The following is a 56,549-nucleotide window of genomic DNA, read 5'->3' as shown; positions in this document are numbered from 1 at the left end:
CGATCTCTGGGCTCGAGTTTTCACCGAGCTTCTCGCGGATCGCCTCGAGAATTTCGCGCGCGCGCTGCACGTCGATCTCGTCGGGAACCTTGACCTGCTCGCCGAAATCCGGGCCGCTGGTGGCGCGGGGGCGGCCGAGCGGATCGCGACCATCCTGGTTGCCCTGACCCTGACCCATCTGCGGACCCTGGCCACCCTCGCCCTGCTGCGCCTGCATCATCTGGTTCATCATGTCGCGAGCACCCTGGCGAAGCGCCTCCATGGCGCGTCCCTGGCCTTCGACGGCCGGGCCGCCCTGCCCCTGGCCAAGCGCCTCGCCGGCGCCCTGCATTTCCTGCTGGGCCTCGCCGAAACCGGGGCCGGGCTCCATGCCCATGCCTCTCAGGCCTTCCTGCAATTCGCCAAGCTGCTGACCAAGCTGTTCCTGCTGTTCGCGCAGCTGCCTGAGCGCCTCGCGCAGCTGTTCGGCGGTCATGCCGTCCAGGCCCTGCTGCCCCTGCTCGCCCTGTTGTCCTTGCTGGCCCTGTTGCTGCTGACCTTGCTGCTGCTGGCCCTCGGCGCCTTCTTCGCCCTGCTGCGGATCGCCGCGCTGCATGCGGTCGCGCAGCGCCTGATCCAGGCGGAAAGTCTCGTCCATCAGCCGCTGCTGCTCCTGCATGATCTCGCCAAGCTTGTCGATCTGACGGCGGGCTTCGCTGTTCTGCTGCTGCTGGCCCTGCTGCGGGCGTCCGGCCTGCAGGTTGTTCATCATCCGCTGCAGTTCCGAGAGCAGCTGCTGTGCCTGGTCGCGGTTGCCGGAGCGGGCGAGGTTCTCCAGCTGGTCGAGCATGTTGTCGAGATCCTGCTGACGCAGCATGTTCTGCGCATTCTGCTGCGGTTCGCCCTGCTGGTTGGGCATGCGCTGCGCCAGGGCCTGCAGGAATTCCTGCATGGCCGAGCGCAACTCTGCCATCAGCCGCTGGATTTCCTCGTCGGAAGCGCCGTTCTCCAAGGCATCGGAGAGAGCCTGCTGTGCGTCGCGCAGACGGCGTTCGGCCAGCGACAGGTCGCCGTCCTCGATGCCGAGCGCGATTTCCCAGAGATAGTCGGCCGTGTCCTTCAGCTGTTCTTCGCCGCGCGCCATGTTCATGCGCGCGCGAGCGCTTTCTATCGCAATGAAATTGCCGAGATCGGGGATCGTCTCGTCGGCGCGGAGCACCAGCGCCTCGTTCAGCGCGATCGCCTGCGGCATCTGGCGGGTGTCGAGGGCGAAGACCTTGCGCTGTTCGGCAACGGCTGCGGCGAGCGGCTCGTTGAAATTGCGGCCGGGCAGCAGCATCTCGATCGGCTCGCTACGACCAGTCTGGCCGGCGCCATCGGTCGCCACCAAAGTGATCTTCACCATCTGGCCGGCAAGCGGATGCTCGGTGATGTTGCGGCTGGCCACGCCCTTGGTGTCACGGGCATTGTGGCGTGGCAGGTCGAGCTTGTAGTCCGGATGCGGGTAAAGCGGCGTCGCATCGGCCTGCTCTTCCAGCGGCAGGATCTCGGCATGGGCCTCGCGCAGGCCGTAGTCGTCCTTGGCGGTAAAGGCGATTTCGAGCGCCCCGTTGATCGCGCGGCGCGGCGTGCCGTCAAAGGCAATCTCGGGTGCTCTGTCCGGTGTGACGCCGATCGTCCAGGTTCTGTCGGCAACCCGCAATTCGCCGGCCTCGTTCAGTTCCAGCTCATGGGTGCGCGCCACCATAGGGGCGTTCGGCGCCGGCGCTGGCGGCGGCGTCGGGACAGCCGTCTGACTGCTTGCGTCGATCTCGGAGCCGGCCGTGGGCCTGCGGGCTGCATCGTCCTTCTCGGCTACGTCGAGAACGGCGCCATCCGATTGCTGGACGAAGAGGACCTTCTCTTCCGACGGCCCACCGCTGATGCGCACGGTCACCTTTGACTTCTGCGGCACGGTCACGCCGGCTGCGTCCTGGGTGCCGAGACCCGAGAGGAAGACCGGCGGCTGACCTGTATAGCCGGGTGGGGTGATCCAGGCGTCGATACGGATCGCTGGTGCCTCGCTTTCCGGCACATGCTGGCGGAAGGCATCGGCAATCTGGCCTGCGCCATTGGAGCCGGAATAGGCGAGCGCCGTGACGAAGAGCAGGGCCGGCACGGCGCGCAGCGCGTAACGGTCATAGCGGGCGATGTCGGGCTGCGGCAGGCCGGCGTCGAGCGCTGCGATGCGCTCTGCCATGCGCCGTTGATGCTCCTGCCAGAGCGCCCGGGCAAAGGGCGTCTCGGCCGCAATCTGGTCGTCCTGGACGGCCACCGGCTGGTGGGCGAAGCCATTGCGCTCTTCAAGCAGCCTGTCCGCTTCCGGAATGCTCGGCAAGCGTAACTTTAGGAAGGGCAGGAAGGAGGCGACAAAGGCAAAGACGAGGATAAAGACGATCGCTAGGCGGACGAGATCCGGGACCTCACGATAAACGCCGAACCAGGCAAGCGCGACGAAGAGGGCGGCAATGCCCGCGACCGGCAGGAAGAGCGGCAACAGCCGCTCGGCAAACAGCACGGACCGTGCGAGCACACGTTTGACGCCGACGCGCCGCGCAAGCTTCGGGTCGTCCTTGAAGGCGCCTTTCCTGTGGCCGGCCGGGCGGGAAGAGCTCATCCGTCTGGTCTCCGAGAGCGCCGCGCATCGTCACGGCTGATTGTTCTCGAAGATAGCAGTCTTTGTGGCGAAGACGAGGGCGGCAAGGAAAAGCGGCAAGCTTTTCCCGCCTCATCGCCGAATTGTGAATGGATCAGGCCAACCAGTCGGGCACGCTGTCGAGCGCGATCAGGTCCTCATAGGTCGGACGCGGGCGAATCACGTGGAACTCGTTGCCGTTCACCAGCACCTCCGGCACCAGCCGGCGGGTGTTGTAGGTGCCGGCCTGCACGGCGCCATAGGCACCAGCCGAACCGACAGCGATCAGATCGCCGGGCTTCGGCATCGCCATCTCGCGGTCGAGCGCCAGGTAGTCGCCGGTCTCGCAGACGGGGCCCACGACATCGGCCTTGATACGCGGGGCGTTCGCTGCCGAAATCACCACGGGTTTGATCTCGTGATAGGCCTCGTAGAGCGTCGGGCGGATCAGGTCGTTCATCGCCCCGTCGACGATGACGAAGGTCTTGTCGCCGCCGTCCTTCACATAGATGACCTCGGTCACCAAGATACCGGCATTGCCGACGATCAGGCGGCCGGGCTCGGTGACGATGCGGCAGTTGAGGCTCGACAGCTGGTCCTTGACGATCCGGGCATAGGCATCCGGCTCCGGCGGCGGGTTGTTGTCGTCCTTGTAGGGAATGCCAAGGCCACCGCCGACATCGACGTGATCGATGGTGTGGCCGTCGCCGCGCAGCGTCTCGACGAGCTCGCGCAGCAGGCGGAAGGCGTCTTCGAAGGGCTGCAGATCGGTGATCTGGCTGCCGATATGCATGTCGATCCCGGAAACCTTTATGCCGTCCAGCGTCGCCGCCCGTGCATAGACGGCACGCGCGCGCTCATAGGAAATGCCGAACTTGTTTTCCTTCTTGCCGGTCGAAATCTTAGCATGGGTCTTGGCATCGACATCAGGATTGATGCGGAAGGAGACATGCGCCTTTTTGCCGGCCTTGATAGCGCGCTGGTTCAGGATTTCCAGTTCCGGCTCGCTCTCGACGTTGAAGCAGTAGATGCCGGCTTCGAGCGCCAAATCCATCTCGCTCGGCGTCTTGCCGACGCCGGAGAACATGATGCGCTCTGCCGGGATGCCGGCTGCCAGCGCGCGGCGGAGTTCGCCTTCCGAGACCACGTCCACGCCGGCGCCGAGGCGACCCAGCGTCTTCAGGACGGCCTGGTTGGAATTGGCCTTCATCGCGTAGCAGACGAGGGCATCGACGCCGTCGAAGGCTTTGGAGAAGACCTTGTAGTGGCGCTCCAGCGTCGCGGTCGAATAGCAGTAGAAGGGCGTGCCGACGGCACGTGCGATTTCGGGAATGGCCACGCCTTCGGCGTAAAGAACGCCGTCGCGATACTCGAAGTGGTTCACGGGTTAAGCCCTGTCAAAGAAGCGGATCGAGAAGGAAGGGGCTGTCCGGCGTTGCCGGCGCCTCGGCGCCACGCTGGTTCTGCTGGCTGGCAGGAGTGCTCGGCGGATCGAGATCGCCCTTGCGGCCGCAGGCGGACAGAGCCAGCGAGGCGGCCAGCGCAATAGAGAGCGTAAGCGTCGTGCGTTTCAGCGAATTCACCATGACCCGGTCCATAGAAATGTTGTTGCTCTAGGCTCTAGCGAAAAAAGGGGCGCTTGTGCACCCCTGATCTCGTGATGTGTCCCGCAAGTGCGAGTGATCAATTGCATTCTCAGTTGCGCGCCCGCCACCAGGCAATCTGCTTGCGCACTTCCGAGGGCGCGGTTCCGCCAAAGCTCTTGCGGCTCGCGACCGAGGCTTCCACCGTCAGGACGTTGAAGACGTCGGCCGTGATTGCCGCATTGATGCTCTTGAGTTCTTCCAGCGAAAGCTCGGCTAGATCGCAGCCCTTCTTCTCGGCCATGGCAACCGCATTGCCGGTCACATGGTGCGCATCACGGAAGGGCAGGCCGGCTTCGCGGACCAGCCAGTCGGCCAGATCGGTCGCGGTCGAGTAACCCGAACCGGCAGCCGCCTTCATGCGGTCGGTGCGGATGGTCATGTCGGTGACCATGCCGGTCATGGCGGCAATCGCCAGTTCCAGGCTCTCGGCGGCGTCGAAGACCTGTTCCTTGTCTTCCTGCATGTCCTTGGAATAGGCGAGCGGCAGGCCCTTCATGACGGTCAGCAGCGCGATCAGCGAGCCGTTGATGCGGCCGGTCTTGGCGCGCACCAGTTCGGCGGCGTCTGGGTTCTTCTTCTGCGGCATGATCGAGGAGCCGGTCGAAAACGCGTCCGACAGGCGGATGAAGCCGAATTGCGGCGTCGACCAGATGACGATCTCTTCGGCCAGCCGCGACAGGTGCACGGCTGAGATCGAGGCGATCGAGAGGAATTCCAGCGCGAAGTCGCGGTCGGAGACGGTGTCGATCGAGTTGCGGGTCGGCTCGCGGAAGCCGAGGGCCTGCGCCGTCATGTGTCGGTCGATGTTGTAGCCTGTGCCGGCAAGCGCTGCAGCACCGATCGGGCTTTCGTCGAGGTGTTCGATTGCATGGCGCACGCGCTGGCGGTCACGGCCAAACATCTCGACATAGGCCATGCAGTGATGACCGAAGGTCACCGGCTGGGCCGTCTGGAGATGGGTGAAGCCAGGCATCACGGTGTCTGCATGTTCTTCGGCGCGGTCGAGGAAGGCCGTTATCAGGCCGGACAATGCCTGTTCCGTCTTCTGCAGCTCTTCCTTCACCCAGAGGCGGAAATCGAGTGCCACCTGGTCGTTGCGCGAGCGGGCCGTGTGCAGGCGACCGGCGGCCGGGCCGATCAGCTCGGCGAGGCGGGCCTCGACGTTCATATGGATGTCTTCGAGCTTGCGCGAGAAGACGAACTGACCGCCCTCGATCTCTGACAGGATCGTGTCCAGGCCGTGAAGGATCTTGTCTTTATCTTCGTTCGAGATAATGCCTTGGTGCGCCAGCATGGTCGCATGCGCCTTTGAGCCGCGGATATCCTGGGCGTAAAGCTTCTTGTCGAAACCGATGGAGGCATTTATCTCCTCCATGATGGCCGAAGGGCCCGAGGCGAAGCGACCGCCCCACATCTGGTTGGAGGATTTGGTGTCTGTAGAGTCCTCGGCCATGAAGTGCCCGTCCTGGAGAATGACATGACAGAAAAAAGACCTGAGGGTCTCTTCCCCACCAAGCTGGTTGCGATTGCGGCGGTAGCCGGCATCGTCGCCGGCGCGGCTGCGGTATACGTGAAGCAGACCATGTCTGGCAATGCCGTGGAGACAGCGGATGCCGCGCAATGCGAGGGTTCTGTCGCCAGGGCAGAAGCCATCACGCCCTATCTGAAAGGCGATGTCGCAGCGATGATCCCCGTCAGCGAACCGAAGCTCATCCAGGGTCTTACCTTCCAGGACAAGGAAGGTACACCGATGACCATGGCAAACTTCGCCGACAAGACGGTGCTCATCAATCTCTGGGCCACCTGGTGTGTGCCCTGCCGCGAGGAAATGCCCGCCCTCAACAACCTGCAGGAGGCAACTGGTGGGGAAGCCTTCCAGGTACTCGCCATCAACATCGACACCGGCGATGTCGAAAAGCCGCAGACCTTCCTCGAGGAAACCGGCGTCGACGCACTCGGCCTCTATCGCGACGCCTCCATGGGTGTCTTCAATACGCTGAAGCGCGAGGGGCTTGCCTTCGGCCTGCCGGTAACATTGCTCGTAGACGGCAAGGGCTGTCTGCTTGGCAGCATGAACGGCCCTGCCGTTTGGGACGGCGCGGACGCCAAGGCGCTGGTGACGGCTGCCGCGACGCAGTGACCGAATTCTAGCGCATGAGGTGAGGGAAGCTGTCCGGCCTTGCTCGGCAGACGGCGCCGTGCTCGCTCACTAGGCTGCTTTCGGCAGAGGCGTCAGGCTATTCTCGACCCTGGCAATCAGGTCGCTCGCCGGCAAAGGCTTGGCGTAGAGATAACCCTGACCCTCCTTGATGCCGAGGTCCAGGAGCTTGCTCCGCTGTTCTTCGGTCTCTATCCTTTCGGCCACGACCTCCATGCCGAATTTCTCGGCAAGCGAGATCAATGCTTCGACCAGAACGCTGGACTTCCTGTCCAGGGCCACGCTGTCGACGAAGTACTTGTCGATCTTCAGATACTGGGCCTGAAGGGCATGAAGCGATGAAAGTCCGTTATGCCCGGTTCCTGCATCGTCGATCGCCAGCCTGATGCCAAGCGTTGCAAGTTCCCGCGCAACCTGCAATGCAGACTCGAAGTCGGAAATCGGCTGACGTTCCGTGATCTCGATGACTAGCTGGGTGGGGTTCAATCCGGCTTTTGCGATCATTGCGGCCAGATTTTCGACAAATCCTGCACCGAGAAGCTGGTCCGGGGTCACGTTGAACGAAAGCTTGAGTGTCTCGTGGCGTCGGAGCAAGTCGCCAATCTCTGAGCCTGCCCTGCCGAGGAGGACTGATGTCAACGTGTCGATCCGACCATTGTTCTCGGCCAGCGGAATGAAGACTGCCGGCGAGACGCTGCCGCCATCGGGCTTGGTCCAGCGTGCCAGCATTTCGAAACCGGTCATCCGGCCGGTCGCAAGGCAGAAGAGCGGCTGGTAGACCGGATGCACATGTCCTCTGGAAAGAGCGTCGTCCAGCTGCCGCAGCGGCGTTGGCGGACGCACCAGACCTCTGGCGCCGAGATAACCCAGTCCGAGCGAAAACAGCCCGGCGATCACGATGATGTCGCTGCCGAAGCTGCTGTTCCAGGACCCGATGACAGCTTCTTCGATCATCAGCCTGACGCGGATGGGATAGCGCTCGGAGGCTTTCATGAATTCGCCAAACGGTCCGTCCAGTCCGGCAGCACCCTCTGGCTCGTAGCTCGATACGACCTGCTGATTGCTGAGCGTCATCTCCATCAGTGCATGGTCGCGCAGCTCGCCGGGCAGGATGTCGAAGAGAAGGCCTGCCGTGGCGAGGAAGGCGGTCAGGCTGCCATCCTCGGTCGTCCATCGCACCATCAGGCCTTTCCATTCCTCGGCCTCGATGGGAGCCAGTTCATAGGCGGGATTGATTGCGGGCACTGGATCGGAAGCAGCGAGGGCCGCCTGAAAGACCTGTTCATGGGCATTGTCGGCCCAACATGTCGCCTTTGCCGAGGAAACACGGATTTCCCGGATGGAGACGGAACGGAAGGCTATGTCTTCAATGGCCTTGTTGACGGACGGCGAGCAGCCATAGGGACCCTGTGCGCCAAGCTCGCCCATGCTCATGACTGCAAGATCGATCTGGCGTTCCAGCCGGATCACAGCGGCCGTCAATATGTCATTCAGTTGCTGCCGGTTCGCCTGAGCGACGAAAGACTGCGCGATCAGCCAAAGACTGCCAGCGACGAGCGCCGCAAGCGCGAGGGACGCTGCGGTCAATTTCAGTCGAACTCTCGTCGTCACGCTGCCACCCATGATGGCAAGGCTGGCAAACAATCCTTAAGATTGGCTCAAAGACCCAAGCCTGAACCGTCTCTGGATCATTCACAATCAGGAGAGCAGCGCGGAGCTTGGCTCACAGCTCGTAAATCCGCGGCCGCAGGATTTCGATGAAGCCCTGATCGCCCTTCGCCTTGGCGAAGTCGGGGGACACGTCGAATTCGACGATCGTGTCGCCCGCGGTCTTGGCCAGCACCCGGCGCGAGCCCGGGCGATCAAGGACCCGCTGGATTGTCGCTGCCACACCCTTCGATGCGTCGTCGCTCCACACGACATCAGTCGGACGGAAAAGAAGCTCGGCCGGGCCGTCCTTCAAACCTTCCGCGGCATAGGTCATGTTGCCGACGGTCGCCTGTCCATTCGACACACTCGCCTTCAGCGTGTTGGTATCGCCGAGGAAGCGCATGACGAAGGCGTTGGCCGGATGACGGCAGACCTCTTCGGGCGTGCCCTGCTGAACGATTTTACCCTTCTCAAGGATTACCACGCGGTCGGCGAGGTCGAGTGCCTCTTCCTGGTCATGGGTGACGAAGAGCGTGGTGATGCCCAGCTCGTCATGGATCGAGCGCAGCCAGCGGCGCAGGTCGCGGCGGACATTGGCGTCGAGTGCGCCGAAGGGCTCGTCGAGCAGCAACACGCGCGGATCGACGGCGAGTGCACGGGCGAGTGCCACGCGCTGCCGCTGGCCGCCGGAGATCTGGCCGGGGAAACGTTCGCCGAGACCGGAAAGCTGGACGAGGGAAAGCAGGTCTTCGACACGACGGTCTATTTCGGCCGTCGAGCGCTTCACCTTGGACACCTTCATGCCGAAGGCGATGTTCTCTGCCACCGTCATATGCGGAAACAGCGCGTAATGCTGGAAGACGAAGCCGACGCCGCGGTCACGCACGGGAATGTTTGTCGCATCCTCTTCGCCGAAATGGATCTGGCCGCCATCGGCAAATTCCAGGCCGGCGACCATGCGCAGGATGGTCGTCTTGCCGGAACCCGAAGGGCCGAGCAGCGCCACCAGTTCGCCGCTCTTGATGTCGAGCGACACGCCATGCACGGCGCGGAAGGTTTCGAAGGTCTTGACGACCGTGTCGAGGCGAATGTTCACGAATTCATCTCCGAAGTATTGCCGGCGAGCGTGGCCGGTCGGTTCCGGCGTCCTGCGCCCTGGCGTTCGAGCAGAACCTTGGCCACGAGCGTGACCAGTGCCAGCGCGGCGAGCATTGAGGCGGCAGCGAAGGCGCCGACGGCGTTGTAGTCCTGGTAAAGCAGCTCGATATGCAGCGGCAGCGTGTTCGTCTGGCCACGAATGTTGCCGGAGACGATCGACACCGCGCCGAATTCACCCATGACACGCGCATTGCAGAGCACCACACCATAGAGCATGGCCCATTTGATGTTGGGCAGCGTCACCGACAGGAAGGTGCGCAAACCGCTTGCGCCCAGCGAGGTTGCAGCCTCCTCGAGATCGCGCCCCTGCGCCTGCATCAGCGGGATCAGTTCACGGGCGACGAAGGGTGCGGTCACGAACATTGAGGCGAGCACGATGCCAGGCAGGGCAAAGAGAACCTTCAGCCCGGCGCTGTCGAGGGTGGGGCCGAAAATGCCCTGCAGGCCATAGACGAAGAGATAGGCGACGCCGGCCACGACCGGCGAGACCGAGAAGGGGATCTCGATCAGGATGATGAGCAAGCGCTTGCCGCGAAAATCGTGCTTGGTGATCGCCCAGGCGGCGGCCACGCCGAAGATAGTGTTGATCGGCACCGCGATCAGCGCTGTCAGTACCGTCAGCCAGATCGCATGACGCGTGTCGGGGTCTGCGATCGTCTCCAGGAAATAGGGAAGCCCCCTGGAAAACGCTTGGATGCCGATGACCGCCAGGGGCGCTACGACGAAAAAGGCCACAAGCACGAGGACCATGCCGATCAGCGTGTATTTGAAGAGGGGCGCATCGCCGACGCGTGGCGTGCGTCGATTGTTCGTGACGTGGCTCATGGTTCAGCCTTTCACCGTGTAGCGCAGCGCGCGGGCCTGCATGTAGTTAGTGACCGCCAGCATCACGAAGGCGGCGATCAGCATGACGGAGGCGATCGCGGCGGAGGCCGGATAGTCGTATTCCTCGAGCCGGATGAAGGCGAGAAGTGCCGTGATCTCGGTCGAGAAGGGCTGGTTGCCGGCAATGAAGATGATCGCGCCGAATTCCCCCAGGCTGCGGGCGAAGGCGAGCGATGTGCCGGCAAGCAGCGCCGGCGTCAGAAGTGGCAGGATCACGCGGCGGAAGATCGAAAGGTCGCTGGAGCCGAGCGTCTGGCCGGCCTCTTCGAGCGCCGGATCGAGCTCTTCCAGCACCGGCTGTACCGTGCGCACGATGAAGGGCAGGCTGGTGAATGCCATGGCAATCATGATGCCGAGCGGCGTATAGGCGACCTTGATGCCGATCTCGCCTAGTGCTGCGCCAAACCAGCCGTTGGAGGCAAACAGGGTGGTGAGCGAAATGCCAGCGACGGCCGTCGGCAGCGCAAACGGCAGGTCGACCAGCGCATCGACAATGCGGCGCCCTGGGAAACGATAGCGCACCAGCACCCAGGCGAGCGCCAGGCCGAAGACGAGGTTGAACAGGGTCGCGACCAGCGCCGAGCCGATCGTCACGCCATAACTCGCCACAGCGCGTTCGGAAGAGACGATGCGCCAATAGTCTGCGGGTCCGAGGCTCGCGGCCTTGAAGATCAGAGCTGCCAGCGGCAACAGGATGATGATCGCGGCATAGACCAGCGTGATCCCGAGGGACAGTCTGAAGCCCGGCAATACGCGGCGTTTCAACGTCGTCGTCCTTTCATGAGAAAACCGGCGGATGATCCGCCGGTCCTGAAATCGATTGGAGACCGTGCTTAGCGGCTGCCATAGATCCCATCAAGGATGGCACCCTCTGCGAAATGCTCCTCGGAAACCTTGGCCCAGCCGCCGAAGACGTCTTCGACGGTGACGAGACGGATCTCGGGGAACTGGTCCTTGTATTCGGCAGCGACCGTCTCGTCATGGACGCGGTGGCCGAAATCGGCGGCGATCTTCTGACCTTCCGGCGAATAGAGGAAGTCGAGATACTTCTTGGAGAGTTCCTGGCTTCCCTTGGCATCGGCGACCTTGTCGACGATCGCGACCGGGAATTCGGCAAGCAGGCTCACCGACGGCACGACCTGCTGGAACTTGTCCTCGCCATACTGCTTGGCGATTGACTTGGTCTCGGCTTCGAAGGTGATGATCACGTCACCGGTCTCGCGCTCGACAAAGGTCGTCGTCGCGGCGCGGCCACCGGTGTCGAAGACCGGCACGTTGTCGAAGATCTTTTCGACGAATTCGGTCACCTTGGCCTCGTCGCCGGCAAACTTCTCCTTCGCATAGGCCGTTGCCGCCAGATAGGTGTAGCGGGCATTGCCCGAGGTCTTAGGGTTCGGGAAGATCACCTGCACGTCGTCACGGGCCAGATCGTCCCAGTCCTTGATGTTCTTCGGATTGCCGGCGCGCACCAGGAAGGACGGGAAGGAATAGAAGGGCGAGGCATTGTTCGGGAATTCCGACTGCCAGCCTTCGTTGATGAAACCGTTCTTGGCCAGGAATTCTACGTCCGTCACCTGGTTGAAGGTGACGACGTCGGCTTCCAGACCCTCAACGATGGCGCGTGCCTGGCGCGAGGTACCGCCATGCGACTGATCGATGCTGACGCCCGGATTGGCCTTGATGAAGGCTTCGTTCTGGGCGGCGAAGATCTCGCGGGCGATGTCATAGGAGGCGTTGAGCAGCTTGTCAGCGGCGCTGGCCGAAACGGGCAGGGACAGGGCAGCGAGGGCGGCGCTCAAGAGCAGGAGGCGTTTCATGGACTGGTACTCCGGTATGCGGGGGATCTCTATCTGCCCCGCAAACTAGAGGGTCGGCCCGCCCCTTCCGAGGAATGGCCGACCAATGATTGCCCGGAGGGGCAAATATCTTTCCGCCGGAGGGTCCCCCGCCGGAATGGTCCATCAGCGCGTCGGAACCGGCACTTCGCCGCGGTAGTCGTAAAAGCCGCGGCCCGACTTGCGACCCAGCCAGCCGGCCTCGACATATTTGACCAGCAGCGGGCAGGGACGGTACTTCGAGTCCGAGAGGCCCTCATGCAGCACCTGCATGATCGAGAGGCACGTATCGAGACCGATAAAATCGGCAAGCTGCAGCGGGCCCATCGGGTGGTTGGCGCCGAGCTTCATTGCCGTGTCGATCGCTTCGACCGAGCCGACGCCTTCATACAGCGTGTAGATCGCCTCGTTGATCATCGGCAGCAGGATGCGGTTGACGATGAATGCCGGGAAGTCTTCGGCGACCGTGATCGTCTTGTCGAGCGAGGAGACGAAGTCCTTGGCGGTGGCGAAGGTGGTTTCATCGGTTGCGATGCCGCGCACCAGTTCTACGAGCTTCATGACCGGGACCGGGTTCATGAAATGGATGCCCATGAAGCGCTCTGGCCGATCTGTGGCAGAGGCAAGGCGGGTGATCGAGAGCGACGAGGTATTCGTTGCAATCAGTGCCTCTGGCTTCAGAACCGGGCAGAGTGTCGCGAAGATCTTGCGCTTGACAGTTTCATCCTCGGTCGCTGCCTCGATCACGAGATCTGATGGAGCGAGGTCGTTGACGTCCGACGAGCCGGAGATCAGCGCGAGTGCGGCCTTGCGATCCTCGTCAGTGATCTTGCCATTGGTGACCTGTCGGGCGAGGTTGCCGTTGATGGTGGCGAGGCCTGCCTCGATCCTCTCCTTGGAGAGATCGTAGATCGTGACCTTGTAGCCGGCGGCGGCGGCGACCTGGGCAATGCCACAGCCCATCTGGCCGGCACCCACGACACCCACATTGCTGATCTTGTCCGTCATCGTCTCGCTCCTCACCCGTTCTCGTCTTCACTCAAGAAGATGGCACCGACAAAAATGCCGGACCCGCTCATCGCGGACCCGGCTGATTGATAGACCGCAAAGGTTTCTTTGACCAGTCCTTTCGCAGTTGCGAAAGGGTGATCAGAGCGCCTTCTCGAGCTCCGGCAGGGCCTCGAAGATGTCGGCGACGAGGCCGTAATCGGCAACCTGGAAGATCGGTGCTTCCTCGTCCTTGTTGATCGCGACGATGACCTTCGAGTCCTTCATTCCGGCGAGGTGCTGGATGGCACCGGAGATGCCGCAGGCGATGTAGAGCTGCGGGGCAACCACCTTGCCGGTCTGGCCAACCTGCCAGTCGTTCGGGGCATAGCCTGCATCGACGGCCGCACGAGATGCGCCGACGGCGGCACCCAGCTTGTCGGCTACAGGCAGGATCACTTCCTGGAACTTCTCCGAGGAGCCAAGCGCACGGCCACCGGAAATGATGATCTTGGCCGAGGCCAGTTCCGGACGGTCGGACGAGGACAGCGCATCGGAAACATAGCTGGATACGCCGGGGTTTGCAGCGGCAGCAATGCTTTCTACGGCAGCAGACCCACCTTCACCGGCAGCGGCGAAGGAGGCTGTGCGAACGGTGATCACCTTCTTGGGATCGGTCGACTGCACGGTCTGGATGGCGTTCCCGGCATAGATCGGACGCTTGAAGGTGTCGGCAGAGACCACTTCAGTGATTTCCGAGACCTGCATGACATCAAGCAGGGCTGCGACGCGCGGCATAACGTTTTTGCCGACCGAGGTCGCGGCCGCAATGATCGTGTCGTAGGAGCCGCCAAGCGAGACGATGAGGGCCGCGAGCGGCTCTGCAAGGTTGTTGCCGAGCGAAGCGTCGTCGGCGAGCAGCACCTTGGAGACGCCCGAGAGCTTTGCAGCCGCATCGGCGGCAGCCTTGGCGCCAGCACCGGCCACCAGCACATGCACGTCGCCACCGATCTTGGTGGCGGCCGTGAGCGCCTTCGCGGTCTGTTCGGAGACGGTCGCGTTGTCGTGTTCTGCGAGAAGAAGAATAGCCATTTTACGTTTCTCCTGTCAGTTCCGCTTACAATACGCCGGCTTCGTTCTTGAGCTTGTCGACAAGCTCTGCCACCGACTTCACCTTGATGCCCGCCTTGCGGCCACCCGGCTCCTCGGTCTTCAGAACCTTGAGGCGCGGTGCGACGTCGACGCCGAAGTCGGCCGGGGCCTTCTTGTCGAGCGGCTTCTTCTTGGCCTTCATGATATTGGGCAGCGAGGCGTAGCGCGGCTCGTTCAAACGCAGGTCGGTGGTGACGATCGCCGGGAGCTTCACGTCGATGGTCTGCAGACCGCCGTCGACTTCGCGGGTGACGGTCGCCTTGTCAGCGCCAAGCTCGAGCTTGGAGGCAAACGTCGCCTGGCCCCAGCCGAGGAGAGCCGCCAGCATCTGGCCGGTCTGGTTCGAATCGTCGTCGATCGCCTGCTTGCCGACGATGACGAGGCCCGGAGCCTCAGCCTCGACCACGCCCTTCAGGAGCTTGGCGACGGCGAGCGGCTCGACGGCTTCGTCTGTCTCGATCAGGATGCCGCGGTCAGCGCCCATGGCGAGTGCGGTGCGGATGGTTTCCTCGGCCTTGGCCGGGCCAATCGACACGATCACCACTTCTTCGGCCTTGCCGGCTTCCTTCAGCCGCAGCGCCTCCTCGACGGAGATCTCGTCGAAGGGATTCATGGACATCTTGACGTTGGCGAGCTCGACGCCGGAACCATCTGGCTTGACGCGGATCTTGACGTTGTAATCCACAACCCGCTTGACTGGGACGAGTATCTTCATGGGTTCCTCTCTTCAAATCTTCTGCCGGAAAATGCGCGCTGATGCGCTCCGCCGTTTGTCGATTGGCGACATCGATACGCATTTTTTTCCCAAACACAACGATCGATGCCGTTTGGCGGACAGCAATAATTTACGTTGACGTTCACGTCAATACTTTGCCGCCGCGACCTCTTGTCATCGTCCCCAGTGGGTGACCTTGCGAACCGGTTGCGATGCCGTGGTTTTTGCGCCGTTTTCTGCCTCGTCCCTGTCCCGGGCTCTCGTGTCGCCGGCCGGTCTTTGCCCCCAGGGGCCTACTGTGGCGACATCCACGGTGGGCGCGGCGTGTTCGACAGCCTTGGGTGTCACGATCGCCCGATCGAAGAGCGGCACACCCGGACGTCGCAAAAAGAGCACCAGGATCGCCCCGGCGATGATGCCGCCGACATGGGCGCCCCAGGAGACATTGCTGTCACCGTCGATCACCAGCATCACGAATTGCTGGCCGACCCAGAAGAGAAGCGGGATGAAGGCCGGGAGCGGCAGCGGAAAGCGCATGAAGACCAGCACCCAGACGCGCACCTTTGGGTGCAGCATCAGATAAGCCGCAACCACGCCCGATACCGCGCCCGACGCCCCGATCAGCGGCGCTTCGCTCGCCGGCATAACCAGCCCATGCACGAGCGCGCCGGCGGCCGCGCAGGCAAGGTAGAAGAACAGGAACTTGAAGTGCCCCATCGCATCCTCGACATTGTCGCCGAAGACCCAGAGGAAGAGCATGTTGGAGCCCAGATGAAGCCAGCTGCCATGCAGGAAGGAATAGGTGACGTAGGTCGCCCCCTCCGGCACCAGCACCAGCCGCGGATCGAGCTCGGCAATATCGAAGGCGACGGCCGGTATGAAGCCCATGCCATAAACCCCGATCTCGTAGAGCGCCTCCGGTGCCAGTGTCGCCAGCGCATGGGTCACGACATTGGCGAGAATCAGCCCCAAGGTCACATACTGCTTGCGGATGTGCTTCAGCGCGTTTCGGTCGTGCAGGGGAATGAACATCGCGCCTCGTCGGGTTCGCCGGAGTTTGTTGGGCGGATGCTAGCGCAGGTTGGGATGCGGGGACAGGGGGGCGTACCACACAGGCAGTTCCTGCCTCCCCCTTAGCGGGGGAGGACGGAAAATCGAAGGCTTGAGGTCCGCGCAAGCCGCCTAAACTTCAGATTTTCCAAGAGTGGGGCAAAGTTGCGCGGGCAGAAACCTCAGCAGGCCCCCTCTTGCGAAATCTGAGGTTTGCCCCTGATCGGGCCAATTCCCCGATTTCGCTTTCTCCCCCGCAAGGGGGGAGATATGTCGTCGCCTACCGGTTCTTCCCCGGCACCCAGAGAATATCCGCCCTGCCGCCATCATTCGCATGACGTGCCGCGACAAACAGAAAATCCGACAGCCGGTTCACATATTTCAGCGCCGGCTCGCCCACTTCCTCGCCGTCGAAGCGCGACAATTCGACCATGATGCGCTCGGCACGACGCGAGGTGGTGCGCGCGAGGTGCAGATAGGCTGCAGCGGGCGTGCCGCCCGGCAGGATGAAGGATTTCAGCGGATCGAGATCGGCGTTCAGCTGGTCGATTTCCTTCTCGATCCGGTCGACCTGGGCCTCGATCACGCGGAGCGGCTCGTAGGAGAGCACCTCGCCGGTTTCGGGGGCTGCGAGATCGGCGCCGAGGTCGAAGAGGTCGTTCTGGATGCGCATCAGCATGGCGTCCAGTTCCGGCATCTCTCCCGTGTGGAGCCGGGCGATGCCGATCGCTGAATTCGTCTCGTCGATCGTGCCATAGGCGTCGACGCGCAGGTCGTGCTTCAGGCGGCGCGGGCCTGTCACCAGTGCCGTGGTGCCGTCATCGCCGGTGCGGGTGTAGATCTTGTTGAGCTTGACCATGGTTTCAGCGTCCCCCGCCCGTCAGCCAGAGTGTGAGCATGATCAGCGCGATCGCGATCGCCTGCAGCACGATACGGGCCTGCATCAGTTTGTTGGATGTATTGCCGTCGCCGCCTTTCAGCATGTTGAAGAGGCCTCGCAAGAGGACGAGGGCGACAAGCCCCATGACGATGATGGCGAGGACATAGGTGAATGTGGACATAACGTGGGATGAGCCTTTGTTCGTCGCCGGTCAGTCCAGCGAGCGCATCAGTCGATAGAAGAGGTCGGCCGGAAGCCAGCGCTTGATCAGGGCCCCCTGCTTGGCCGGCTTGGTCACGAGATAATGTGGGCGGGCACGCCGGGCGGTCAAGGCGTGGGTGAGGACTTTGTAGACGGCCTCCGGCCCGAGTTTGTGGCGGTTGACGGGGCCTGTGCCATCGAGTCGCGCCAGTTGCCGGCGGTAGTCCTGCGCATGCACAGAGTTTTCGAGGTCGATCACGCGGCGGATGTGGTGGAGCGCATTGGCGGTGAAGCGGCTTTCGATCGGGCCGGGCTCGATCAGGCTCACCTGCACGCCGGAGCCCTCGAGTTCCATACGAAGTGTGAGCGAGAGGCCCTCGAGCGCAAACTTCGAGGCCGTATAGGCGCCGCGCCAGCGATAGGGGATGATGCCGAGGATCGAGGAGCATTGCACGATGCGGCCTGATCCTTGCGCTCGCATCGCCGGGATCACCCGACGGGTCAGGTCGTGCCAGCCGAAGAGATTTGTCTCGAACTGCTGCCTGAGCGCTTCCGTCGGCAGATCCTCCACCGCACCCGCCTGGCCATAGGCGCCATTGTTGAACAGCGCGTCGAGCCGGCCCCCTGTGCGGTCGAACACCGTAGCGACAAGGGTTTCGATGCTGGCTGTGTCGGTGTAATCCATGACGAGGGCCTCAATGCCCTTCGCCTCGAGCGCGCCCAGGTCTTCCGGCTTGCGCACCGTCGCAAAGACCCGCCAGCCGTCGCGCTTGAGGGCCTCGGCACAGTAGGCGCCGATGCCGGAGGAACAACCGGTGACGATGATGCTCTTCACGGGGAAAACCTCGTTATTGCTTTGCAAACGGCGATGGGTTTCCCATATTCGGCCCCAGCCTGCAATCGTGCCCCGCGTTCTTGAGGAGACTGGATGCCGACTTTCCTGCGTATGCTCTACAAGGTCGGCTTTGACGCGTTCTGGCATTTCACCGAGGACGACGGCTGGGCGATGGCGAGCCATGTCGCGCTGTCGGCTATTCTTGCGCTTTTTCCATTCCTGATCTTCGGCACGGCGCTTGCGAGTTTCCTCGGCGCCGACCAGTTCGCCGAGACGGCGGTGCATCTGATTTTCGACACCTGGCCGGAGACCATCGCCAAGCCGCTGTCCGACCAGGTGGTGCAGGTGTTGACCATTCCGCGCGGTGGGCTTCTGACTATCTCGGTGCTGGCAGCCGCCTATTTCGCCTCGAACGGGGTGGAGGCGCTGCGCGTCTCGCTCAACCGCGCTTACCGGGTGGCGGAGACGCGGCCCTGGTATGTGACGCGGCTCGTCAGCCTCGGTTTCGTGCTGGCCGCCGTCGTCGTGCTGGCGGCGATCAGCGCGCTCCTCGTCGCGGTACCCGTGGCGCTCGCCTATGCGGAAAAGCTCTTTCCCTTCCTCAAGGATTTTCTCGCGACCGTCGCCAACTGGCGGGTTTACGGAACCGTTCTCTTCCTCGTCCTGGCGCTCGTGGTTTTCCATCTCGGCCTGCCGGCCGGCCGGCGGCGACTGTTCGACGTTCTGCCCGGCGTGCTCCTGACGCTGGCGCTCTGGCTGGTCGGCGCGCTTCTCTTCGCCTATTATCTCGCGTCCTTCGCCGATTATGCGGCGACCTATGCCGGTCTTGCCTCGATCATGATCGTGCTGGTCTTTCTCTACATGGTCGGCGCGATCTTCATCATCGGCGCGGAGTTCAATGCGGCACTGATGAAATTCCGGGTGGTGCCGGTGAAGGGGGCACCCGCAGGGATCTCAAATCCCGACCATGGCGCGAATATCTGACGGCGTCTTGCCCTCTGCCCTGAGCGCCGACAAGGCCGTGTCGCCGAGGCTTTTCGACAGCTTGCGGCCATCGGGCCCCAGGATCAGCCGGTGATGGTGGTAGACGGGTGCGGGCAGGCCGAGCAGGGTCTGCAGCAGGCGATGGATCGAGGTCGCATGGAAGAGGTCGAGACCGCGCACGACGTTGGTCACGCCTTGGGCTGCATCATCGAACGTGACGGCCAGATGGTAACTCGAAGGCGCGTCGGAGCGCCAGAGCACGACATCGCCCCAGGCGGCCGGATCCGCCTCAATCTCGCCTGTCGGCCCATCGCCGGTTTCCTGCCAGGTGAGAGGTTTTTCGATGAGACGCTGCGCCTTGTCGATGTCGAGCCGCCAGGCATAACGTTCGACCGTTGCCAGTTTGTCGCCCCGCTCGGCCTCGGACAGCATGCGCTCCTCTGTCGGATAGAGCGGTGCGCCGTCCGGGTCGCGTGGCCATGGGCCACCCTCGCGCTCGAAGGCTGAGACACGGGCCTTCACCTCGCCGCGGGTGAGAAATGCGGGATAGACCAGCCCCATTGCTTGCAGCCTATCGAGAGCTTCGCGATAGAGGGGAAAGTGTTCCGACTGGCGGCGGACGGGCCGTTCGAAGGGGATGCCGAGCCAGGTGAGATCGTCGATGACCGCCTGTTCGAAGTCCGGCGTGCAGCGCGTCAGGTCGATATCCTCGATGCGCAGCAGAAGGCGCCCGCCCGTTTTTCCGGCCATATCGGCGTTCAGAAAAGCAGAGAGCGCATGGCCGAGATGCAGCCGGCCATTGGGGCTCGGCGCGAAACGAAAGACGGGGGCATCCTGTCCGGTGGTTTGACGATCGCGTTCGGTCATGCTTTTCCTTCGCATGAGAGTGGAATGAGGAAAAGGGGACGGATTTGACGACGATCCGATGCGAGGCCGATCTCGCTGCGGGGCTTTCCCTTTTGCTGACACGCGATCCCCGGCTCTGTCCGATCGCAGACGCCTGCGGTCCGCTGCCGCTTCGCCTGTCGCCGCCGGGATTTGCGGGGCTCGCCTCGATCATCGTCTCGCAGATGGTGTCGCGGGCCAGCGCCGACGCCATCTGGCGGCGGATGACGGCGGTCCTGGGGAACCGGCCGCTGGCGGAAGATTATCTGGCGCTCGGGCCCGAGCTGATCGGCACATTCGGCCTGTCGCGCGGCAAGGCGCAGGCGCTGGAAGAGGCCGCCAAGGCCGATCTCGGTGGACCCTTCCGGCTCGACGAGCTGGTAGAAATGCCGGCGGATGCCGCGATCGCGGCGCTGACGGGGCTCAAGGGCATCGGCCCCTGGACGGCCGAGGTTTACCTGATGTTCTGCGGCGGCCATCCGGACATCTTCCCGGTCGGCGACGTGGCACTTCGGATCTCGGTGGGCGATGTTTTCTTCGCCGGAGAACGGCCCGCGCCGGAACTTGTGGCGGAGCTGGCTGAAGCCTGGGCGCCCGCCCGATCGGTCGCCGCAAGGCTGTTCTGGGCTCATTATGCCCGCATCACAGGCCGCACTGCCTTGCCCCGCTGAGGGCGCGCCGAGAGGTCGCAAGGCGGCTCAAAGATTCAGGCTTCACAATGCTGTAACAACGGACCTAATATAGAAGGGCAGATGCCGAATCGATCAGGAGTACCCCTTGACGATTGCAGTTTCTCCCCAGGCCCTGCCGGCGCTCGTCCTGAATGCCGACTACCGGCCACTGAGTTATTATCCCTTGTCGCTCTGGTCCTGGCAGGACGCGATCAAGGCGGTCTTCCTCGACCGTGTGAACATCATCGCCGAGTATGATCACTCCGTCTGCTCGCCGAGTTTCTCGATGCGACTGCCGAGCGTGGTCAGCCTCAAGACCTATGTTCAACCGACCCGGAATCCGGCCTTCACCCGCTTCAACGTCTTCCTGCGCGACAAGTTCGAATGCCAGTATTGCGGTTCGCCCGACGATCTGACCTTCGACCATGTCATCCCGCGCGCCCATGGCGGCGAGACGACCTGGGAGAATGTCGTGGCCGCCTGCTCGCCGTGCAATCTGCGCAAGGGATCGAAGCTCCCCAGGCAGGCAGGCATGCATCCGCATCAGGCACCCTACCGGCCGACGGTGCAGGATCTGCACAACAACGGCCGGCTCTTCCCGCCGAACTACCTGCACGAAAGCTGGATGGACTATCTCTACTGGGATACCGAACTGCAGCCTTGAGGTCAGGCGGCAGCGCGGCTGAAGGCGGCACGGATTGCGCCGCCTCGGATCCGCTTCAGACAGCGGGCTTGCGGAAGACGCCCCAGAGCGCAAGCGCGGCGAGGGCGGCACTCGTAAGCACATTCCAGCCGGCAAAGGACAGGCCGAGCACGCGAAGCGTCGCTTCGGTGCAGGACGGTGCCTTGGTGGCGTTCAAGGCTTCCAGAACATTGACGGGCGTGTCGCCACCGGTTGCGCCGATCGCGCAGGTTGACGGGCCTTCCCAGAACTTCCACTCGACGCCGGAATGGTAGATGCCCATGCCGACGCTGATCAGCATGGTGATGGCGATGGCGATCAGCAGGAGCTTCGTGACGACTGGCGGCAGGCGGAAGACGGTTGAAAGGACGGCCAGGACGCCGATTCCAATGCCGATATAGTAGGGATTACGCTGCATCAGGCAGAGCGCACAGGGGATATAGCCGCCGATATGCTCGAAGCCGAGCGCGGAGCCCACGACGAGCGCCATGCCGAAGGTAAGCAAGGCGGCAAGCGCGCCATCGGACTTCAGGGGTATTAGGATCGAGTTCATCTGCAACACTCTCACAGGGCGAATTTCACGAGGTAGAAGCCGCCGATCAGCAGCAGCATAAAAAGGGTAAAAAGAAGACCGAGATATTTCTCGATGAAGAGGCGAATGGATTCGCCATAGAGCTTCAGCAGGAAGGCTACGAGGAAGAAACGGAACGCGCGGCCAATGATGCTGACAATGGTGAAGACCAGGAAATTCAGCCCCGTGGCGCCGGAGAAGATGGTTAGGACCTTGTAGGGGAAAGGTGTGATCGCAGCAAAGAGCACCCCCCAGCCACCCCAGGTGTTGTACCAGCCCGCCACCTGTTCGAAGGCATCCTCCTTGCCGTAGAAGGCGAGGATAGGGCGTCCAATTGCCTCGAACAGGAACATGCCGATGGCATAACCGAGAAATGCACCGAGGACGGATGCGAGCGTGCAGAGGAGGGCCAGCCTGAACCAGTGGTCCCGGCGCTTGATGACCATAGGAATGAGCAGGACATCCGGCGGGATCGGAAAGAAGGAGCTTTCGATGAACGAGACGCCAGCAAGGGCCCGATCGGCGTGGCGAGTGCCGGCAAGCGACATCGTCCAATCATACATACGACGCAGCATTGAGGCTTCCGTGGGTAGATGGTTCACGGCGTTCTAGGGGGCGCATGGCTGCCTGTAAATGGTGCTGGCGCCGCGTCGGACGCGAGCGTTGAACGTTTGCGTGAAGGGATGCTCGAAAAAGGCGTTGACCGCTGCACCCCGGCTCGTATAGTCCGGCGCTGTCCATCCGACGCTCATGTGCCCCATTGGCGGAACTGGTAGACGCGCTCGACTCAAAATCGAGTTCCGAAAGGAGTGCTGGTTCGATTCCGGCATGGGGCACCACAATCTCAAAAAGGCAGAAGGCATGAGCAATACCGGCAAGAAGATCCGTATGGCGCAGCCTGTGCAGCAGGTGGTGGTGGATTCAGGCCTGTTGCCGAAGGTGCCGGCTCAGCCCGTTGCCGCCAAGGGCAAAGGCAAGTCGCAGACTGCTGCATCTCTGGCCGCGTCGCCTGTCGCCCCTGTTGAGGGCAAGCAGAAGATCAACATCGTGGCACCCGTTGCGCCGCAGGTTGCGGCCATGCGCCAGAAGCTTCGGCAGCAGTCGGTCCAGTCGCAGGTCGCGCGTATCGATGCGGCAATCGAGGCCGGTAAGGTTTCGCCCGCCGATGCCAAGGCACTGGTTTTGACGCTTGCGATGAAGCGGCTCGGCGCGAAGGAGGCGGCGGAGAAGTGGTATCGCAGCCAGAAGCTCGAACCCTTCGCCGGACGGACGCCGGCGCAGATGGTGCGTGCCGGTGAGTTGAAGGCACTGGTTGCCTTGATGCGCGCAGAGGGCGCCCAAGCCAAGGGCTGACCTTTGCGGCCGGCCCGTGCGCTTCGATGTGCAGACGTTTCCGTTTTCGGGTCAGCCTATGTCCTCGCCTGGCAACCGGTTTCCCGGCCATTCCAACGTCGATCCTTCTCCCGTTTGCCGGACGTTTACGCTGAGATGAGCGGCTTATTGTGCGCTTGCGAGATGAGTGTTAGCACTGACAGCATGACGATCCGGACACTCAGCCATGCTGCTTGAGCCGCGCGAGACCTTCGAGGCCCTGCGCCGCGACTTCCGCTGGACCATTCCCGCCGATTTCAACATCGGCCGGGCGGTCGCCGACGATTGGGCGGCGAAGTTTCCCGAGCAAGTTTGCCTGCAGCACTTTTCACCCGATGGCCGGCATCTTTCGATGACCTATGGCGAGCTTTCGGCGCAATCCTCGGCGCTGGCCGAGGCCTTGACGGAAATCGGCGTCATCAGGGGTGACCGTGTGGCGCTTCTCATGCCGCAATGCTTTGAAACGGTGATTGCGCATGTCGCGATCTACAAGATGGGCGCGATTGCCCTGCCACTTGCACTGCTCTTCGGCGAAGAGGCGCTGGAATACCGGTTGCGGGATGCGGGGGCGCGCGTGATCGTCACTAACAGTTTCGGCCTGCAGCGGCTGAAGGCCATCAAGGCGCGTCTGCCGGCGCTGCAGACGGTGATCTCGGTCGATGGCTCCGGTCCCGATGTCATCGGTTTCCGTTCGATGATCGAGGGCCGGTCCGGCCTGTTCGACATTGTCGACACAGGACCCGACACGCCGGCGATGATGATCTACACCTCGGGCACGACGGGGCCGCCCAAGGGTGCGCTGCACGGACATCGCGTTCTGGCCGGTCACATCCCCGGCTTCCAGCTGGCGCATAACTATCTGCCACAACCGGACGACAAGGTCTGGACACCCTCCGACTGGGCCTGGGCGGGCGGGCTGCTCAACGCGCTTTTGCCGGCGCTGATGCTCGGTGTGCCGGTCGTTTCCTCGCCGGCGCAGAAATTCGATCCGCATATGGCCTTCCGGATCATGGCCGAGATGAAGGTGCGCAATGCCTTTATCCCGCCGACGGCACTCCGGCTCCTGAAGGCGGTCGACAAGCCCCGCGAGGCCCATGATCTCGTGCTGCGCAGCATCGGGTCAGCGGGCGAATCGCTGGGGCGTGAAACCTATGAATGGGTGAAGACGGTGCTCGGCATCGTGCCCAACGAGTTTTACGGCCAGACGGAGTGCAATTTCGTGCTGTCCTCGGCGGCGCATCTCGGTGTTTCCAAGGGCGGCTTCATCGGCAAGGCGGTGCCGGGGCATGAGGTGGCGATCATCGATGCCGAGGGTCGGGAATTGCCGGCCGGCGAAACCGGGCAGGTGGCGATCAAGCGACCGGATCCGGTGATGTTCCTCGGCTATTGGAACAATCCCAAGGCGACGGAGGAGAAATTCGTCGGCGACTGGATGAAGACGGGCGATCTCGGACGGCAGGACGAAGACGGCTATGTGCAGTTCTTCGGCCGCGACGATGATGTGATCACGTCGTCCGGCTATCGAATCGGACCGGCGGAGATCGAGGACTGCCTGATCGGGCACCCGGCCGTCCGGCTCGCAGCCGTCATCGGCAAACCGGATCCTCTGAGGACCGAGATCGTCAAGGCCTTCGTCGTGCTGCAGGAAGGATACACGGCGCAGGCGGCCTTGTCGGCGGAGATCCGCGACTGGGTGAAGAACCGATTGTCGATGCACGAATATCCGCGCGAGGTGGAATTCGTCCCCGAGCTTCCGCTGACGACCAGCGGCAAGGTGATCCGTCGGCTGTTGCGGGATCAGGAGATCGCCAAGGCCAGCTGATGCTGTGGAGGTCGCGCAATGCTACCGCGGTGATCAGCCGCCGAAGCGGCGATTGAGTACCTTGTCGCGCAGAATGCGGGCGATGTTGCGCGTGTTGCGGTACATATGCAGCTGTGCACCGACCTGGCGGACGTCACGATCGACATTGGTTTTCAGGCCGATCACCAGGGTGCCCATGGCTTCGCGCTCCTGCCAGAAGCGGCTCATGATCGGATGATCGGGGGCCGCACAGCTGTCGGTGCGCTCGATGTTGGCATCGTCGAGATGCCATTCGGTGAGATCCGCCATCAAGAGCTTGCCAGGCGAGAAGCGGGCGTAGCGCTCGTCATAGGCGGTCTTCCAGGTATAGGCCTCGCCGGCCATGATGAAGACGACCATGGAGGCGATCGCCTGACCGTCGAGGTCGAGCGTGTGGATACGCACGGCATCGGCCTCGGCAAGATTGGTGATGGCCTCGCGGGCAAAGGCCGCCCGCAAGCGGTCGTTGACCATGGCGGAGCGCTTGCGCCCCTTCCAGCCGCTCGCTTCCAGCGCCAGAAATTCCTCCATCCGCAGACGGATCTCTTCCGGCTGGCGCGCGACATTGTAGCTCAACGTGCCCTGCGCGGAGAGCAGCTTCGCCTGACGCCGCATCTCGCGCAGGTGGCTCTTGCTGAGCGTCGATTGCAGATAGGCGGGGCCATCCACATAGCTCTGCAGCATGGGCCGTTGATATTCGTTGGTGACGGTCAGAGGCAGGTCGCGGGCGAGCGCCACGGCACGGGCGAGCTGGGTGAAGCGTCCTTCGAGGCGCAGATCCGGAATGACGAGCACGTTGGGAAGGCGCATCTCCGGCGCCACAAGGGCATCGAACATGTTGTCGATGGTTTCCGCCGCCCCTTCGGCATCGACCAGCGGCGTGCCAAGCGGTCCGAAGGGATTGGCCCAGACTCGAATGATCGAGGGACCGACGGAGAAGCCTGGCTTTTCGATCGAGAAGGGAAAGAGAAGGCGCAGGCGCGAACGGCGCTCGTCCTCGTCGCGAATGACGGCGAAACGCACCTGGCGCTCCTCCAGCCGCGGCATGGCCGGGGCGAGGAAACGCGGGGCGAAGAAGACATTGGCTTCCATCACCCGATAGGTCAGGTAGTCGAGTTCGTCCTGAAGCTCGTAGCCCATCTGGCTCGGATAGACGCTCAGACGACGGCCGGGGCGGCCGGTCGCGACCTCCGTCTCCGCCGCGGGCTTTACGCGGGCACCGGCAAGGCTGCCGACCAGGCGGTTGGCGCCGCTGTTCATGCTCTCGTCGTAGATGCTGTCGGTCATGTGCGGACGGCCTCCGCGGGGGGCGTCAGGGCATGCGGATCGGCAAAGGCGAAGACGACTATCCCGAGTGCGCGGCGGACCGCGATATGTAGCAGCATGGCTTCCACGACCATGGCCGTGGCGGTCGCTGTGGCAGCGCCGGCCAGACCCCAGGCGGGGATCAACGTGATATTGAGGCCGATATTGCAGGCAAGAGCCACCGCATAGACGGCGACGCAGAGCTGCTGGCGCCCGGCCATGGTCAGGAGCATTTCGGCCGGGCCGACCAAGGCCTTCGCCATATTGCCGGCAAAGAGGATCACCATCAACAGGTATCCGGCGGTAAAGGCTGAGCCGAAGAGACCGAGCAGCATGTCGCCGAGCATCAGGACGACGACGCCGACGGCCAGCGAGGGCCAGAAGCTCCAGCGCGCGGCCGTTCCCGCAAAACCGGCGAGGCCCTGGCTGTTTCCCTCGGCCATCAGGGTCGAGAAACGTGGTGTGGCTCCGGCTTTCACGGCGAAGAAGACGAATTGCATGAGTGCCATGGTCTTGGCGGCTGCGAAATAGACGGCGACCTGGTCCGGCGGCAGGTATAGGCCGACGACGATGACATCGGAATTGGTGAGGAGAAAGCCGAACCCCTCGATGAAGAAGATCGGCAGGGCTACCTTGAACCAGCCGGCGAAATCGATCTTGCGATCGCCACGGTCGTAGCGGTTCAAAAGGCGTCGATCTACGAGCAGGAACTGGCCGAGGGTCGTGAGATAGGTTGCGGCAAGTGCTGCCTGCATGGCGGTGACCGCGGTTGCGGGCGCGCCCCCGCTGACGGCCAGAAGCATGAAGCCGAGGATCAGGGCGGGGCGGACGATATAGGTGGGGCTCAAGCCGAGCACGGCCCAGCGATTGGCCCGGGCGGTGCCGTCGAGCACATCGCCGAGGGCGATCATCGGCAGGGCGAAAACGGCAAGGAAGAGCGGCACGAGGTAATAGTGCTCGATGCCGCTGCCGAAGAAATGCAGGGCCGTGATGCCGGCAAGTGCAAGGATACTGGCGCTCGTCATGGCAAAGAGGCGTGCGGTGGAGGTCAAGCCGCGGATCTTGGCATCGGCCTTGTCCTGGTCGTATTGCGGCAGGAAGCGGATGACGGCGGTGTGGAAGCCGAGGCAGGAGAAATTGCCGGCGAGAACGACCAGAACCCAGACGAAGACGAAAATGCCGTATTCGAATTCGCCCATCAGGCGGGCCTGGATGATCTGCGAAATGAAGGCGATGGCGGCGCTGACGACGCGGATGGCAAAGGCGATCGCGGCCATGCGCTGGGCGCGGGCCGTCTCGTCTTCAGCGCGGAGCGCGCGTACCAGACGCGGGCCCGCGGGCAACCATTTTTCCGCTGTTTCCAGAACAGTCATCGGTACGGACGCAATACTTCTCGCTGGGTCGGGTATGGGCTCCAGTGATGACAGATCAGGGTTAACGAAGTGTAGTGATGCTGCCTTGCGGCCGCCCGTCGTCCCGGGTCTTGCCGGACATCGGTACGCCGTTGAAGAGGAAAAGTGCCAGGGGCGAGCGCCGGATCAGCCGGTGGAGACCAAAGGAGAGGAAGAAGGTCGTGAGGCAGATCAGGAGGAACTCCACGACCGGCGGCCATTCCGCCAGGATGAAGAGCGCCGCAAGCGCGTAGATGATCGGGTGGTGCAGCAGATAGATGCTGAAGGAGGCGTCGACGATGCGGTCGATGCGCGGTTCTGGGCGGTTCCAGAAGCGTTCGGCGATGCCGATGAAAAAGAGGCTCAGGAGGATCGCGGCCGCGCCGTCGAGCGCGTTGTAGGCGATGCCCCCATCGCTGGCTTCCGCCCCGCGCAGTGCTGCGGCAAGGATCGCGGCGGCCACGCCGAATGCCGGAAGGCCGTAGCCCTTCGTCCAGACGAGTGCCTGGCGGATCTCCGGCGAGGCCCGCAGGACGGTGCCGATCAGGAAGAATGGCAGGTAGCGGAGATAGGGATCGATGCCGTGGGCGAGCAGATAGGGAAGGGCACCCTGGCGCGTCAGCATGTCCTGATGCGTAAGGTGGATCATCACCTCCCATGTCGCCGTCGCGATGATCAGGAATACGAGCGCCAGCCTCGGGCGCGTCCGCCAGTTCCCTTCGGTCTGCTTGATGACACGACAAACTCGTTCGAACCGCCGTCCGGCGGTGAGAAGCACCAGTATCCCGCTATAGGCGAGGAGCGCTGGCAGGAACCAGAGATGCATGATCCAGTTGGCGCCGGGATGGACGAGGTCCCGGCCAACCTGATCGAGCGCCGTCGACATCGAGCTTGCGCCGAGAAGGGCGCTTTCGAGGTCGATCACGGCGATCTGGATCGGTGCAAGCAGCACCAGCCCGGTGAGGAAGGGGATGCCGAGGCGAATGATACGACCGCGGAGCCAGGGTGCTGGCTCGCGCCTTTCCAGCATCATCGCCGCGAAGTAGCCTGCGACCATGAAAAAGGCGGGCATGCGGAAGGTCACGAGCACGCCGCTCAGGAAGGTCAGGATCTCGCTCTTTTCGGGGGATTGAATGTCCCAGAGGACGCGGGCATTGTAGGCCATGGCGGCGTGGTAGGGGATGCCGAGAAGCATCAGGAAGGCGCGCAGCCAATCCCACTGGTGCTCCCGCGCTGTCATGGCCGACATCAAGCCCTCCAAAGGAAAAGGGGAACCGGGCCGTTTGGCGCGGTTCCCCTTTTGTCAGAGGTTAAAAGCGAAAGGTTGAGAAAGCCTCAAGCCCTCGCGGTCACGCTTCGAGCGCGCCGTGGCAGTGCTTGAACTTCTTGCCGGAGCCGCAGGGGCAGGGCTCGTTGCGACCGACGGTGCCCCAGCTCTTCGGATCCTGGGGATCGCGGTCGCCGGCGGGAACGGCAGAGCCTTCGCCGACATCGTCCTCGCCGGTGGTGGCGTCGATGTGGTGGGCCTGCATCGGCGGCGGGGTCGGGGCCGGGGGCGGATCACGGACCAGTTCGACGCGTGACATCTGCATGGTCACGGCATCGCGCAGGTTGGCGAGCAGGGCCTGGAAGAGCTCGAAGGCTTCGGCCTTGTATTCCTGCAGCGGGTCGCGCTGGGCGTAGCCGCGGAAGCCGACGACCGAGCGCAGGTGGTCGAGGTTGACGATGTGTTCGCGCCACAGGTTGTCGATGGTCTGCAGCACGACGGAGCGCTCGACATAGGTCATCAGTTCGGCACCGAAGCGCTCGGCCTTGTCGGCATAGGCCTTGTCGGCAGCTTCCATGATGCGGTTGTAGATGTCGTCCTCGGCGATGCCTTCCTCGGCGGCCCAGGCATCGATCGGCAGGTCGAGATTGAGGGTGGTCGCGACCTTCTGCTTCAGGCCGGCGACATCCCACTGCTCGGCATAGGCGTTCGGGGGCACATGGATGCCGACCATGGTCTCGATGACTTCGTGGCGCATGTCGGTGACGGTCGCCGAGACATCGGTCGCGTCCATCAGCTCGATGCGCTGCTCGAAGATCACCTTGCGCTGGTCGTTGATGACGTCGTCATACTTCAGAAGGTTCTTGCGGATGTCGAAGTTGCGGGCTTCGACCTTCTTCTGGGCGCGTTCCAGCGCCTTGTTGATCCAGGGGTGGACGATCGCTTCGCCATCCTTCAGACCGAGCTTCTGCAGCATGCTGTCCATACGGTCAGAGCCGAAGATGCGCATCAGGTCGTCCTGGAGCGACAGGTAGAACTTCGACCGGCCCGGGTCACCCTGACGGCCGGAACGTCCGCGCAGCTGGTTGTCGATGCGGCGGCTTTCGTGACGCTCGGTGGCGATGACGTAGAGACCGCCGGCTTCGAGCGCCTTCTGCTTGAGGGCCGCAATCTCAGCCTTGATGGCTTCGGTCTTCGCATCGCGCTCCGGACCCGGCTCGATCTCGGCCAGTTCGTGCTCGAGGCGCATGTCGAGATTGCCGCCGAGCTGGATGTCGGTACCGCGGCCGGCCATGTTGGTGGCGATCGTCACGGCGCCGGGAACGCCGGCCTGCGACACGATATAGGCTTCCTGCTCGTGGTAGCGGGCGTTGAGGACCTTGAAGTCCTTGAAGCCGGACTGGCTCAGCATGTTGGCGAGCAGTTCGGACTTTTCGATCGAGGTGGTGCCGACCAGAACCGGCTGGTTGCGTTCGCTGGCGGCCTTGATCTCCTCGATGATCGCCTTGAACTTTTCCTCGACGGTCCGGTAGACCTCGTCATCCTCGTCGATACGCTTGATCGGCAGGTTGGTCGGAACTTCCAGGACATCGAGACCGTAGATGTTGGCGAATTCTTCCGCTTCGGTTGCTGCCGTACCGGTCATGCCGGCGAGCTTCTTGTACATGCGGAAATAGTTCTGGAAGGTGATCGAGGCGAGCGTCTGGTTCTCGGGCTGGATCTGCACCTTTTCCTTGGCTTCGAGCGCCTGGTGCTGACCTTCCGAGTAACGGCGGCCCGGCATCATGCGGCCGGTGAATTCGTCGATGATGACGATCTCGTCGTTGCGGACGATGTAGTCCTTGTCGCGCTGGAACAGCTTGTGGGCCTTCAGCGCGTTGTTGATGTGGTGGACGATCGCAACGTTTTCGACGTCGTAGAGGCTCTCGCCCTTCAGGAGGCCTGCCTCGCGAAGCAGATTTTCGAGCTTCTCTGTGCCGACTTCCGAGAAGTTGGCCGCGCGCTGCTTTTCGTCGATCTCGTAGTCTTCTTCCGACAGGAGCGGGATGAAAGCGTCGATGGTGTTGTAGAGATCCGAGCGGTCGTCGAGTGGGCCGGAGATGATCAGCGGCGTGCGGGCTTCGTCGACCAGGATCGAGTCCACTTCGTCGACGATCGCGAAGTTGTGGCCACGCTGCACCATCTGGCCGCGCTCATACTTCATGTTGTCGCGCAGATAGTCGAAGCCGAGTTCGTTGTTGGTCGCATAGGTGACGTCGCAGGCATAGGCAGCGCGGCGTTCATCGTCGGAGAGACCATGGACGATGACGCCGGTGGTCAGCCCGAGGAAGCCGTACATCTTTGCCATGGTCGCGGCGTCACGGCGGGCGAGGTAGTCGTTGACGGTGACGACGTGGACACCCTTGCCCTCGAGGGCGTTCAGGTAGACGGCAAGTGTCGCGACCAGCGTCTTGCCTTCGCCCGTCTTCATTTCGGCAATCGAATTGTCGTTGAGGATCATGCCGCCGATCAGCTGAACGTCGAAGGGACGCATGCCGAGCGCACGACGGGCACCTTCACGGGCGACGGCGAAGGCGGGTACCAGGATATCGTCCAGCGTCTTGCCGGCGGCCAGCTCTGCCCGGAACTCGGCCGTCTTGGCGGCGAGCTGTTCGTCGGTCAGCGCCTTCACCTTCTCTTCGAGGGCTGCGATCTGAGCAACGCGGGGGTTATAGGATTTCACGCGACGGTCGTTCGACGATCCGAAGATTTTGCGCGCAAGTCCACCAAGACTGACCATATCGATGGTCCTTTCTGACCTTCGTCATATCGTTGACGTACCTTTCGAACCACCATTAGCGAGGACGAATAGGCACAAGGCGCCCTGAAACTACTCTGGACGCGAGGTTGCGTGACAGATAAGAGGGGGGTCGAATGATGTCAACGGCGCAGGCTGGTGCCAAATCCCCTCGGTCGCCGGGCATCTGACAATCTTTTGCCCAATTCGAACGGTCTTGAAACGGTTCACCATCCGAAAGGTCTTTCATGCTTCGCCTCAACAAAATCGTGCTTGCCGCCTGCGTTTCCCTCTCGGCCCTCACCGGTGCGGCTTTCGCCCAGGACGCCACTGTCGTTGCAAAGGTCGGTGATCTCGAGATCACCCAGTCCGAACTCGATCTGGCGATCGCCAACCTCGATCCGCAGCTCGCACAGCTTCCCGATGAGCAGAAGAAGGTCGCTGCCCTTTCCGGTGCAATCGACGTCAAGCTGCTTGCGGCAAACGCGACCGCCGCCGGTCTGCAGGACGATCCTGAATACAAGCGCCGCATGGCCTTCATCGCCGAGCGCGAGCTGCATAACGCCTTCTTCAAGAAGAATGTTGTCGACGCTGTCACGGAAGACGAAGTGAAGGCGCGCTACGAGAAGGAAATCGCAGCGCTTCCGAAGCAGGAAGAAGTGCGCGCCCGCCACATCCTGGTGAAGACCGAGGAAGAGGCCAAGCAGATCATTGCCGATCTCGATGCCGGCAAGGACTTCATCGAAATCGCCAAGGAAAAGTCGACAGACCCGAACAAGACGGAAGGTGGCGATCTCGGCTACTTCTCGAAGGGCCGCATGGTCCCCGAGTTTGAAGAGGTAGCCTTCTCGCTCGAAAAGGGCGCGTACACGAAGACGCCGGTTCAGACCCAGTTCGGCTTCCACGTGATCCTTCTCGAAGACAAGCGCGATGCTCCGCCGCCGGCCTTCGAAGCCGTCGAGCAGCAGGTTCGCCAGCTCGTGATGCGCGACAAGTATCTCGAGCTGATCGAAAAGGCGAAGACCGAGCAGAAGATCGAGATCGTCGACGAAGCCCTGCGCAAGGGCTACGAAGAAGCCAACACGGCAGAGCAGCAGTAAGCTCTTCCCTAATCGTTGTTTGTTCCAAGGCCCGCAGTTTGCGGGCCTTCCATTACGGGCCGCGCCATGTCTTCCAGCATTTCTCCCCTCGCTCCGAAAACCTATGCCGACATGCCTCAGATCCGCGGTGTGCGGATGGCGACCGCGGCTGCGGGCATCAAGTACAAGAACCGCACCGATGTGCTGTTGATGGCCTTTGACGAACCGGCCTCGGTCGCGGGCGTCTTTACCAAATCCAAGTGCCCTTCGGCTCCGGTCGATTTCTGCCGGCAGAACCTTTCGCACGGCGTGGCGCGCGGCGTCGTCGTGAATTCCGGCAATGCCAATGCCTTCACCGGGGTGAAGGGCAAGGCTGCGACGGAGCTGACGGCGAAGTCGGCAGCGGCAGCATTGGGTTGCGGCGAGAACGAGATCTATCTTGCCTCGACGGGGGTCATCGGCGAACCGCTGGATGCGACGAAGTTTTCCGGCGTCCTCGAGCAGATGGCGACAGATGCGACCGGTGACTTCTGGTTCGAGGCCGCCAAGGCGATCATGACCACGGATACCTATCCGAAGGTCGCAACGCGCAGTGCGAAGATCGATGGCGTGACTGTCACCATCAACGGCATTGCCAAGGGTGCCGGCATGATCGCGCCCGACATGGCGACGATGCTCTCCTTCGTTGTGACGGATGCGGATATCGCGCCGGCGGCCCTTCAGGGTCTTCTGTCTGCAGGCGTCGAGCCGAGCTTCAATTCCATCACCGTCGACAGCGATACATCGACCTCGGACACGCTGATGCTGTTTGCGACCTGTGCCGCATCGGCGGATGGTCAGGCGAAGATCGAGGCGGCAGATGATGCCCGTCTCGGCGATTTCCGGGCGGCGCTGAACGATCTCCTCAAGGATCTGGCGCTGCAGGTTGTGCGTGACGGTGAAGGTGCCCGCAAGATGGTGGAGATCACCGTCAAGGGGGCCGAAAACGATCTTGCGGCCAAGAAGATCGCGATGTCGATCGCCAATTCGCCGCTGGTCAAGACGGCGGTGGCCGGTGAAGATGCCAATTGGGGTCGTATCGTGATGGCGGTCGGCAAGTCCGGTGAAATGGCCGATCGTGATCGGCTGGCGATCTGGTTTGGCGATGTGCGCGTAGCGGTCAATGGCGAGCGTGATCCTGCCTATTCGGAAGAGGCGACCACGGCCGTCATGGAACGGGAAGACATTCCGGTTACCGTCGATATCGGTCTTGGTTCCGGCACGGCCACGGTCTGGACCTGCGATTTGACAAAGGAATATGTCGCCATCAATGGCGACTATCGGAGCTGACGTCTGAATGCATGCAATGGTAAGTGATCCCAACCTGCCGCTCGTCCGGCGCCTCGAAGCGGTGGGTTTTCGGGCCTGGCCGGCAAGCAGCGTCGTCTATGATGGAAGCTGGCAGGTGCGCCTGACTGGGGGACATCCCGGCAAGCGGTTGAATTGTGTCGTGCCGCTCGATCCCTCGGATAGCCGCGATATCGCGCTGCGCATCGAAAAGGCCGGCAAGCGTTTCGAGGCGCATGGGCGACCGCTTCTGGTGCGGCAGACGCCGCTTTCGCCGAAGCCGCTGATCGACTTTCTGGCGTCCGATGGCTGGGAATGCTTCGAGGAGGTCGTGACAATGACCGGCGATCTCGGGCGCATGACCTTCCCGGATACTCTCGACCATCTGCCGACCCAGGATGTCGGGCGTTATGTCGATGCCGATATCGCGGTGCATGGCAGCGATCCGGGTTTGAAGGCAGCGCTCGCTGAGATCCTTGGAAACATCAAGCCGGCATCCGGCCTCTTTGTGATCGAGGATGCCCTCAAGGGACCGCTTGCGGCGGCTCTGTGCGTTCAGGACAATGATCTCGCGGGCATCATGTCGCTTGCTGTCCGTCCCGATCACCGTCGACAGGGGTTCGGTATCGAGATCCTGAGTTCTGCACTGCGCTGGGCCCGCATGCGCGGTGCCCGCACCGCCTGGCTGCAGGTGGTTGCCGACAACACGGAAGCGATGGCGCTCTACACGAAGATGGGCTTCGAGGAAGCCTATCGCTATGCCTATTGGCGGAAAGCGTCTGCATGAGCGATGTGAAGAAGCCCATCCTGCTCGTCGCGGCCTGCGCGCTCGTCGATACCGACAACCGCATCCTGCTCGCCCAGCGCCCCGAGGGGAAGTCGCTCGCCGGGCTCTGGGAATTTCCCGGCGGCAAGGTTGAGGCCGGGGAAACGCCTGAGGAAACCCTGGTGCGCGAACTCGAGGAGGAGCTCGGGATCAAGACCAAGGTGGCCTGCCTCGCGCCCCTGACTTTTGCGAGCCATACCTACGAGACGTTTCACCTGTTGATGCCGCTCTATATCTGCCGCCGCTATGAGGGCATTCCGCAGGGGCGGGAAGGGCAGGCAATCAAGTGGGTCAAGGCTAAGGCGCTTCGCGAGTATCCGATGCCGCCGGCGGACGAGCCGCTCATTCCGGTTCTCCAGGACCTTCTCTGAGAAAAGCCTGATTCAAGCCGCGTCGTTAATCAAAAGTTTATAACCCTGACCGCAATATACACTCTGTTCATGCGTCGGATACGTGTGTGGAGCGTAATATGGTAAACGAGGATTTCTGGAAGGCCGCACGGTCCCGAGAGCGGTCTTCGGTCAAAACGGGCAGGACCGGGGTCTTGAATATCGCGTTGCTTTTCGGCACGGCTGCGATCGCCCTTTCGCTTGTCTTGACGCCCATGCTCGCCTCCAAGACCGACCGCAAGACGCTCGCTTTTCAGCCTGACGAATTCGACATGATTACCACCGGATCGATCCCCAAGGACGAGAGCGGCAAACGGTATACGATCCGCCGCAGCGTGCTTCAGGAGACGCCGGGTTCCGTCTGCATCATCGACGGCTACGGCTCCGGCCAGGCCTGCTAATTCCCATCGGCCGGGGCGGGGGCAACCATCTCGGATCCAGACTGTCAGGAGCGAGAATGCGTCTTTTACGCCAGTTGATGTCTGACCTTCGTGGCGCGACCGCCGTCGAATACGGACTGATCGCCGCGATTATCAGCGTCGCGCTGCTTTCCGGCTACAGCGCGTTCACGGGCTCGCTGCTCAGTACCTTCAATACAGTCGAAACCCAATTCACCGAAGCCAAGAAGTAACAATCGCCGTCAGGGTTCATCTGGTCGCCGCGCTGGATCGAGCGCGTCGGCGAGGCGCATCTTTGCAGAACCGGGCTTGAGCGGTTTCTGCTGGCTCTCGTGTGGGGCCCAGCCGGAAACGAAGACGATCGAGAAGGTGGCGCGGATGCGGCCATCCGGATCGGAGAACCGTTCGGCATAGAGTTCCGCTGCCCGAAGGAAGAACTTGCGCGAGACCGGGCGACGGCTGCGTCCCAGAAGCGGGTTGGCCATGCCCATGGCCTTGAGGTCCCGCATCAGCGCGAAGATGTGATCGTAGCGGACGGTGAAGCTTTCCTCGTCGATGACTGGAAGTGCGAAACCCGCGCGCTGCAAAAGCGAGCCGATGTCCCTGATGTCGGCGAAGGGGATGACACGGGGGCTTGCACCGCCGTAGATCTCCGTTTCGGCCGCCAGCAGAACCTCGCGCAATTCGGCAAGCGTTCCTGAACCTGGGATTGCTGCGAGCAGCAGGCCGTCGGGTTTCAGCGCACGGCGCATCTGGATCAGCATGCCGGGCGTATCATTTGTAAGGTGCAGTGATAGCGGCGAGAGGATGAGATTCACGGATTGCGGCTCGAGAGGCACGCTTTCGTAACCGGAGACGGCGACCGGGTTTTCGGCCTCACCGAAATTCGCATCGGTCTCGATCCGCCGCAGCGTACCGATCTTGCCGGTCGCGAGCGCAGCCCTGGCGGTGAGCCCGGTTCCGCCGAAGAGTTCCACGGCATCGTCGAAGCTGCGCTGGACGATGGCCAGGCGGTCGGCGAGTTCGCGGGCGGTCAGGTCCAGCAGGAAATCGCTGCCGGCTGCGTTGCGGGCCAGGGCACGCGCACGGTTGCGGGCGATCAGGGCTTCGTCGAAAAGCTCGTTCATGGCGGGAATCCTGGATTGGCCTCGTTCCGGCATTGGCCGAACGCCCAAGCGGGCGTAAAGTCGATGCATGTGGGCTCATTTAGTGCAGAAAAGCGCATCCGTCAGCCGGCATCATGCCGGATCGGCGCTGCGCGGGCTGTTTCATCTCATCTATCCACCGGCCTGTGCCCATTGCCATGTCCGTGTCGCCAGCCATCACGCACTCTGTGCGCAGTGCTGGGGCGACATGCGGCTGATCGACAAGCCCTATTGTCCGGTTCTCGGCCTGCCCTTTGCTCATGATCCGGGCGAGGGGATGGTTTCGCCGCAGGCGATCGCCCATCCGCCCGTCTTCGACCGCCTGCGTTCGGTTGCCCTCCACGAGGGGGTGGCGCGGCATCTGGTACATGATCTCAAGTATCGTGACCGGGTGGATCTGGCGCCGATGATGGCCGGCTGGATGCTGCGGGCGGCCTCGGTGGAAATTGCCGCCTGCGATGCCATCGTCTGCGTGCCGCTGCACCGGATGCGGATATTTCGGCGCATGTTCAACCAATCGGCGGAACTGGCGCGGCATGTGGCGCGGCAATCGGGCAAACCGTTTTTCGCGGAGGTGCTGCTGCGGCGCAAGCGCACGCAGCAACAGGTCGGCCTGACGGCGAACCAACGTTCGCTCAACGTACGCGGCGCCTTCGGCGTGCCGGCAGGCCTTGAGGATCTCGTCTTCGGCAAGCGCTTGGTGCTGGTTGACGACGTCTACACGACGGGGGCGACGGTCAGTGCGGCGACAACTGCCCTGAAAAAGGCAGGCGCTCAGGATGTCACTGTTTTGACCTTTGCAAGGGCACTCGCCGGGCCTATATGAGGGGACCAATTCCCTGTCTATGCGACGCTTTCCGGCGGAGAACTTCATGGCTGACGTCACGATCTACACACGGCAATTCTGCGGCTACTGCGCCAGCGCCAAGGCGCTACTGGACAGCAAGGGCGTCGCCTATGTCGAGCATGACGCGACAGGCAAGCCGGATCTGCGTGAGGAAATGATCGCCAAGTCCGGCCGCAACACTTTCCCGCAGATCTTCATCGGTAGCCAGCATGTCGGCGGCTGCGACGACCTGCATGCGCTCGATCGGGCCGGCAAGCTCGATCCGCTTCTCACAAAGTAAGGACTGATTGGTCATGGTGTTCAAGGCTGCCGCCGTCCAGATGTGCTCCGGGATCGATCCGGAGAAGAATGCCGAAAGCATGGCACGGCTCGTGCGCGAGGCCGCCCGGCGCGGGGCGATCTATGTTCAGACGCCGGAAATGACGGGCGCGGTGCAGAAGGATCGGGCCGGTCTTGCCGCCGTGCTGCGCGACGAAGAAACCGATCTCATTGTCAAAAAGGCGTCGGAGCTTGCCAAGGAGCTCGGCATCCATCTGCATGTCGGCTCCACCGCCATCAAGCTTGCCGATGGCAAGATCGCCAACCGCGCCTTCCTGTTTGGCCCCGACGGCAAGAAAATCACGTCCTACGACAAGATCCACATGTTCGACGTCGATCTCGACAATGGCGAGAGCTGGCGCGAAAGCGCGGTCTATCGTCCGGGCGAGCGGGCGGTCGTTGCCGATCTGCCCTTCGCCAAGCTCGGCTTCGGCGTTTGCTACGACGTGCGCTTCCCGCATCTGTTCCGGGCGGAAGCCATGGCGGGGGCGCAGATCCTGACGACGCCGGCCGCCTTTACCAAGCAGACCGGCGAGGCGCATTGGGAGATCCTGCTTCGAGCCCGCGCGATCGAGAACGGCGCCTATGTCATCTCGGCCGCCCAGGCGGGCGTGCATGAAGACGGGCGCGAGACCTTCGGTCATTCGATGATCGTCGGCCCCTGGGGCAAGGTGCTGGCGTCTGCCGGCGGCACCGGCGAGGACGTGGTCGTTGCCGAGATCGATCTCGAGGCAGTGAAGGCCTGCCGGGCGAAGATCCCGAACCTGAAGAATGGCCGCGACTTTGCGCTCGACATCGCGCCTGTGCTTGCCAAGGGAGGCGTCACAGTTTGATCCGCTATTCGCTGTGCTGCGAGAAGGCCCACGAATTCGAAGGGTGGTTTTCGGAGAGCGCCGATTTCGACCGGCAGAAGGCTTCGGGTTACCTCACCTGTCCCGTCTGCGGATCGGCCGAGGTGGCCAAGGTGCTGATGGCACCGGCCGTGTCGACCGCCCGTCAGAAGGAGGAGACCCAGGCGCTGGCCGTCTCCGAGGTGCAGAAGCAGGCCTTCGTCAAGCTCAAGGAGGCGATCCGCGAGATCCGTGCGAGCAGCGAGGACGTCGGGGAGAAGTTTCCCGAGGAAGCCCGCAAGATCCACTATGGCGAGTCGGAGGCGCGCGGCATCATCGGCCAGGCGTCACCCGTGGAGGTCAAGTCGCTGATCGAGGAAGGCATCGAGATCGCGCCGCTGCCGGTCCTGCCTGACGACGTGAATTGACCACCGCCTTTACCGCCGACGGTGCGCCTATTTCATCAATCGAGCGCGCATCAAGCGACTGGCTGCTGACAATCTTGAGACGCAGGCCGATCTGATTTCAGCCGTCAAAGCCTTGCCCGTCTGATCGAGGGCTCAGCCCTTGAAACCGTCTTGGTCGAGATAGGCCTGCTCTTCGTGCGTCGTCTTGCGGCCGAGAGCGGTATTGCGGTGAGGAAAGCGGCCGAAGCGCTCGATCAGATCCAGATGCAGAACGGCCCATTTCAGTGCTTCCGCATCACCGGTCTCGTCGCGATGCTTCTCGAAAAGCGAGACGCTGTGGCGCTGGTCTACCATGTCTTCCGAATGTTCGAAGGGCAGGTACATGAAGGGGCGCAGGATAGGCTCGACCTTGATGTCGAAACCCTTGGCCAGAGCGTGGTGGGCTATCGTGCGGGCGAGAGGATCGGTCGCATAGGAATGCGCGCTGCCGCGAAAGAGATTGCGCGGGAACTGGTCGAGCAGCAGGAGAAGAGCGAGGGTGCCCTCAGGGGTCTCCTGCCAATCCGACAATTCGTTGCGCGAAGCCTGGAAATGCAGCTCGGCATAGTCCGCTTCGATTTCGGCGTCGAGCGATTCATTACGCGAAAACCAGGCTTCCGGACCGTGGCGCAGCCAGAAGTCGATGATCGTCTGGGGTGTCGTCATGTCGCCGATCCCGGGCGGCTCGCCAGCATCATGTAGTTTACATCGATGTCTGCCGAGAGGTTCCACTGGTTCTGCAGCGGATTGAAGAAGACGCCTTTGGTTTCGAGGATCTGCATGCCGTTTGCAGAAAGCGGCCGTTCGATTTCCTCGGGGCGGACCAGCTTTTCATACTGGTGAGTACCGCGTGGCAGCCAGCGCAGGACATATTCGGCGCCGACGATGGCAAGCGCTGCGGCTTTCAGCGTGCGATTGATGGTGGAGACGAGCATCAGGCCGCCGGGGCGGACCATGGAGGCGCAGGTCGACAGGAAGAAATCGACGTCGGCGACATGCTCGACGACTTCCATGTTGAGCACGATGTCGAAGGTCTCGCCCTGGGCGGCCAGTTCTTCGGCGGTCACAGCGCGGTAGTCGACCTCGACGCCGCTCTGGGCGGAATGGGTCATGGCGATCTTGATGTTCTTCTCGGAAGCGTCAGCACCAAGAACGCTTGCGCCCATGCGGGCGACCGGTTCCGACAGAAGGCCGCCGCCGCATCCGATGTCGAGGATGCGCAGGCCCTCCAATGGGCGGGCGCTCTTCGGGTCGCGGCCGTAATGCTCGATGACCTTGTCCCTGATATAGGCAAGGCGCACCGGATTGATCTTGTGCAGCGGCTTGAACTTGCCGGTCGGATCCCACCACTCGGCCGCCATGGCGGAAAAGCGGTCGACTTCGGACTGATCGATTGTGGTGCGGGCCTCTGCACTCATGACGGAACCTCCTGGCGCGTTTGTTCATGAAGTCGTCTCGATGACCTTTAAAGTCAAGGGTGGAGACGTCACAGGTGGCGGAGCGACGACGGATTGGCAGGCCTCAAGCGTTCTTGCCGTCGTTCGCGCCAGGTCGTGTTGTCTTGCGGACGATCAACGGGACGTCCGTTTCTCCAGTCCGTCGAGAATGCGTTTGGCAAGGGCGGGATAGTCGCCGTCAAAGTGGTGACCGCCCTTGATGCCGATCGTCTCGATCGGGCCGCCGACGAGATCCTTGCAGGCGTCGTCGTCTTCGTCCGTTCCATACATGCATTGAACCAGGGCGGGGTCGATCCTGGCGACTTCCGTCAGGGGATCTGCCCCGCCGCTTCCGCCACTGCCCAGCCAGCCGGAGACGGACACCTCGTAATCGGCCTCGTGGGACAGCGCGAGCAGGCTCACGAGGGAGACCCGTGACTTCAGCTTGTCGGGCAGCCCGTTATAGGCGGCCGGCAGGATGTCGGCGCCAAAGGAATAGCCGATCAGCATCACGTGCTTCACCTTCCAGCGCTTCTCGTAGGTGTGGATGATGGTGGCGAGATCCCCGCTAGTCTGTTCCGGGGTCTTCTTCGACCAGAAGTAACGGAGCGAATCCACGCCGACGACGGGAATGCCGGCGGCCTGCAAATTGGTGCCGACCTGGCTGTCGAGGTCGCGCCAGCCGCCATCGCCCGAAAAAATCACCGCCATGGTGTCACGGGACGGCGTCGCGTCGAGAATGGTCAGCGGCAGGCCGAGCGGGGTTTCCGCCGCATTGGTCGCCGCGACCAGTTCGTCGATCGTGTCGGAAAAGGCCTTGCTCGTATCCGCATCGATGTCGCGCTGGTCGATGTCCGGATGGCTTGCCACGAGATCGGTCACATGAGCGCGGGCCTCAGGCGTGGCTGAAGGGCTGAAGAGCACGGTCGCAGGATCGGGCAGGTCGCCCGCTGTGAGGCCGTAGATCATCCTGTCGCCATCGACTTTCTTCTCGGCCGGGGTGCAGAACTGTTTGGTGAGCGGGATGCCGGCTTCCGGGTCGAGGGCCAGCGTCTGGCCGATGGTGGCTTTCGGCGTCTGGGCGAGGATGGCGAGCGCCAGTGCCCCGCCTTCGCCGCGGCCTGCGACAACAGGCGGCAGGAAGTTCGCATTGCCTGCCTTGCGCTGCAACTGGCGTCCAAGCGCCTCGATATCGGAGACGGTGTAGATGCAATCGCCTTTGTCGGCAGACAGCGAGGCAATGTATTTCGGCGTGTCGATGCCGACGACAATCGCGCCGTTTGCCTGCAGGCGCTCGGCTTCCTTCTGGTCGGTATCCTGCCAACCCGGCGCATCCGACAGCAGCACGACGAGCGATTGCGGGTCTCCATCGGGCAACAATGTGACTGGCGAGGGGATCATGCCGGTGTCGAGCGGCGGGTCTTCGGCATGGGCCAGACCGGGCGTGATTGTCGGCGAGAGCAAGGCGAGGAGGGGAATTGCGAGCAGCGTCGCGCGGAGGGAGGCCTTCATTTTTTCACCACGCCTTTCAGGCCGCCGCCGATCAGAAGCGTTGCATCGAGCAGGGCCAGTACGGGATTGAGACCGCCGGCGACCGCGAGATAACGCGGCTGCCAGTCGGGGTGGAACTTGGACTTGAAGGCGCGCAGGCCCTTGAAGTTGTAGTAGCGTTCGCCGTGCTCATAGAAAGTGTTGGCAACGCGATCCCAGACGGGAGCCACCTCGCGGCGTGACAGGCCCGACAGTGGTGCCATGCCGAGGTTGAAGTGGCGGTAGCCCTGGTCGCGGAGTGTCGTCATCAGGCGCACGAACAAGAAATCCATCGCGCCTTTCGGGGCATCGGGGGCGAAGCGCATGAGGTCGATCGATGCCTCCTCGCGGGTGTCCGTCAGCAGAATGTCGGCGAAGGCGACGATCCGGCCCCCGTGGCGCAGGATGGCGACCGGTTGGGCTGTCATATAGGTCTCGGTAAAGGCGCCCAGCGAGAAGCCTTTTTCCTTCGCCCTGTGGTGGTCGAGCCAGGCATCGGAGATGCGGCGCAGGTCGTCGAGGATGGCAGCGACGTTTTCCGTCGGGATGATCTCGAAGGTGAGGCCGTCCCGTTCGCCCTTGGCGGCGGCCTGGCGCAGGCCCGCCCATGTGCCGCCCTTCAGGTCGAAGCGTTCGAGATCGACCACCGCCATCTCGCCGAGCTTGAAGGCCTTCATGCCGGCATCGGCGATCACAGGCAGGATGGCGGGGGAAGCCTGGTAGAAGACGGCACGGCATCCGCTCGCACGTGCCGTTTCGACGAATTGCCAGACGAGCTCGTCACGCGAGGCTTTCGGCCCGACGGGATCGAGGAAGGCAATCAGGGACCGGCCCTGGCGGCCATACATCAGGAATGCCTCGCCATCGGGTGAGACCATCACGGACTTGTCGCCGGTGCGCACGAGATTGGCGTCGGCCACATCGTGGCGGTCGAGAATGGCGACGGCTTTCGCCAGTTCCTCCTCGCCTGCCGGGTGGATCGCCGGGGCTGCCGGGCGCATGAGGCTGAAGAGGCAGACACCCATGGCGACGACGGTGAGACCGAGCATGGCGCGAAGCGAGCGCGGCGCCTCGGCATCGAAGGCGAACTGCCACCAGAGCGCATGGCTGTATTCGACGTCACGATAGACGAAGAGGAGGACGATGACCGCGCCGCCGATCAGGACTGCAACAGCGAGCAGCCAGGAGGAGGTGAGCGCCTGGCCGAGGGATGCCCTGCGATGAAAAAGGCGGCGGCTCGGGAGGAGGCCGATGACGAGAATGGCGAGCAGGGCCGCTTCGTAGATGGCGACGGCCTTGGCGAGCGACAGGACGAGGGCGAGCAGGGCGACAAGCAGGGTGCCCCACCAGGCGCCGTCGAGACGCTGGGCCAAGCCGCGGGCGACGACGACGAGCATCAGGCCGAGGATGCTGGCGAGGAGATGGGCGCCTTCGACCACGGGGAGCGGCAGGAACCCCGCCAGCAGGTCGAGATTGTCGCCCGGTGTGGGCGTCACGCTCGACAGCACCAGCATGGCGCCGAGGACCAGAGCAAGTGCTGCGAGAAGCGTCGGGGCAAGGCGTCCGGCGGTCCTGGCGACACCTGTTGCGAGCGGGCTCGCCGACAACTGGCGCAGTTCGGTTGCCGTGACCACGAAGATGGCGATGACCAGCGGCAGAACATAATAGATGGCGCGGTAGGCGACGAGTGAGGCAAGCAGCGCGTCGCCCGGAACCTCTGAGCCGAGGGCGGCCAGGATCACGGCCTCGAAGACGCCAAGGCCGGCGGGTACGTGGCTGACGACACCGATGCCGATGGCGACGGCATAGACGGCGAAGAAAGCAGGCCAGGAAATCTGTGCTTCTGCTGGCAGAAGGGCATAGAGCACCGACGCTGCAAAGGCGACATCAAGCACGGTCACCAGGAATTGCCGCGAGAGCGTGCCGGTATCGGGGAGGCGCAGCGTGCGGCCGGCAAACTTCAATCCGCCACTGCGGGCGATGCCGAGAAGCAGCAGGATCGCGATGAGGATGATGGTGCTGACCGTCGCAAGCGTCGTGGAGGAAATTCCCAGCAGCGGTGCGATTTCGCCGGCCATCGGCACCAGGCTGCCTGTGGTCAGCAGGGCGAGGCCGAGCGAGAAGGACACAGTGACGAAGGCGATGATGCGGCCAATTTCGTCCGGCGAGAGGCCGGCGCGGGAATAGGCGCGGTAGCGGATGGCACCACCCGACAATGCGCCGAAGCCTGCGACATTGCCCACGGCATAGGCGCTGAAGGCGGTGAGCGCCACCTCCTGCCAGGGGCGCTTGCGGCCGATATGGGACAGGGCGTTCAGATCATAGAAGCAGAGGGTGACGAAGCTCAGTGCCGTGAAAAGCACGGCGAGCGCGATCGAGGAGGCACTTGTCGCCTCCAGGGAACGGATCACGTCGGCATAGGTGACCTCCTCCGTCAGCCGGTAGACGGCATAACCGACGGCGGCAAAGACGAGGAGTGCCGCGACTGCCGCGATCGACTTCGCATGTCTGTTAAAGAAGGAAGGCGGCGGGAGGTTGTCGCTGAGGGCAGGCTCGGGAAGCGCGTCTAATGCTTTCATGACACCCTATCCGGTATCGATCGACCAACATGTGACGATCCAGCCTCCCAGCCCGGGCGTCGCCTCATGGTTGGCGCCCGAATTCGATCCAAATTAAGGCAGGGTTCCCGCACGCCTGCTGCGACCGAAAATCCGCGCTTTACCGTACCGTTTGGGGGGCAAGTGGCCGTTGCGCCCCGGGAACATATAGACTAAAAGCCCCGCAACCTGAGGCCTATCCGCCCAGGTCGGTGTTTTTGTGCCGGGGTTCCGGCGTCTTTCAAGGGCATATGGTTCAAGTCTATGGCTCGCATCGTCATGAAATTCGGCGGGACATCCGTCGCCAATCTGGATCGCATTTATAATGTCGCGCGCCATGTGAAACGCGAAGTGGATGCGGGTCACGAAGTGGCCGTGGTTGTCTCGGCCATGTCGGGCAAGACGAATGAGCTGGTCGACTGGGTGCAAAACATGCCCAAAGTCGCCGGTGCCGCTTCGCCCTTTTACGACGCGCGTGAATATGATGCCGTCGTCGCTTCGGGCGAACAGGTCACTGCCGGCCTGCTGGCGATTGCGCTCCAGTCGATGGATATCAATGCCCGCTCCTGGCAGGGCTGGCAGATCCCGATCAAGACCGACAACGCCCATGGTGCTGCCCGCATCCAGGAGATCGACGGCACCGAGATCATTCGCCGTATGGCCGAAGGCCAGGTGGCTGTCGTTGCCGGTTTCCAGGGTATCGGCCCTGACAACCGCATCGCGACGCTCGGCCGTGGTGGCTCTGATACGTCTGCCGTTGCGATTGCCGCCGGCGTCAAGGCCGACCGTTGCGACATCTATACCGACGTTGACGGCGTCTATACGACCGACCCGCGCATCGAGCCCAAGGCACGTCGCCTGAAGAAGATCGCGTTTGAGGAAATGCTCGAAATGGCCTCGCTCGGCGCCAAGGTGCTGCAGGTCCGCTCCGTCGAACTCGCCATGGTGCACAAGGTCCGCACCTTCGTGCGCTCCAGCTTTGAAGATCCCGATGCACCGGGCATGGGTGATCTCCTGAACCCGCCCGGTACATTGATTTGCGATGAGGAAGAGATCGTGGAACAGGAAGTCGTCACCGGTATTGCCTATGCCAAGGATGAAGCCCAGATTTCGCTGCGCCGTCTGGCCGACCGGCCGGGTGTCTCGGCTGCGATCTTCGGGCCACTCGCCGAATCCCACATCAATGTCGACATGATCGTTCAGAACATCTCTGAAGATGGTTCGAAGACTGACATGACCTTTACGGTGCCCTCTGGAGACGTGGACAAGGCGCTCGCCGTTCTCGGCTCCAACAAGGAGAAGATCGGTTTCGACGTCGTCCAGAGCGAGAAGGGTCTCGTGAAGGTTTCCGTCATCGGTATCGGCATGCGCAGCCATGCAGGCGTTGCCGCGACCGCCTTCCGTGCGCTGGCCGAGAAGGGCATCAACATCAAGGCGATCACGACGTCCGAGATCAAGATCTCGATCCTGATCGACGGCCCCTATGCCGAGCTTGCGGTTCGGACTTTGCATTCCTGCTACGGTCTGGATAAGAATTGATTCCTGAGAGCGGACATCCGTGACCCGACCCCTGAAAAGGTAAGGGTAACAATCCGCTGACCAATGGGAAGTGGAGCAAAATCGGGATGAGAGACCTTTCTGCGGGTCCCCGCGTCCTCCTCAAGCGGCTGCGCGAATTGATGGCGGAGCCGCTCGAGCCGCAGGAGCGACTGGATCGGATCGTTCGCCAGATCGCGAACAACATGGTCGCAGAGGTGTGCTCCGTCTATGTGCTGCGCTCCGACGGCGTTCTCGAGCTTTATGCGACCGAAGGTCTGAACAAGGACGCCGTTCACCTGGCCCAGCTGAAAATGGGTCAGGGTCTCGTCGGTACGATCGCCGCATCCGCGCAATCGCTCAATCTTTCGGATGCCCAGGCGCATCCGGCCTTCCGCTACCTGCCGGAAACCGGGGAAGAGATCTACCACTCCTTCCTTGGGGTGCCGATCCTGCGTGCCGGGCGAAGCCTTGGCGTTCTCGTCGTACAGAACAAGGCGCAGCGGAACTATCGCGAGGACGAGCTCGAAGCGCTCGAGACGACCGCGATGGTGATTGCCGAGATGATCGCCACCGGCGAGCTCAAGAAGATTACCCGGCCCGGCCTCGAACTTGATCTGACGCGACCCGTCTCGATCGACGGCGACAGCTACTCCGAAGGCATAGGCCTCGGCTATGTCGTGCTGCATGAGCCGCGAATCGTCGTCACCAATCTGTTGAACGAAGACAGCGAGACGGAAATCCGCCGGCTGGCAACGGCCCTCGGATCGCTGCGCATTTCGATCGACGACATGCTGTCGCGGCGCGAAATCTCCATGGAAGGCGAGCATCGCGACGTGCTCGAAACCTACCGCATGTTTGCCCATGACCAGGGCTGGGTGCGGCGCATGGAAGAGGCGATCCACAACGGTCTGACGGCGGAAGCCGCGGTCGAGAAAGTGCAGAGCGACACCAAGGCGCGCATGATGCGCCTGACCGATCCCTATCTGCGCGAGCGCATGCACGACTTCGACGACCTGGCGAACCGCTTGCTGCGCCAGCTCACCGGCTTTTCGCCGCACAGTGCTGCCGAAGGCTTCCCGAACGACGCGATCGTCTTTGCGCGCGCCATGGGGGCGGCCGAGCTGCTCGATTATCCGCGTGCCAACCTGCGCGGCCTCGTGCTCGAAGAAGGAGCCGTCACCAGCCACGTCGTGATTGTTGCGCGTGCCATGGGCATTGCGGTCGTCGGCCAGGCGGCGGGTGCCGTGGCGCTTGCTGAAAACGGTGATCCCGTCATCATCGACGGTGACGACGGCAAGGTGCATGTGCGCCCGGTTGCCGATTTGCAGAAGGCTTATGAGGAAAAGGTCAAGCTCCGGGCCAAGCGGCAGGAACAGTTCCGCGCGCTGCGCGATGTCGAGCCTGTCACCAAGGACGGTCACCGGATCAAGCTGCAGATGAATGCGGGCCTTCTGGTCGATCTGCCGCAACTGGCCGATTCCGGTGCCGATGGCATCGGGCTGTTCCGCACCGAATTGCAGTTCATGATTTCCTCGACCATGCCGAAGGGCGAGGAGCAGGAGAGCTTTTACCGCAATGTGCTGAAACAGGCGGCTGGCCGTCCGGTCACCTTCCGCACGCTCGATATCGGCGGTGACAAGGTCGTTCCCTATTTCCGCTCCCAGGAAGAAGAGAATCCGGCGCTTGGCTGGCGGGCGATCCGCCTGTCGCTTGATCGGCCGGGATTGCTGCGCACCCAGTTGAGGGCGCTGCTGAAGGCTGCCTCCGGCGCCGAGCTCAAGATGATGCTGCCGATGGTGACCGAGGTCTCGGAGATCCGGGCCGTGCGCGAACTGATGCAGAAGGAGATCCAGCACATCTCCAAGTTCGGCCATCAGTTGCCGAAGAAGCTGCAGTTCGGCGCCATGCTCGAAGTGCCGGCGCTGCTCTGGCAGCTCGACGAGCTTATGGACGAAGTGGATTTCGTCTCGGTCGGATCGAACGACCTCTTCCAGTTTGCCATGGCCGTTGATCGTGGCAATGCCCGCGTGTCTGACCGTTTCGACGTGCTGGGGCGACCTTTCCTCAGGATTCTGAGGGATATTGTTCGCGCCGGCGAGCGCAACAAGACGCCGGTGACCCTTTGCGGCGAGATGGCATCGAAGCCGCTCCCGGCGATGGCCCTGCTCGGCATCGGCTTCCGCTCCATCTCGATGTCGCCGACGGCGATCGGTCCGGTCAAGGCCATGTTGCTCGGTCTCGACGTCGGTCTGCTCTCGGAGGTTTTGATGGCTGCGCTTGACGACGACACCCCGGGCGTGTCAGTGCGCGACCTGCTCCTCCGCCATGCGGAAGAGCACAACATCCCCGTCTGACTTTGAAGACTGACTTTGGCGACTGACCTGGAGTAAAGGGTGGCGAAGCTTCCTGTCGAGAAAATGCGCGAGCTCGAACGTCGGTTCGGCGAGATCGAGGCGCGAATGTCGGCGGGACCGGCAGCTGATGTCTATGTGAAGCTGGCATCGGAGTATTCCGAACTCGAGCCGGTCGTGAAGAAGATCCGCGAATACCAGTCTGCGATCGACGAGGCCGACGGCTTGCGCGCCATGCTGTCCGACAAGGCGACGGACCGGGAGATGCGCGATCTTGCCGAGATGGAATTGCCCGAGGTCGAAAGCCGGATCGAGGCGCTTGAGGGCGAGATGCAGATCCTGCTTCTGCCGAAGGATGCCGCCGACGAGAAGAGCGCGATCCTGGAAATCCGTGCCGGAACCGGCGGGTCCGAGGCAGCACTCTTTGCCGGTGACCTGTTCCGGATGTACGAGCGCTTTGCCTCGACGAAAGGCTGGAAAGTCGAAGTGCTTTCCGCCAGCGAAGGGGAAGCCGGTGGCTACAAGGAAATCATCGCAACGATCAGCGGTCGGGGCGTGTTCTCCAAGCTGAAGTTCGAATCCGGCGTTCACCGCGTGCAGCGCGTGCCGGAAACAGAAGCGAGCGGGCGCATTCATACGTCTGCGGCAACCGTTGCCGTTCTCCCGGAAGCCGAAGACATCGACATCGAGATCCGGCCGGAAGACATCCGCATCGATACGATGCGCGCTTCGGGTGCCGGCGGCCAGCATGTCAACACGACCGACTCGGCCGTGCGTATCACCCATCTGCCGACCGGCCTGATCGTGACGTCGTCAGAGAAATCGCAGCACCAGAACCGCGCCAAGGCCATGCAGGTGCTGCGTTCCCGGCTTTACGATATCGAGCGACAGAAGCTCGACAGCGAGCGATCGGCAAACCGCAAGAGCCAGGTCGGTTCGGGCGACCGTTCGGAACGTATCCGGACCTATAACTTCCCGCAGGGGCGCGTGACCGACCACCGGATCAACCTGACGCTCTACAAGCTCGACCGGATGATCGAAGGTGATCTCGATGAAATGCTCGATGCGCTGATTTCCGATTATCAGGCCGGGCAGCTTGCGCAGCTGGGCGAAAACCAGTGACGGGGGTCGCGCCAACAGCACGGTTGCTGATGGCGGACGCCCGGCGTCGTTTTGAGGCTGTCGGATTGGACGATGCTGCAACCGATGCGCGGGTGCTCGTCTGCGGCCTTCTCAAGCTTAGCCCGACGGCCCTGTTGCTCGAGGGTGAGAAGCCGGTTTTGCCGGAAGGCGTGGCACAGGTGGAGGCGGCCGTGCTTCGGCGTCTGGCCCGCGAGCCGGTCCATCGCATCCTTGGTCGGCGTGACTTTTACGGGCTCGATCTCGCGCTTTCATCCGGGACGCTCGAACCCCGACCGGATACGGAAATCCTGGTTGACGTGATCCTGCCACATCTCAAGTCCATGGTCCTGCAAGGTCGCAAGCCGAAACTTGTCGATCTTGGAACGGGAACCGGAGCGATCGCGCTTGCGTTGCTTCACGAATGCCCCGAGGCCGAGGCCATGGGGATCGATATCTCCGAAGACGCCTTGAAGACAGCTGCTGACAATGCCGAGCGCAACGGGCTGGGGTCGCGTTTTGTCACGCGGTCAGGACCGTGGTTCGACAAGACAGCCGAACGGTTCGACATCATCGTTTCCAATCCACCCTATATCCGCAGCGATGTGGTCAAGGGACTGGAACCGGAAGTGACCAAGTTCGATCCGATGGTAGCGCTGGATGGTGGTCCGGACGGGCTCGACGCCTATCGGGCGATTGCCCAGAGTGCTGCGAGCCACCTCGAAGACCAGGGGCTCATTGGCCTGGAGATCGGTTTCGACCAGCGTCGAGACGTTACGCAAATATTTGAATTGGCGGGTTTTTTGCTTGTCGAAGAGCACCGCGACTACGGCCACAATGACCGTGTCCTGGTGTTTGCGAAGAGGCTTGATTAGCGCATTTGCTGCGGCTGCTAAGGATAATTTCGGGAAACATAGAAAAAGGCTTGGTTTTCCGAATGAAGCGTAATAGCTTGCGGGCACGCAACGGGCGGCGGGGAAAGAACGAAGATTCGTTCGCGACTGGGCCGGCTTCGAAAAAGTTCGCTGTCGAACTCCGCGAAGCACGACTGGACCGATGCGTACTCAGTAAACTCGACTTTCACCAGCGGCGAGCAAGGCGAGAGCGCGGTCTGTCGGCGGCGCGTGGAGACTTGGTCCGGTTCAATAAGAGCCCATGGCGTTGCCCTTTATCAGCACAACAAAGACATTCAGGTGAAGCATCTATGAGGCCAGGACAGCAAAACAAGCGTGGTCGGGGGCGTAACAACAATGGCGGCGGCGGTGGCGGCGGCGGTGGAAACAACAATTTCAACCGCAAGGGCCAAAACCCGCTCACCCGGACCTATGACAGCTCCGGCCCCGATGTGAAGATCCGCGGCACCGCCCAGCACATCGCCGAGAAATATTCCACGCTCGCTCGCGACGCCCAAAGCGCCGGCGACCGCGTCATGGCGGAAAACTACCTGCAGCACGCCGAGCACTATAACCGCATCATTGCGGCCGCTCAGTCGCAGATGCAGGAACGCTTCCAGCGTGACGACCGCGATGGCGGCGACGACCGTCAGGATTACAACGAACGGGACGGCGAGGATTTCGACGGCTCGGAAGACAATGCCGCCCAGGCTAGCGAGCGTCCGCAGCAGCAGGCACCGCAGCCGCAGCAACAGAACCGTCAGCAGCACGAGCGCCGCCAGCGGGAGCCGCGCGAGCCGCAGGCCCAGCCGCAGCCGCAGGCGGAGATCGCCGGTACGGGTCCGCAGCCGGTCATCGAAGACATGCCGGCGGAAGCCGCAGCCGCTGCTGCCGAGAGCCAGGCGGAAGCCGGGGCCGAGCGCCAGCCGCGCCGTCGCAATGCCGGCAACCGTCCGCGTCGCCAGCCGCGCCGCAGCGCTGCCGGTGATGAAGGCGGTGAAGGTGCTGAAGGTGGCGAAGGTGGAAACGGCGAAGGCGGCGAAGCACCCGCTCTTGCCGAAGCCGCTTCGGAATGAGCTTTTCGAGCTCGATTTGACGATTGCAAAACTCCGGGCTCAGACCCGGAGTTTTTCGTTTATCTGCCTCTTTAAAGGGCAAAATCCCGCTCCCATATCTCGGTCAGGGGAGCGGTTTTCGCTCCGGGGTCCGCCGCTTCCGGGGACCTCATCCACACCAACCGACCTGTGCCGATTGCGGGCAGGGCGGGGAAACGGAGAGTGACTATGAATATCGAGAAATATTCCGAACGCGTGCGCGGATTTCTGCAATCGGCACAGACCTATGCCCTGTCGGAAGGGCACCAGCAGTTCACACCCGAACACGTGTTGAAGGTTCTGCTCGATGATGAGCAGGGCATGGCCTCCTCGCTGATCAGCCGTGCGGGCGGTGATGCCAAGGCCGTGCGGATCGCCAATGATGCCGCACTTGCCAAGCTGCCCAAAGTGTCCGGGGGCAATGGCCAGGTCTATCTGGCGCAGCCACTTGCCAAGGTGTTTTCGACCGCCGAAGACGCGGCCAAGAAGGCTGGCGACAGCTTCGTCACCGTCGAGCGTCTTCTGCTGGCGCTTGCGGTCGAGTCTTCCGCTTCGACTTCGGCTTCGCTGAAGAAGGGCGGCGTGACCGCCAATGCGCTGAACCAGGTGATCAACGAGGTCCGCAAGGGCCGCACGGCCGATGGTGCGAATGCCGAGGCCGGCTTCGACGCCCTGAAGAAATATGCGCGGGATCTCACGGCTGAAGCGCGCGAAGGCAGGCTCGATCCGGTCATCGGTCGCGATGACGAGATCCGGCGCACGATCCAGGTTCTGTCGCGTCGCACGAAGAACAATCCCGTTCTGATCGGTGAACCCGGCGTCGGCAAGACGGCGATCGCCGAGGGTCTGGCGCTGCGCATCATCAATGGCGACGTACCGGAGAGCCTAAAGGACAAGAAGCTCATGGCGCTCGACATGGGTGCCTTGATTGCCGGTGCCAAGTATCGCGGCGAATTCGAAGAGCGTCTCAAGGCGGTGCTGAACGAGGTGCAGGCCGAGAACGGCGAGATCATCCTTTTCATCGACGAGATGCATACGCTTGTCGGTGCCGGCAAGGCCGACGGTGCCATGGATGCGTCCAACCTGTTGAAGCCGGCGCTTGCGCGCGGTGAACTCCACTGCGTCGGCGCGACCACGCTCGACGAATACCGCAAGCATGTCGAAAAGGATCCGGCGCTCGCCCGGCGCTTCCAGCCTGTTATGGTCGAGGAACCGACGGTCGAGGATACGATCTCGATCCTGCGCGGCCTGAAGGAGAAGTACGAGCAGCACCACAAGGTGCGGATCTCCGACTCCGCTCTGGTTGCTGCCGCGACGCTGTCCAACCGCTACATCACCGACCGCTTCCTGCCCGACAAGGCGATCGACCTGATGGACGAGGCCGCCTCGCGGCTCCGGATGCAGGTGGATTCCAAGCCCGAAGAGCTCGACGAACTCGATCGCCGCATCATTCAGCTGAAGATCGAGCGCGAAGCGCTGAAAAAGGAAACCGATGCGGCGTCCGCCGACCGGCTCGCGCGTCTTGAAACCGAGCTCACTTCGCTCGAGGAAGAGGCGGATGCGCTGACGGCCCGCTGGCAGGCGGAAAAGCAGAAGCTCGGCCTCGCCGCCGATCTCAAGCGTCAACTGGACGAAACCCGCAACGAGCTTGCGATTGCTCAGCGCCAGGGTGAATTCCAGCGCGCCGGCGAACTCGCCTATGGCGTGATCCCGAAGCTCGAAAAAGAGCTGGTGGATGCGGAGGCGCAGGATGGTTCGGCCGCCGGCAATATGGTGCAGGAGGTGGTTAACCCCGACGGCATCGCCCATGTCGTATCCCGCTGGACCGGTATCCCCGTCGACAAGATGCTGGAAGGCGAGCGCGACAAGCTGCTCAGAATGGAGGACGACCTGGCGAAATCGGTCGTCGGCCAGGGTGATGCGGTGCAAGCCGTGTCGCGGGCGGTTCGCCGTGCGCGTGCCGGCCTGCAGGATCCGAACCGGCCGATCGGCTCGTTCATCTTCCTCGGCCCCACTGGCGTCGGCAAGACCGAGCTCACCAAGTCGCTTGCACGCTTCCTGTTCGATGACGAGACAGCCATGGTCCGGCTCGACATGTCGGAATACATGGAGAAGCATTCGGTCGCCCGGCTGATCGGGGCGCCTCCCGGCTATGTCGGCTATGAGGAAGGTGGCGCGCTCACCGAAGCGATCCGTCGCAAGCCCTATCAGGTCGTGCTATTCGACGAGATCGAGAAGGCGCATCCTGATGTGTTCAACGTTCTCCTGCAGGTGCTCGACGACGGGCGCCTGACGGACGGGCAGGGCCGAACGGTCGATTTCAAGAACACGATCATCATCATGACCTCGAACCTCGGGGCCGATTATCTGACGAGCCTCGGCGAGGACCAGGATGTCGACCAGGTGCGCGATCAGGTGATGGATGTGGTCAAGGCCTCGTTCCGACCGGAATTCCTCAACCGTGTCGATGAGATCATCCTCTTCCACCGGCTGCGCCGGACGGAGATGGGTGCGATCGTCGACATCCAGATGACGCGGCTGCTCTCGCTGCTTTCGGAACGCAAGATCCGCATCGATCTCGCCCCGGACGCGCGCGCCTGGCTGGCCGACAAGGGTTACGACCCGGTCTATGGCGCCCGTCCGCTGAAGCGGGTGATCCAGAAATACCTGCAGGACCCGCTCGCCGAGCAGATCCTGTCCGGTCAGGTGCTGGACGGATCCGATGTCACGATCGAGGCGGGCAGCGATCGGCTGTTGATCTCGCCCAAGGCTTCAGTCAGCGCTGCGGCTTAAGCCCAGTCGCTTCGTCTGCACAAAAACCAAAACGGCGGTCCTTGCGGGCCGCCGTTTTCCGTTTGTCTGACGCGCTGACGGTTCAATTCACCGGCTTGCGACCTGGGCAGGGCGCCCACCTGTTTGCAGCAGGGTGTCGATACGCTGACGCTCCTGCTGGAAGGCGGCAAGTGCCGGACCCTCGAGCGCCTTGCCACCCGGCAGACGGACCTTCATCGCGTCGACCTTTGTGCCGTTGACGATCAGTTCGTAATGCAGGTGGGAGCCGGTCGATGCGCCGGTCGAGCCGACGAAGCCGATCACCTGGCCCTGATTGACCTTGGCGCCGGGCACGATGCCCTTGGCGATGCCGCTCTGGTGATTGTAGGAGGTGACATAACCATTGGCATGGCGGATCAGCGTCTGATTGCCGTAGCCCGAGGCCCAGCCGGCTTTCTCGACGACGCCATTGCCGGCGGAAATGATTGGCGTGCCGCGCGGGGCTGCCCAGTCGACGCCGGTATGCATGCGCGAATACCCGAGGATCGGATGTCGGCGCATGCCGAAGCCGGAGGTGAAGCGGCCGTTGGGCACCGGATTTCTCAACAGGAACTGGCGGATCGATTTGCCGTTTTCGTCGAAATAATCGAGCGAGCCGTCTTCGGGATCCTGGAAGCGGTAGAACTGGGTGATCGAGTCGCCGAAGCGGGCGCGTACATAGAGGAGCTCGCTATCCTCCGTCGCTCGGCCTTCATCATCGGTGACGGAGAAGACTGCTTCGAGCATGTCGGTCGGCTTCAACTGTGCCTGGAAATCGACATTGGCGGCTAGAAGCCGGATGACCTGTGCGGTCAGATCCTGGTTCATCCCGTAGGACAAGGCGGCGCGGTAGATGCCGTCATAGACGCGTGGCAGATCGCGGCCGGACATCAGGGCTGGCTGGGAGGTCTCGAAGGCACCGGCCACGGCGTCGAGTTCCGGCGGTTCGGCACCCTCGACGAGACGGCCGACGTCATTGACGGCCATCGTCACGATATGATCGGCCCGGTGGTAGAGCGAAAAACGCACGAGGCGTACCTCATCGCCACGCTGCAAGAGCCCGACGCGGATCACGTCACCCTCGACGAGCTCGGTCTCTTTCATGAAGGGCGCCAATGCCCTGCCGACATCCTCGGCCTTTGTTTCGGGATAGCCGGCGGCCTGCATCAGCGCCGCCACGGATTGCGGCTGTCGGACCGGCAGGATGTCGTCGGCATATTCCGGGGTCATCGGCGTGATGATTTCCGGTTCGGCGACGCTCATATTCTCTTCGACGATACGTGCGGTCACCCCGACGGAGAGATCGAGCCCGGTGTCCTCCGCGTCGAAGCGGCGCGGGTCGATGTAATAGAGCGCTGCGACCTGGGTGTTGCCATCGGTCAGAACGGAGCCGTTCGAGCGGACATTTTCTTCGACTTCGTCGAAGGTCATTTCGCCGGCCAGCGGTTTATCCGGAACGGTCGGGAATGGGGTCGACTTCAGGATGACCTCGGATTCGACATCCGAGCCATAGAGCGAGCCTGCCCGATTGGCGACAGGCGGGGTTGTGTCATCGGTGGCGAAGATTGCAAGCGGATCGAAGCGCGGATAGCGCTCCTGAACGGCGTAGTCAGCGGCGAGCACCATCTTCACATGCGCGAAGGGCAGCTTGCGGACAACCTCGCGCTCGCCATCCTTGAAAACTGTGGGGACGTCGAGGATGGCCTTGTCAACGGGGCGGGCGGCGATTTTCGGCGCAAAGATTCTGTCTCCGCGCATGGTTTCCTCGTCCGCACTTTCATCCGGATCTGGCGGCACGACAGCAAAGGCCTCGGCCGGGATGGCGAGCTGCTGTCGGCCGTCGAGGGCTGCAAACAGGGCGACACCCATAAGAATGCAGGAGGTGATGCCGGTCAGGAAGGTACCCGACAGCCAGCGCAGGGAGATCTCCCGGCGATCGGGCGCACGAAGACCGTCGGCCAGGATCGGAGGCTCGCCACCAAGCGAGCGCATCAGGTCGCGGTCTGTCGTCATGCCGTCTTCTGGTC

51 protein-coding genes and 1 tRNA gene (1 of these 52 running past the window's edge) are annotated in these 56,549 nt (G+C 62.7%); 23 read left to right on the top strand and 29 right to left on the bottom strand.

All coding sequences use genetic code 11. From position 1 onward, the window contains the following. The 4 genes from GH983_RS18140 to argH form a co-directional block, all read right to left on the bottom strand. On the bottom strand, positions 1-2,635 hold the 5' portion of the coding sequence (locus GH983_RS18140) for a TIGR02302 family protein (RefSeq protein ID WP_153763156.1). Its footprint begins 38 nt before the window's first position; only the first 2,635 of its 2,673 coding nucleotides appear in the window; the start codon lies at positions 2,633-2,635; the stop codon falls past the left edge of the window. Between the two features lie 133 nt (positions 2,636-2,768). After that, the gene (gene lysA / locus GH983_RS18135; RefSeq protein WP_153763155.1) at positions 2,769-4,037 is read right to left on the bottom strand and encodes a diaminopimelate decarboxylase; all 1,269 of its coding nucleotides are present in this window, start codon (positions 4,035-4,037) and stop codon (positions 2,769-2,771) included. 13 nt (positions 4,038-4,050) lie between these two features. Next, positions 4,051-4,239 carry a lipoprotein gene (locus GH983_RS18130; RefSeq protein ID WP_054149963.1) on the bottom strand — a complete coding sequence of 63 codons (189 nt, stop codon included), beginning with the start codon at positions 4,237-4,239 and terminating at the stop codon, positions 4,051-4,053. A gap of 109 nt (positions 4,240-4,348) precedes the next feature. Then, entirely contained in the window at positions 4,349-5,752 is a 1,404-nt protein-coding gene (gene argH, locus GH983_RS18125; RefSeq protein ID WP_153763154.1) for an argininosuccinate lyase, read from the bottom strand. 24 nt (positions 5,753-5,776) lie between these two features. On the opposite strand from argH, the gene GH983_RS18120 reads away from it, so the two are divergent. Continuing rightward, positions 5,777-6,439, top strand: a complete 663-nt coding sequence (locus GH983_RS18120; RefSeq protein ID WP_054149915.1) for a TlpA disulfide reductase family protein — start codon at positions 5,777-5,779, stop codon at positions 6,437-6,439. A 69-nt stretch (positions 6,440-6,508) separates the two neighbouring features. Here GH983_RS18120 and GH983_RS18115 read toward each other — a convergent pair whose 3' ends face one another. From GH983_RS18115 to GH983_RS18060, 12 genes are all read right to left on the bottom strand, one after another. Further along, a complete protein-coding gene (locus GH983_RS18115; protein WP_194842749.1) occupies positions 6,509-8,068 on the bottom strand; it encodes an EAL domain-containing protein in 1,560 nt (519 codons plus the stop codon). A 112-nt stretch (positions 8,069-8,180) separates the two neighbouring features. Further along, on the bottom strand, positions 8,181-9,203 hold the full coding sequence (locus GH983_RS18110; protein WP_054149917.1) for a sulfate/molybdate ABC transporter ATP-binding protein: 1,023 nt from the start codon (positions 9,201-9,203) through the stop codon (positions 8,181-8,183). Continuing rightward, positions 9,200-10,090, bottom strand: a complete 891-nt coding sequence (gene cysW, locus GH983_RS18105; protein WP_153763152.1) for a sulfate ABC transporter permease subunit CysW — start codon at positions 10,088-10,090, stop codon at positions 9,200-9,202. The genes GH983_RS18110 and cysW overlap by 4 nt, the downstream gene beginning before the upstream one ends. A gap of 3 nt (positions 10,091-10,093) precedes the next feature. Further along, positions 10,094-10,915: a sulfate ABC transporter permease subunit CysT gene (cysT, locus tag GH983_RS18100; protein WP_054149919.1), complete on the bottom strand. Its 822-nt coding sequence runs from the start codon at positions 10,913-10,915 to the stop codon at positions 10,094-10,096. A 68-nt stretch (positions 10,916-10,983) separates the two neighbouring features. Continuing rightward, on the bottom strand, positions 10,984-11,967 hold the full coding sequence (gene cysP / locus GH983_RS18095; RefSeq protein ID WP_069042930.1) for a thiosulfate ABC transporter substrate-binding protein CysP: 984 nt from the start codon (positions 11,965-11,967) through the stop codon (positions 10,984-10,986). A gap of 144 nt (positions 11,968-12,111) precedes the next feature. Next, positions 12,112-12,993: a 3-hydroxybutyryl-CoA dehydrogenase gene (locus GH983_RS18090; RefSeq protein WP_054149921.1), complete on the bottom strand. Its 882-nt coding sequence runs from the start codon at positions 12,991-12,993 to the stop codon at positions 12,112-12,114. 141 nt (positions 12,994-13,134) lie between these two features. Beyond that, positions 13,135-14,064, bottom strand: a complete 930-nt coding sequence (locus tag GH983_RS18085) for an electron transfer flavoprotein subunit alpha/FixB family protein (RefSeq protein ID WP_153763151.1) — start codon at positions 14,062-14,064, stop codon at positions 13,135-13,137. Between the two features lie 25 nt (positions 14,065-14,089). Beyond that, complete coding sequence (locus GH983_RS18080) at positions 14,090-14,839, bottom strand: electron transfer flavoprotein subunit beta/FixA family protein (RefSeq protein ID WP_054149923.1); 750 nt, start codon at positions 14,837-14,839, stop codon at positions 14,090-14,092. Between the two features lie 174 nt (positions 14,840-15,013). Further along, positions 15,014-15,871 carry a rhomboid family intramembrane serine protease gene (locus GH983_RS18075; RefSeq protein WP_153763150.1) on the bottom strand — a complete coding sequence of 286 codons (858 nt, stop codon included), beginning with the start codon at positions 15,869-15,871 and terminating at the stop codon, positions 15,014-15,016. A 298-nt stretch (positions 15,872-16,169) separates the two neighbouring features. Beyond that, a complete protein-coding gene (locus tag GH983_RS18070) occupies positions 16,170-16,748 on the bottom strand; it encodes a cob(I)yrinic acid a,c-diamide adenosyltransferase (protein ID WP_153763149.1) in 579 nt (192 codons plus the stop codon). Positions 16,749-16,752: 4 nt separating this feature from the next. Beyond that, the gene (locus tag GH983_RS18065; protein WP_006728764.1) at positions 16,753-16,950 is read right to left on the bottom strand and encodes a twin transmembrane helix small protein; all 198 of its coding nucleotides are present in this window, start codon (positions 16,948-16,950) and stop codon (positions 16,753-16,755) included. A 30-nt stretch (positions 16,951-16,980) separates the two neighbouring features. After that, positions 16,981-17,805, bottom strand: a complete 825-nt coding sequence (locus GH983_RS18060; protein WP_153763148.1) for an SDR family oxidoreductase — start codon at positions 17,803-17,805, stop codon at positions 16,981-16,983. Between the two features lie 93 nt (positions 17,806-17,898). Between GH983_RS18060 and GH983_RS18055 the strand changes: the two genes are divergently transcribed. Beyond that, positions 17,899-18,789 carry a YihY/virulence factor BrkB family protein gene (locus GH983_RS18055; RefSeq protein WP_054149926.1) on the top strand — a complete coding sequence of 297 codons (891 nt, stop codon included), beginning with the start codon at positions 17,899-17,901 and terminating at the stop codon, positions 18,787-18,789. On the opposite strand, the gene gluQRS is transcribed toward GH983_RS18055, so the two are convergent. Beyond that, complete coding sequence (gene gluQRS / locus GH983_RS18050) at positions 18,760-19,656, bottom strand: tRNA glutamyl-Q(34) synthetase GluQRS (RefSeq protein WP_153763147.1); 897 nt, start codon at positions 19,654-19,656, stop codon at positions 18,760-18,762. The genes GH983_RS18055 and gluQRS overlap by 30 nt on opposite strands. A 44-nt stretch (positions 19,657-19,700) precedes the next feature. Here gluQRS and GH983_RS18045 point away from each other — a divergent pair, with 44 nt between their 5' ends. Then, on the top strand, positions 19,701-20,345 hold the full coding sequence (locus GH983_RS18045; RefSeq protein WP_153763146.1) for a DNA-3-methyladenine glycosylase: 645 nt from the start codon (positions 19,701-19,703) through the stop codon (positions 20,343-20,345). 106 nt (positions 20,346-20,451) lie between these two features. Continuing rightward, a complete protein-coding gene (locus GH983_RS18040; protein WP_054149929.1) occupies positions 20,452-21,009 on the top strand; it encodes an HNH endonuclease in 558 nt (185 codons plus the stop codon). Positions 21,010-21,064: 55 nt separating this feature from the next. Here GH983_RS18040 and GH983_RS18035 read toward each other — a convergent pair whose 3' ends face one another. Both GH983_RS18035 and GH983_RS18030 read right to left on the bottom strand, forming a co-directional pair. Beyond that, the gene (locus GH983_RS18035) at positions 21,065-21,580 is read right to left on the bottom strand and encodes a disulfide bond formation protein B (protein WP_054149930.1); all 516 of its coding nucleotides are present in this window, start codon (positions 21,578-21,580) and stop codon (positions 21,065-21,067) included. An 11-nt stretch (positions 21,581-21,591) separates the two neighbouring features. Next, positions 21,592-22,173 carry a YqaA family protein gene (locus tag GH983_RS18030; protein WP_054149931.1) on the bottom strand — a complete coding sequence of 194 codons (582 nt, stop codon included), beginning with the start codon at positions 22,171-22,173 and terminating at the stop codon, positions 21,592-21,594. A gap of 179 nt (positions 22,174-22,352) precedes the next feature. On the opposite strand from GH983_RS18030, the gene GH983_RS18025 reads away from it, so the two are divergent. The 3 genes from GH983_RS18025 (at position 22,353) to GH983_RS18015 (ending at position 24,791) form a co-directional block, all read left to right on the top strand. Further along, positions 22,353-22,437 (top strand) — tRNA-Leu (locus GH983_RS18025). A gap of 22 nt (positions 22,438-22,459) precedes the next feature. After that, a complete protein-coding gene (locus tag GH983_RS18020; protein WP_153763145.1) occupies positions 22,460-22,951 on the top strand; it encodes a hypothetical protein in 492 nt (163 codons plus the stop codon). A gap of 205 nt (positions 22,952-23,156) precedes the next feature. Next, positions 23,157-24,791, top strand: coding sequence for an AMP-binding protein (locus tag GH983_RS18015; RefSeq protein ID WP_153763144.1), 1,635 nt, complete (start codon positions 23,157-23,159; stop codon positions 24,789-24,791). Between the two features lie 33 nt (positions 24,792-24,824). Here GH983_RS18015 and GH983_RS18010 read toward each other — a convergent pair whose 3' ends face one another. The 4 genes from GH983_RS18010 to secA form a co-directional block, all read right to left on the bottom strand. Then, positions 24,825-26,096, bottom strand: a complete 1,272-nt coding sequence (locus GH983_RS18010; RefSeq protein ID WP_153763143.1) for a GNAT family N-acetyltransferase — start codon at positions 26,094-26,096, stop codon at positions 24,825-24,827. After that, on the bottom strand, positions 26,093-27,487 hold the full coding sequence (locus GH983_RS18005) for a lipopolysaccharide biosynthesis protein (RefSeq protein ID WP_153763142.1): 1,395 nt from the start codon (positions 27,485-27,487) through the stop codon (positions 26,093-26,095). Before GH983_RS18005 ends, GH983_RS18010 begins: the two co-directional genes overlap by 4 nt. A 61-nt stretch (positions 27,488-27,548) precedes the next feature. Continuing rightward, entirely contained in the window at positions 27,549-28,754 is a 1,206-nt protein-coding gene (locus GH983_RS18000; RefSeq protein ID WP_153763141.1) for an acyltransferase family protein, read from the bottom strand. A 100-nt stretch (positions 28,755-28,854) separates the two neighbouring features. Continuing rightward, the gene (gene secA / locus GH983_RS17995) at positions 28,855-31,551 is read right to left on the bottom strand and encodes a preprotein translocase subunit SecA (RefSeq protein ID WP_054149936.1); all 2,697 of its coding nucleotides are present in this window, start codon (positions 31,549-31,551) and stop codon (positions 28,855-28,857) included. A 245-nt stretch (positions 31,552-31,796) separates the two neighbouring features. Here secA and GH983_RS17990 point away from each other — a divergent pair, with 245 nt between their 5' ends. The 6 genes from GH983_RS17990 (at position 31,797) to GH983_RS17965 (ending at position 35,799) form a co-directional block, all read left to right on the top strand. Continuing rightward, on the top strand, positions 31,797-32,648 hold the full coding sequence (locus GH983_RS17990) for a peptidylprolyl isomerase (RefSeq protein WP_153763140.1): 852 nt from the start codon (positions 31,797-31,799) through the stop codon (positions 32,646-32,648). Between the two features lie 66 nt (positions 32,649-32,714). Next, positions 32,715-33,956, top strand: coding sequence for a bifunctional glutamate N-acetyltransferase/amino-acid acetyltransferase ArgJ (gene argJ / locus GH983_RS17985; RefSeq protein WP_153763139.1), 1,242 nt, complete (start codon positions 32,715-32,717; stop codon positions 33,954-33,956). A 7-nt stretch (positions 33,957-33,963) separates the two neighbouring features. Continuing rightward, positions 33,964-34,740 (top strand): N-acetyltransferase, encoded by a 777-nt coding sequence (locus GH983_RS17980; protein WP_153763138.1) that lies wholly within the window; start codon positions 33,964-33,966, stop codon positions 34,738-34,740. Beyond that, positions 34,737-35,150: an 8-oxo-dGTP diphosphatase MutT gene (gene mutT / locus GH983_RS17975; protein ID WP_006728747.1), complete on the top strand. Its 414-nt coding sequence runs from the start codon at positions 34,737-34,739 to the stop codon at positions 35,148-35,150. The genes GH983_RS17980 and mutT overlap by 4 nt, the downstream gene beginning before the upstream one ends. A gap of 98 nt (positions 35,151-35,248) precedes the next feature. Then, positions 35,249-35,569: a hypothetical protein gene (locus GH983_RS17970; protein WP_054149941.1), complete on the top strand. Its 321-nt coding sequence runs from the start codon at positions 35,249-35,251 to the stop codon at positions 35,567-35,569. A 56-nt stretch (positions 35,570-35,625) separates the two neighbouring features. Beyond that, the gene (locus tag GH983_RS17965; protein ID WP_054149942.1) at positions 35,626-35,799 is read left to right on the top strand and encodes a Flp family type IVb pilin; all 174 of its coding nucleotides are present in this window, start codon (positions 35,626-35,628) and stop codon (positions 35,797-35,799) included. A gap of 9 nt (positions 35,800-35,808) precedes the next feature. On the opposite strand, the gene GH983_RS17960 is transcribed toward GH983_RS17965, so the two are convergent. Beyond that, a complete protein-coding gene (locus GH983_RS17960) occupies positions 35,809-36,693 on the bottom strand; it encodes a methyltransferase domain-containing protein (RefSeq protein ID WP_153763137.1) in 885 nt (294 codons plus the stop codon). Positions 36,694-36,760: 67 nt separating this feature from the next. On the opposite strand from GH983_RS17960, the gene GH983_RS17955 reads away from it, so the two are divergent. The 4 genes from GH983_RS17955 to GH983_RS17940 are packed head-to-tail and all read left to right on the top strand — an operon-like array spanning position 36,761 to position 39,134. Next, positions 36,761-37,537 carry a ComF family protein gene (locus GH983_RS17955; protein WP_083229640.1) on the top strand — a complete coding sequence of 259 codons (777 nt, stop codon included), beginning with the start codon at positions 36,761-36,763 and terminating at the stop codon, positions 37,535-37,537. 46 nt (positions 37,538-37,583) lie between these two features. Further along, positions 37,584-37,838, top strand: coding sequence for a glutaredoxin 3 (gene grxC, locus GH983_RS17950; protein ID WP_054149966.1), 255 nt, complete (start codon positions 37,584-37,586; stop codon positions 37,836-37,838). Positions 37,839-37,851: 13 nt separating this feature from the next. Beyond that, complete coding sequence (locus GH983_RS17945) at positions 37,852-38,709, top strand: carbon-nitrogen hydrolase family protein (protein WP_069042948.1); 858 nt, start codon at positions 37,852-37,854, stop codon at positions 38,707-38,709. After that, positions 38,706-39,134, top strand: coding sequence for a DUF1178 family protein (locus GH983_RS17940; RefSeq protein WP_054149945.1), 429 nt, complete (start codon positions 38,706-38,708; stop codon positions 39,132-39,134). The genes GH983_RS17945 and GH983_RS17940 overlap by 4 nt, the downstream gene beginning before the upstream one ends. 132 nt (positions 39,135-39,266) lie before the next feature. Here the strand turns inward: GH983_RS17940 and GH983_RS17935 are convergent, their stop codons facing one another. The 4 genes from GH983_RS17935 to mprF all read right to left on the bottom strand — a co-directional run bounded on the left by GH983_RS17935 (position 39,267) and on the right by mprF (position 44,697). Then, positions 39,267-39,818: a DUF924 family protein gene (locus tag GH983_RS17935; RefSeq protein WP_153763136.1), complete on the bottom strand. Its 552-nt coding sequence runs from the start codon at positions 39,816-39,818 to the stop codon at positions 39,267-39,269. Then, a complete protein-coding gene (gene ubiG / locus GH983_RS17930; protein WP_054149947.1) occupies positions 39,815-40,570 on the bottom strand; it encodes a bifunctional 2-polyprenyl-6-hydroxyphenol methylase/3-demethylubiquinol 3-O-methyltransferase UbiG in 756 nt (251 codons plus the stop codon). The genes GH983_RS17935 and ubiG overlap by 4 nt, the downstream gene beginning before the upstream one ends. A 153-nt stretch (positions 40,571-40,723) precedes the next feature. Then, positions 40,724-42,100 carry a virulence factor family protein gene (locus tag GH983_RS17925; RefSeq protein WP_153763135.1) on the bottom strand — a complete coding sequence of 459 codons (1,377 nt, stop codon included), beginning with the start codon at positions 42,098-42,100 and terminating at the stop codon, positions 40,724-40,726. Then, a complete protein-coding gene (gene mprF / locus GH983_RS17920; RefSeq protein ID WP_153763134.1) occupies positions 42,097-44,697 on the bottom strand; it encodes a bifunctional lysylphosphatidylglycerol flippase/synthetase MprF in 2,601 nt (866 codons plus the stop codon). The genes GH983_RS17925 and mprF overlap by 4 nt, the downstream gene beginning before the upstream one ends. A 282-nt stretch (positions 44,698-44,979) precedes the next feature. Between mprF and GH983_RS17915 the strand changes: the two genes are divergently transcribed. The 6 genes from GH983_RS17915 (at position 44,980) to clpB (ending at position 54,504) form a co-directional block, all read left to right on the top strand. After that, positions 44,980-46,254, top strand: coding sequence for an aspartate kinase (locus tag GH983_RS17915; RefSeq protein ID WP_054149950.1), 1,275 nt, complete (start codon positions 44,980-44,982; stop codon positions 46,252-46,254). Positions 46,255-46,340: 86 nt separating this feature from the next. Further along, positions 46,341-48,608, top strand: coding sequence for a phosphoenolpyruvate--protein phosphotransferase (gene ptsP, locus GH983_RS17910; protein WP_054149951.1), 2,268 nt, complete (start codon positions 46,341-46,343; stop codon positions 48,606-48,608). 39 nt (positions 48,609-48,647) lie between these two features. Then, complete coding sequence (prfA, locus tag GH983_RS17905; RefSeq protein WP_054149952.1) at positions 48,648-49,727, top strand: peptide chain release factor 1; 1,080 nt, start codon at positions 48,648-48,650, stop codon at positions 49,725-49,727. A 29-nt stretch (positions 49,728-49,756) separates the two neighbouring features. After that, positions 49,757-50,599 (top strand): peptide chain release factor N(5)-glutamine methyltransferase, encoded by an 843-nt coding sequence (gene prmC, locus GH983_RS17900; protein ID WP_153763133.1) that lies wholly within the window; start codon positions 49,757-49,759, stop codon positions 50,597-50,599. 329 nt (positions 50,600-50,928) lie between these two features. Next, positions 50,929-51,693 (top strand): DUF4167 domain-containing protein, encoded by a 765-nt coding sequence (locus GH983_RS17895; protein ID WP_153763132.1) that lies wholly within the window; start codon positions 50,929-50,931, stop codon positions 51,691-51,693. A gap of 207 nt (positions 51,694-51,900) precedes the next feature. Further along, entirely contained in the window at positions 51,901-54,504 is a 2,604-nt protein-coding gene (gene clpB / locus GH983_RS17890; RefSeq protein WP_153763131.1) for an ATP-dependent chaperone ClpB, read from the top strand. Positions 54,505-54,591: 87 nt separating this feature from the next. Here clpB and GH983_RS17885 read toward each other — a convergent pair whose 3' ends face one another. Next, positions 54,592-56,535 carry a M23 family metallopeptidase gene (locus tag GH983_RS17885; protein ID WP_153763130.1) on the bottom strand — a complete coding sequence of 648 codons (1,944 nt, stop codon included), beginning with the start codon at positions 56,533-56,535 and terminating at the stop codon, positions 54,592-54,594. Between the last annotated feature and the right edge of the window lie 14 nt (positions 56,536-56,549).

The organism is Agrobacterium sp. MA01, assembly GCF_009650195.1.
Classification (GTDB): Bacteria; Pseudomonadota; Alphaproteobacteria; order Rhizobiales; family Rhizobiaceae; genus Allorhizobium.
The sequence above is the reverse complement of the archived record's forward strand: the minus strand, read 5'-3'. Positions and strand labels throughout refer to the sequence as shown.

Excerpts from the sequence above, each read along its gene's own strand:
- GH983_RS18130 (WP_054149963.1), bottom strand. The coding sequence starts at position 4,239 with ATGGTGAATTCGCTGAAACGCACGACGCTTACGCTCTCTATTGCGCTG.
- argH (WP_153763154.1), bottom strand. The coding sequence starts at position 5,752 with ATGGCCGAGGACTCTACAGACACCAAATCCTCCAACCAGATGTGGGGC.
- GH983_RS18120 (WP_054149915.1), top strand. The coding sequence starts at position 5,777 with ATGACAGAAAAAAGACCTGAGGGTCTCTTCCCCACCAAGCTGGTTGCG.
- cysW (WP_153763152.1), bottom strand. The coding sequence starts at position 10,090 with ATGAGCCACGTCACGAACAATCGACGCACGCCACGCGTCGGCGATGCG.
- cysP (WP_069042930.1), bottom strand. The coding sequence starts at position 11,967 with ATGAAACGCCTCCTGCTCTTGAGCGCCGCCCTCGCTGCCCTGTCCCTG.
- GH983_RS18090 (WP_054149921.1), bottom strand. The coding sequence starts at position 12,993 with ATGACGGACAAGATCAGCAATGTGGGTGTCGTGGGTGCCGGCCAGATG.
- GH983_RS18085 (WP_153763151.1), bottom strand. The coding sequence starts at position 14,064 with ATGGCTATTCTTCTTCTCGCAGAACACGACAACGCGACCGTCTCCGAA.
- GH983_RS18080 (WP_054149923.1), bottom strand. The coding sequence starts at position 14,839 with ATGAAGATACTCGTCCCAGTCAAGCGGGTTGTGGATTACAACGTCAAG.
- GH983_RS18075 (WP_153763150.1), bottom strand. The coding sequence starts at position 15,871 with ATGTTCATTCCCCTGCACGACCGAAACGCGCTGAAGCACATCCGCAAG.
- GH983_RS18070 (WP_153763149.1), bottom strand. The coding sequence starts at position 16,748 with ATGGTCAAGCTCAACAAGATCTACACCCGCACCGGCGATGACGGCACC.
- GH983_RS18065 (WP_006728764.1), bottom strand. The coding sequence starts at position 16,950 with ATGTCCACATTCACCTATGTCCTCGCCATCATCGTCATGGGGCTTGTC.
- GH983_RS18055 (WP_054149926.1), top strand. The coding sequence starts at position 17,899 with ATGCCGACTTTCCTGCGTATGCTCTACAAGGTCGGCTTTGACGCGTTC.
- gluQRS (WP_153763147.1), bottom strand. The coding sequence starts at position 19,656 with ATGACCGAACGCGATCGTCAAACCACCGGACAGGATGCCCCCGTCTTT.
- GH983_RS18035 (WP_054149930.1), bottom strand. The coding sequence starts at position 21,580 with ATGAACTCGATCCTAATACCCCTGAAGTCCGATGGCGCGCTTGCCGCC.
- GH983_RS18030 (WP_054149931.1), bottom strand. The coding sequence starts at position 22,173 with ATGCTGCGTCGTATGTATGATTGGACGATGTCGCTTGCCGGCACTCGC.
- GH983_RS18020 (WP_153763145.1), top strand. The coding sequence starts at position 22,460 with ATGAGCAATACCGGCAAGAAGATCCGTATGGCGCAGCCTGTGCAGCAG.
- GH983_RS18015 (WP_153763144.1), top strand. The coding sequence starts at position 23,157 with ATGCTGCTTGAGCCGCGCGAGACCTTCGAGGCCCTGCGCCGCGACTTC.
- GH983_RS18010 (WP_153763143.1), bottom strand. The coding sequence starts at position 26,096 with ATGACCGACAGCATCTACGACGAGAGCATGAACAGCGGCGCCAACCGC.
- GH983_RS18005 (WP_153763142.1), bottom strand. The coding sequence starts at position 27,487 with ATGACTGTTCTGGAAACAGCGGAAAAATGGTTGCCCGCGGGCCCGCGT.
- GH983_RS18000 (WP_153763141.1), bottom strand. The coding sequence starts at position 28,754 with ATGTCGGCCATGACAGCGCGGGAGCACCAGTGGGATTGGCTGCGCGCC.
- secA (WP_054149936.1), bottom strand. The coding sequence starts at position 31,551 with ATGGTCAGTCTTGGTGGACTTGCGCGCAAAATCTTCGGATCGTCGAAC.
- GH983_RS17990 (WP_153763140.1), top strand. The coding sequence starts at position 31,797 with ATGCTTCGCCTCAACAAAATCGTGCTTGCCGCCTGCGTTTCCCTCTCG.
- argJ (WP_153763139.1), top strand. The coding sequence starts at position 32,715 with ATGTCTTCCAGCATTTCTCCCCTCGCTCCGAAAACCTATGCCGACATG.
- GH983_RS17980 (WP_153763138.1), top strand. The coding sequence starts at position 33,964 with ATGCATGCAATGGTAAGTGATCCCAACCTGCCGCTCGTCCGGCGCCTC.
- mutT (WP_006728747.1), top strand. The coding sequence starts at position 34,737 with ATGAGCGATGTGAAGAAGCCCATCCTGCTCGTCGCGGCCTGCGCGCTC.
- GH983_RS17970 (WP_054149941.1), top strand. The coding sequence starts at position 35,249 with ATGGTAAACGAGGATTTCTGGAAGGCCGCACGGTCCCGAGAGCGGTCT.
- GH983_RS17965 (WP_054149942.1), top strand. The coding sequence starts at position 35,626 with ATGCGTCTTTTACGCCAGTTGATGTCTGACCTTCGTGGCGCGACCGCC.
- GH983_RS17960 (WP_153763137.1), bottom strand. The coding sequence starts at position 36,693 with ATGAACGAGCTTTTCGACGAAGCCCTGATCGCCCGCAACCGTGCGCGT.
- GH983_RS17955 (WP_083229640.1), top strand. The coding sequence starts at position 36,761 with ATGTGGGCTCATTTAGTGCAGAAAAGCGCATCCGTCAGCCGGCATCAT.
- grxC (WP_054149966.1), top strand. The coding sequence starts at position 37,584 with ATGGCTGACGTCACGATCTACACACGGCAATTCTGCGGCTACTGCGCC.
- GH983_RS17945 (WP_069042948.1), top strand. The coding sequence starts at position 37,852 with ATGGTGTTCAAGGCTGCCGCCGTCCAGATGTGCTCCGGGATCGATCCG.
- GH983_RS17935 (WP_153763136.1), bottom strand. The coding sequence starts at position 39,818 with ATGACGACACCCCAGACGATCATCGACTTCTGGCTGCGCCACGGTCCG.
- ubiG (WP_054149947.1), bottom strand. The coding sequence starts at position 40,570 with ATGAGTGCAGAGGCCCGCACCACAATCGATCAGTCCGAAGTCGACCGC.
- GH983_RS17925 (WP_153763135.1), bottom strand. The coding sequence starts at position 42,100 with ATGAAGGCCTCCCTCCGCGCGACGCTGCTCGCAATTCCCCTCCTCGCC.
- mprF (WP_153763134.1), bottom strand. The coding sequence starts at position 44,697 with ATGAAAGCATTAGACGCGCTTCCCGAGCCTGCCCTCAGCGACAACCTC.
- GH983_RS17915 (WP_054149950.1), top strand. The coding sequence starts at position 44,980 with ATGGCTCGCATCGTCATGAAATTCGGCGGGACATCCGTCGCCAATCTG.
- ptsP (WP_054149951.1), top strand. The coding sequence starts at position 46,341 with ATGAGAGACCTTTCTGCGGGTCCCCGCGTCCTCCTCAAGCGGCTGCGC.
- prmC (WP_153763133.1), top strand. The coding sequence starts at position 49,757 with ATGGCGGACGCCCGGCGTCGTTTTGAGGCTGTCGGATTGGACGATGCT.
- GH983_RS17895 (WP_153763132.1), top strand. The coding sequence starts at position 50,929 with ATGAGGCCAGGACAGCAAAACAAGCGTGGTCGGGGGCGTAACAACAAT.
- clpB (WP_153763131.1), top strand. The coding sequence starts at position 51,901 with ATGAATATCGAGAAATATTCCGAACGCGTGCGCGGATTTCTGCAATCG.
- GH983_RS17885 (WP_153763130.1), bottom strand. The coding sequence starts at position 56,535 with ATGACGACAGACCGCGACCTGATGCGCTCGCTTGGTGGCGAGCCTCCG.